Origin of the sequence: Marinifilum sp. JC120 (genome assembly GCA_004923195.1) — a bacterium.
Taxonomy (GTDB): domain Bacteria; phylum Desulfobacterota; class Desulfovibrionia; order Desulfovibrionales; family Desulfovibrionaceae; genus Maridesulfovibrio.
In genome coordinates, this window is record RDSB01000019.1 from 1 (window position 1) to 57,671 (window position 57,671).

The window sequence follows — 57,671 nt, forward strand, 5'->3', positions numbered from 1 at the left end:
AGCTTCGTTATATGAATAGCCTAGATCGGTGACGAGCTTGACGGCAGACTTCCTAAATTCTTCTGAATACTCTCGGTTACTCATGACTGTCTCTCCATGAGCTGACCTTAACCTCTCGAAGACTGTCCGTCATCTATAGGGCACTTCATTCTTCATTTTAGCATCCAATTAAAACTCTTCCTTGTCTTACAAATGGAAGTGAGGCATTTTTAATAAATCTGATAATTTTGGAATAAAAGGAAATGCTATCCAGTTATGCCAATCACTCCTGATATAATTCTTGTTCTTGCGGTACTTTTTCTGGTCGTACTCTTTTTTGTTTTTGAATGGGTGCGCGTGGACATGGTCGGTATTATGGTCATGGTTTGTTTGCCTTTACTTGGGCTGGTTACACCTGAGCAGGCCATCAGTGGCTTGAGCAGTAATGCAGTTGTTTCCATCATTGCAGTGATCATTATCGGGGCGGGGCTGGATAAAACCGGGGTAATGAATAAGCTTGCGCAACTGATCCTTAAATTCGCTGGCCATGATGAAAACAAGATCACTTCAATGGTTTCCGCTACTGTAGCGGGGATTTCTGGGTTTATGCAGAATATTGGAGCGGCTGCGCTTTTTATGCCTGCCGCTAGACGCATTTCCATTCAGACTGGTGTTCCGGCCTCACACATTTTGCTGCCCATGGGGTTCTGCGCCATTATTGGGGGAACACTTACCCTTGTCGGATCAAGTCCCCTTATTTTGCTGAATGACCTGCTGACTGTACGCGGTGTAAGCTATGAGCATTTTGGTATGTTCAGCATGACGCCCATCGGGGTAATGTTAATTGTTTGTGCTTTGCTCTATTTCAGTGTGTTCGGGAAATGGATTCTTCCACGAAGTAAGGCTAGCAAGGTTAGCGGGCCACTTTCTCCATTGCTCGATAAAACCTACCATGATGTAGGTGAAATTTATGAAATGACAATTCCGGACCACGGTTTTCGCGAGCAGTGTCTGTCCGAATTGCAGATCCGTTCAAATTATGCCTGCTCTGTCCTAGCTTCCTACAACGCCATTACCCATAAAAGAAATGTTGCCCCTCGCCCTGAAGATACACTTTGTCCGGGGGATACCATTGCAGTAATCGGTGAGGCCATGTTCATTGAAAGATTGTCAGCAGATTTCGGGTGGGTAATTTCTTCGGAAATCAAGGTGTTTGCTGATGACCTTGCTTCTACTAATGCCGGGATCATGGAAGGTATTATTTCTCCCAGATCGCAAATGGTAGGCATGACTGTTGGCGAGATTCAGTTGCGTAAAAAATATGGTGTTGTGCCGTTGGCAGTGTTCAGTGGGCATGAAATGATAATTAGCGATTTATCTAATTTGGTTGTCAGTGAAGGTAATGCCTTGTTGCTGCACGGCAAGTGGAGTGCTTTTCATCAGTTCAAGGATCAGAATGATCTTGTTTTCACTGAGCCTATTAAAGGTGAGTTGTTGCGCGAGGATAAGGCCCCTTTTGCTTTAGTTTGTCTGGCAGTGACTATGTTTATGATTCTGGTGCTGGATATTCAGCTTTCCATTTCACTTCTCTTCGGGGCTATGACCATGATTCTGGGCCGCGTGCTTACAATCGATGAAGCCTACCGTTCAGTTGATTGGATGACTGTTTTTCTTCTGGCTGGTTTGATTCCACTCGGGCTTGCTTTCGAGAATACAGGGGCCGCAAAACTGATTGCGGATATGCTCATGAATGCAGTGGGCGTGCCTTCGCCAACCGTGCTGCTTATCTGTATTGGTTTGCTGACTTCTTTTTTTACTCTTTTCACTTCCAATGTCGGTGCCACGGTTTTACTTGTTCCATTATCCATGAACCTTGCGCTTTCCTGCGGGGCTGATCCCCGTGTGGCTGCGATGACCGTGGCTTTGGCTGCATCAAATACGTTCATCCTGCCGACACATCAGGTGAATGCACTGATCATGCGTCCTGCGGGATTAAAGGCTGTGGATTACCTGCGGGCCGGGACCGGGATGACCATCATTTTTATGATTGTGCTGGTGGCGGGTATGCAGATGTTTTTTTAAGTAAGCGATGATTTGACTCTACATATTTAATAAATTATTCCTCGGGTATATGTTTCAAGATAAATACTTACTTCATAAAAGACAGGCAAACAATACTTCTGACCGATTGCGTACAATTGCTTTAGACGTGACCAATCGATGTAATATGTCTTGCTCTCATTGCTATGCTTCTGTTTTCAAGCAACAGCCAGACGTTGACCTTGAGTATTTGCGGAAGTTTACTCAAGAAGCCTATGATTTGGGTGTTTTTCATTATGTCCTGCAGGGCGGAGAGGCTATTCTTGAGTTTGATAGACTGAAAAGCATTATAGAAATGATCCATCCTAAGGAAACTTATATTAATGTAGTATCCAATGGTTGGGAAATGGATATTCATAAAATTCGAGAATTAAAAGCCTTAGACGTTGATAAGATATGTTACAGTCTTGATTCCGGTTTCGCGGCGGAGCATGATGCCAATAGGATGGTTGGAGCATTTAAAAGAGTCATTGATGCGGTAAAAATGACAACTGCTGAAGGGCTTCATTCTGCTGTCTCCACAGTGGTTTTGCATAAAACTATTGAGCAGGATAGTTTCAAGAAGGTTCTGGAGATCGGCAGGGAATTGCAGGTCAGGGTCGAAATTCAGGTCGCTATGCCAGTGGGGAAATGGGACGGGATCAGGGATATACGGATTACACCTGATGAGGCATCACAGCTGAAGGGTATTTTTGAATCTAATGGTAATTTGCCAAATGGACAACGGCATATAGGTCGGGACATCTATGATTGCAATGGCATAGACCATTGTCCTGCCGGGCAGAATTTTATGGCAGTGAGCGCCAGTGGCGAGATTTTTCCCTGCAATTTCTGTCAGTACACTTTGGGAAATATTAAAGACACATCTCTGGCAGAAGCCCGCGCGGCTTTACTGACAAGTAAATGGTTTCAAGGGACTCATCCTTGTTGTTTGTTGGGTGAAGATGATGAATTCTTTGATAAATATGTAACCCCAAATGTTGATCGCATAAGGCCTCTGGATGCCTATAAACTTTTTGATCTCAAGGTGGAAAATGACAAATAATTTTGACGGATTTGCCAAGTCTTTGAGTGACAGCGATGTAGAAGAGAAGATTGCCGAACATTGTGTCGAACATGGTTTTTCTGCCTTAGATGCAGCCAAGCATTGGATGGTATTGGGGCGTAGGCAATGGATTAAAAGATTTCTGGCCCACTCTGAATTATTTCATATGACCCTTGAGGTTCCCGGCGATATCGCAGAACTCGGCGTATTTAGGGGGATGGGGCTTTTTACTTGGGCAAACCTGCTTGAATCATATTGTATTGGAGACCGTACCAAGACTGTTTGGGGGTTCGATAATTGGGAGGGATTTACCTCTTTCGCGCCTGAAGATGGGAAATCAATTGAAGAGTCAAATAAGATGATCGGTGGATTTTCGCCCAAGGACCATTATCAGGAACTTTTGGATGCAATTAAGCTTTTTGATAATGATCGTTTCATTCCGCAAAAACCTCGAATTAAGCTTGTTGAAGGGCAGATCGAAGAAACCTGCAAGAGGTTTGTTGAGGAGAATCCCGGGGTGCGCTTTTCCTTGATTCATTTTGATTGTGATCTTTATGCCCCTACTAAGGCAGCACTAGAGGCGTTCTGGCCCTTGTTAAGCAGGGGCGGGGTTATCCTGTTTGATGAGTATGGGATTCAGCAATGGCCTGGTGAGACCAAGGCAGTGGATGAGTTTTTTGCGGACAAGCCTGAAGTGAGGATTAAGACATTACCTTGGACCAATGTGCCTGCCGGATATTTGATTAAAGAGTAAATTGTTTTTTTAAGCATAAAATCTAGCTGAAAAATTTTACTCTATCCCCATATCAAAACAAATATAAGTATACTCACCCATATTCTGATGAGTAATGTTTTCAACTATTCTGCCCAAAAGTATCAAACCTAGCTTGTTTAGTTCTTTTTCCCCTATGTGTTCGATGTTTTCTGATATTTCGCATACATCATCAAGTTCACTTTCAATTCTTGAACCGAAAGATATTTCTACGCAGATTCTTTTATTTAAACGATAGGCTTTATATCGAATGGTTCCTTTTATATTTTCCTGTTCAAATTCTGAAAGAGCATGAATAAAAATTTCCTCACAGGCGAGATCCAGATAATTTGATTGTTTTAAGCTCATACCTGCACGGGTAGCGAATGATGAAGTTTTGCGACGTATGGTTGTAATTTCCTCTGTGTTTGGTTTTACATGAAAGAGTACAAAGTGCTTGATGCTCAGTCTGGTGAGTATCGTTAAGCCAACAGCTACCAATCCTCCGACAGCAAAACCGTTACCGGTCAAAGGTCTGATAAATTCTGGAAATGCATCAGGGAAAAAATTAACGTTTCCTGCAACAAGGCCTATGCTGAGAGATAATCCGGCAATGACTCCGTTACGATAATCAAGCTCGGCAGCAATCATGCGCATTCCTGTTGAAAAAAGATGCGCCACAAGTACCACCCCGGCAGCTCCCATAACTTCTCCCGGTATAGAAGCAAATATGTGTGCAGTTTTTGGGGAAAAGATAAGAGTCATCAACATAATAGACGCTATGATGGCGACCCGGCGTTTTGCCACATCAGTGATTTCCATGAGCGGGATGTTTGGTGAATGAGACGAAGAGGGCATCCCGCCTGCAATGGAGGTCAGGGCCATGCTTATGCTGTTGGAATAGAGACCGCCTTGAATAGCATCAAAGTTTGTTTTTCTGTGTTCAGGATTAGCCACCCTTTGCAGTGCCATTGCATCACCTACATATTTGATGCTTGTTACCTGCATAGAAACAATGAAAGTGAAATAAGTAGCCCAATGGCCTAGGTTAGATATATCGAAGTTTAATTCTGGCCAATGCAAAGGGGGAAGCCCCAGCCATGCTGCATGTTGAACTCTGGTGAAGTCAATTCCATCTATAGCGAATTTGGCAATGATCCCGGCGCAGATTCCTAAAAAAAGTCCCCATGGCCTCAATCTATCACGTCCGAACCATTCTGCAAAAATCATGACCAAAATAGTCACAGCTCCAACAAGTATATCTAGTCCTCCTGATCCGTCACTAATGGATCCTGCACTTACCCATGTTTTCATGGAATCTTTTAAGAGTCCGGTCATGGCGAGCATGATGATAACGCCACCTACTGTGGGGGTCAGAATATGGCGCATGAACCTGATGCCGTAGCTGAACATAATTTGAAAAGGTGTAGCCATTAGCACCAGCGTTGAAAATAGAGAAAATCCACCCATGCTCATAGCGGCGTGGGCGCATGACATAAATGCACCGGAGGTACCCATGAACATGGGCATTCCCAGTCCGATTCGGTTGAATTTCCAAAGCTGAAGAAGCGTGGAAAGACCTGCGCCGATTGTTGTTATAAAAATGATGTAATGGGTTTCACCTCTGCTTAGCCCATGAATTTTGGTAAGCATTGCTGGGGCTAATACGATCCCGACGAAAAGGATAATTACATGCTGTAAACTTAATACAGTTGTGACAAGACCGGAGTAAATATTTTTGTTTTTTAAGCTGTCATTTAAAGACATAAGCGACGCTCTTTTTTAAGAGTGGTGAACATGTTCGTTTCTGCGGGGTGCTATTTTTGAAATAAATCTAAAAAAATCAATATGTCAAGAATTAGCGGAGGTCACAAAAAGCCACAGAACCTTCATGAGGCACTGTGGCTTATATATTGATCTTTTCCTGACTTAAAAATTAATATCCAGATACTTTCCTTATTTATATATCGCAATGTCCTTAAGCAATAATCGCAGCCGTCTATGAAGCAGCAAACGCAATAATTGAAGTATTCCCGACCTTGTTGCCGAGCAAATTTTGTTCTTGTTTCTTTCTAATACATAGCCTGTGGCAGATATAAAATTATCTGCGGGAAGATGGCAAAGAGAATAATTCCTACCAGAATTGCCAGTAAAAAGGGCATGGTTCCTTTGAATATATCCTCAAGGGTGATATCCGGGGCGAATTTTTGGGCCATGCCGTAGACCACGTAGACATTGATCCCTACGGGCGGTGTGATGACTCCGATCTGGGTGACCAACACGATGATGACTCCGAACCAGATGGGATCGAAGCCCAGTGTGGTGATGACCGGATAGAAGACCGGGATAGTCAGCATTATCAGGGCCAGCGCGTCCATGATGCAGCCGCCGATAAAGTAAACAAACAGTATCATTGATACAATGATCAGCGGATGCAGGTCGAAGGATGCGGTCCATGCAGCCACATTGAAAGGGATGCGGGTCACGGCCAGAAATTTACCGAAGATCAAAGCCCCGGCCACGAGGAAGAGCACCATCACCGAAGTTCGCAGGGTCTCATACAATGAGTTAACAAAGGCCTGCCAGCTGAGCTGACGTTTGATGATGCCCAGTATGAGAATGCCCAGCACACCCACCGCAGCGGATTCGTTGGGAGTGAAAAATCCAAAGAACATTCCTCCGATTACAAGGGCGAATACGGCAATGGTATCGATAAGTCCCATGAGAGATTTCAGTTTGGCACTCAAGGGGAATTTTTCACCTTTGGGTCCGAGGCTGGGATCACGGTGACAGACCAACGCAATGGCGATGATGAACAGGATGGTCAGCACTACCGAGGGCAGGATTCCAGCCATGAACAATTCACCGATGGATTGCTCGGTAAGGATTCCGTAAACAATCAGCACGATACTGGGCGGCATGATCATGCCAAGTCCCCCGCCGGAAGCAACGGAACCAGCTGCAAGGGAATTGGCGTAGCCGTACCGTTTCATTTCCGGGATGCCGACTGTTGCCATTGTTGCAGCGGTAGCAGGGCTGGAGCCGCAGACCGAGCCGAAGGCGGTGCAGGCGGCAACGGTTGCCATGGCCAGTCCGCCCTGAATATGTCCTAGAAAATGGTAAGCCGTGCTGTAGAGCCTGCGGCTGATCCCGCTGTTAAAGGCCAACTGGCCCATAAGGATAAACAGCGGAATGGTGGACAGGCTGTAGGATGAAAAAGTGTCGTAAAAGTTGCGTGAAAGCAGGTTCATGCCGCCTTTTACGGAGATGAGCATGGAGAAGCCGCCAAAGCCCACAAGGGTCATGACGTAAGCCACGGGCATGCGGGTCATGAGCAGGGCAAGCATCACAAAGATGCCTATAATTCCTAGAGTTGTCGGTTCCATTTATTCTTCCCCTGTGAAAAGCAAGATGAGTTCTTTCAGCAAGGTAAGGGTAAAGCAACCGAAACCGAAAGCGAGTGCGAAAATGACCATATCAGTAGGCAGCTCAAGAGTCATGGAGACTTCTTCTGCCTCGCGCATGGAGCAGCCGTAAAGGTAAAGTCTCCAAGTGACCATACTGAAAAGAGCAACGCTCATGGAAGTGGTGATGATCCTGACAATGCGCCGGGTGCGGGCGTTCATTTTGCTATACAGGAATTCCACGCCGATGTTTGCTTTCTGGGACTGGGCATAACCAAGGGCCAGCCCGGTGGTCAGTACAGCCAGAACCGCAACAATATCTTCGACCCCGAAAATAGGGGTATCCAGCACGCCGCGTGAAATAATGTCCGCCCCGGTCATAAGTGCCATACCGATCAAGCAGATGGCGGCGATGTTTTTTAAAAGTGCCTCAAATTTATCAATGAGGTTTAAAGCTTGATTACCCACTACAATCTCCAAATTTACTAAATTCCCCCCGCCATGCAGAACAGGGCGGAGGGAATAAAACCTATATTGATGTGATTATTGTACTTTATTTAAAGTTTCTACGGTGAAGTCGAGAATTGCTTTGCCGTCGAGTTTCTTCTTACCAGCTTTCTTGATGTACGCATCCATCATGGGAGCGGCTTTTTCTTTCCAGCGTTTGCCTTCAGCTTCGCTCAGCTCGATGAACTGCCCGCCTTTCTTGGTCAGGAACTCGCGGCCTTCCTTGTCGCTTTCATCCCATGCCTGACCATGTTTGGTTGCGAATTCTTTGTTGATATCCATGATTATTTTCTGGTCCTGTTCAGAAATAGCATCCCACTTGTCCTTGTTCATTACAGCAAAGAAGGTGGTGGTGTAACCGACCGGGTAATCGAGGGTACAGTAATCAACAACTTCGCCCATTTTCCAACCCTTGTTGGTTTCCATGGGGTAGACGCCGCCGTCTACAACACCCTTGCGGATGGCTTGATAAGTATCAGGCATGGACATGGCTACCGGGGCCGCGCCGAGTGCCTTGAGCAACTGGGCTGAGTTACCGGTTCCGCGCAGTTTTATGCCTTTGAGGTCTTCAAGGGTCTTGACTGGTTTCTTGGCAGTGAAAAGCAGTCCGGGACCGTGGGCATGAAAGAAAAGTACTTTTACATCGCGCAGTTCCTTGGGCTGGAACTTATCGTAAACCGTATTAGCAACCTTGGTGGCTGCAACGCCGGATTTGTAGCCAAGGGGCAAATCAACTGCGGCCATGGTCGGGAAGCGGCCGCGGGAGTAAGCCAGCGCGGACATGCCGATATCGGAAAGGCCTTCCACAACACCGTCGTAGCACTGCTTGGCTTTGGTCAGCGTGCCGCCGGGAAAGTAGGCAATGGTTACACGTCCGTCAGTGCGTTTAGTTACTTCATCGCTCCATTGCTGGGCCAGCTTGGACTGGATGTGGGTGGGTGGGAAAAAGTTTGAGTAGGTCAGGTTGACGGATCTAGCACCAGCAGTAAGGGGCAGGGCGCACATGCACATGGCTGCGGCCACTACTGTAATCAAAAGTTTTTTCATGTTCCCTCCGGTTTATTTATGCAAAATGGCTGATTATTCAGCTTTTTTAAGTCCATTAGTTAAGGCCAGAGTTACGGCGGCTTCGCGAACATCATCAAATCCGATCAGTCCGGCACCGTTGCTGCTTTGAATCATGAATCCGCTTTCAATGGAACTGCGGACCATATATCCTTCAAAGAGTACGGTGTTGAAGGCTCCGATTTTTTCAGGCGCATAATCTGTTTCCACAAAATCGCGGACCAGATCGGCAAAGACTTCCTCGGAAAGCCTGTACTGGCTCAGGCTCAAATCTTCACGCAGTTCAGGCACTCGCGAGGCATAGATGGTGAATTCCAGAAAGACCTTGGCCCAGTTCTGGTCGCGAACAATATTTTCCAAAAAATCCCAGATGATATTCATGACTTCTTCAAGGGATTCGGCCTTGTCCAGTCGATCGTCGCGGGAGTTGCGATACTCGGTCAGCTTTTCTTCCACAATCTCCAGAAAGAGTTTGTCTTTGCTCACCCAGTGGCGGTAGAAGCTGCCTTTGGCGTATCCGGCATGCTTGGTGATTTCCGCCACCGTGGTTTCCATAAAACCTTTCTTTCCGAAAAGTTCGTTGGCTGCTTCCATGAGCTCTTTCTTGGTCTGGAGCGATTTTTCCTGTTGTTTTCTAGCCATTTGGTCTTCTAATTAGCTGTTTTTGCGACCTGTGGTCATAAAGTGACCGCTGGTCATTTTTTATGAGCTATAGCTATGTGCACGGTTGCTGTCAACTTCTATCTATGACAACTTGCCTCTAACGAATTGAAATTATCACAAGGAACAATCTGAAGTGCGAAAGCTGTTTATCTCATATTTAGTTCTGATCTGCTGCTTGTATGGAGTGGCTGTGCAGGCCCACCCGCTGGGAGAAGTTGTGCAGGAAACCACAGTCATGAATGAAGGCGCAAGACTGCTTATAGTTTATGATACTTCCATCGGCCCATCCATTACCGCCACGCTTATTCCTGATGCCGATCATGACGGTGAGGTCTCAGCTGCTGAGGAACGTAAGCTTGCCCGTGATATTCATGCACTGCTATTGCCGAATTTAGAAATATATTTGGATGAGAAGGCTGTGGTTCCTGAACTTTATTATGATTCAGTTTCCCCGGCACCGGGCGGGTATAACAACGGACTGCGTTCAAATCTGGTCTACGCCATCCCTCTGCCAAAAGAGGATTTCGGCAAGCATTACCTGAAATTTTCCGATAATAATTTTCAGACCGGGGAACTCAAGTGGCTGAAGTGGAAGGTGCAGGCTGATCCGCAGTTTAGCGTGGTCAAGACTTCGCCTGATTCGCGGGAATTGAATTATCAGTTTTTTGCCAAGAAGATTGAAGGGCAGGGAGTTTCATTTCCCACTCCGACGCCAACTGTAGATGATAACGGAATCCGGCCCAGTCCGCAGGAGGATTCCAGCCAAGCTGCGCTCAAGGATTATCTTGCGCAGGAAAATCTTGGACCGGGGGCTATCCTTTTCGCTCTTGGGCTGGCTTTCTTTCTGGGTATGGGCCATGCGCTCAGTCCCGGACATGGCAAGGCCATGGTTGCGGCCTATCTCATCGGGCGCAGTGGACGTGTGCGTGATGCCTTCACTCTCGGGACCATCGTAACCATCACCCATGTTGCCAGCGTGATTGTGCTTGGTATCGTAGCCTTGCTGCTTTCGCGCTATTTTCTGCCCGGCGATCTTTATCCGTGGTTGGGGGCATTTTCCGGTACGTTGGTCTTTGTGGTCGGCTACATGATGCTGGCGCGCAGGGCCTTAAACAAGCATGGGCATTCCCATCATCACGACCACGGCCATTCTCATGATCACCATCACAGCCATTCGCATGATCATGACTATGAAAGCGAGTCCGCTCCTGTTTCATGGTGGTCCATGCTTAGTCTCGGTATTGCCGGTGGAATGGTTCCTTGTCCTACCGCTCTGGTGGTGCTTTTGGCTTCTGTCGCTTTCGGGCGAATTGTATTTGGACTGCTGCTAATTCTCGCATTCAGTCTCGGGCTTGCCGCAGTGCTGATCATTATCGGTATTTTAACCGTGCGGGCCTCGAAACTTACCGAAAGGTTTTCCGGTTCTCGCAAGTGGATTGAGAATCTGCCTGTGCTGAGTGCCGGGCTGGTTATGCTGGCAGGCATAGCTATTGCGCTTAATGCGCTACATGCGGGTGGGATATTGAAGTTTAGTTTTTAGGGATGCCTCCGGCGGCCAAAGGGAAAACTTTTGCAAAAGTTTTCCCTTTGGATTCCCTTTCAAAACCTTTTATTATGCTCCGCATATAGCATATTTAGACGGTGCTATTTTTTATATTTCCAAAAGTCTGTAATTCCATCCAGCTCTGCATCAGGTGTTGAACCGTAGGGGATAAGCTTGAAATTGAGTGCTTTAACCTGCTTTAAGTAATCGGCATATTGGGACGGCTCTATATATTCTACGTCGAGGATCGTTTTGCCCGCATCTGCAAGTTCTTTAGCCAGTTGCAAGCGGTAGTTTTTGTCACCTTCACTATGGATGTTGAACAGCAGGCTTTCGAGGCCTACCATGTTTATTGTTTTGAAGTAGACTTTTTTGTATTCTGGAGAGCAGTCGTTAAACACTCCCATGCCGTTCTGGGGGCAGATTATGAAATTTTCCCCGGCCTTTTTGCGGGTGTAATTCGCGATTCTTTTGATCAGCTTGACCATTTCATCCGCTGTGTCCTGCACTTCCATGCCCTGCTCGTGCCAGAACCAGTATGCATCTACTATGTCCAGATATACTCCGTCGAATCCGGCTTCGATAATGCGATCCAGATAGGGGCGCAAAGCCATTTCCCACCAATCTTCGCGCCAGTACTTTACCTTGTAATTTTTGGCCCAGTTGGGGTTTTCCGGTCCGAGAAAGCGAGGTGGATTTTCAGCCCATTCTTTTTTCCAGTAAAAACGGTACTCCTCAGCTTCACCTATGGAAAAGTAACAGAGTACGGTTTTGTTGAATCTATGAAGGAGGGAGATTTCTTTGGCTGTAAATTTTTTTTTATCTGAACCGTCTTTTGAATAATCAATTACCAGTAGATTGTACGGGGATTCAGCCAGTTCCGGCACTGACGGGCCTTGCAGCTGGTAGGCCCAGCTATTTATTTCACTGTGTTTCTGGGGCATTCTTGTTTCCTGCTTAGTTTGTTTTTTTGCGGTGGTTGAGGGGGAATTAGTTGTGGTTGATGCGCAGGCGGCAATAAAAGATAGCAAGGTCAGAATGATTGTAGCTTGTATTTTCATAATTAGAATTTTCCCGGTTGATATTTTGTGTTTTGGCATAATAGCATGGGGTGAGATAAAATTAAAGTGTGCTGTATTTGATTGCAGTGCAAAAAAATAATGTAATTTTTGAAGGTTACAAATAAATAATACTTTGCATAGCCATGGATTAGGATTATAGTGTTCTAACTAAATGAGTATTTTAATGTATAGTTATAATTCCGGTCTTTAGACAGGGATGGTTTTAGTTTTTAATCCGTATATTTAAATAGGATTAAAAACTAAATTTTCCGATAAATTAAGGAGGGTGCTGTGAAAAAGAGCTTTTTCACTACTTTGATTTTTATTTTATTTCTTGCCGGATGTTCCGGTACTTACATGAAAGACTACGTACAACCCAACGGCGTTGCCAGTGAGACCCGTCATGCGGCTGTTCTCCCTTTGGTTAACTTAACCAATACCCCTAATGCAGGGCGTATGGTCGGTGATTTGCTGACTACAGAACTTTATGCTTCTACCAAGTTTGATCTCATGGAATCTACCGATATGTTTAAGCGTATCAAGGGTGATGAGGATGATCTTGAATTTGTTATGGAAGATGTCGTGGCTCAGAAGCTTGGAACTAAACTTGGTGTTGATACCGTTATTTATGGTTCGGTGACCGAATATCAGTACAAGCGCGGGGTTAACCAGAGTCCGACCGTGGGTATCAATTTGCGTATGATTGATGTTTCTTCCGGTAACGTGCTTTGGGCTTCATCTTCTTCAAAGAGCGGAGGGTGCTTTTTCGGATGTACGGAATCTCTGAACAGCGTAGCGCAGGAAACCCTTGCGGAAATGGTGGCAGCAATGTCAGCCGTTTCTGCACAATAGTCGCACTGCTTGTGATCTCTTTTACCCTCTTCGGCAGGACTTTTGCTTTTGGCGGGAGTAATGCTGTCGACTCATGGGCCTGCTATTACGGAAGCGCGGACCGGGCGGATAAGCTGTCCGGTTTTGAGTTGTTGGTATCTACTCCCGGTGGGCAGGACCCGGTTACTCTGCGCGCAAAAGGGGTGAAGGTCCTGAATTATATCAGTCTCGGCGAGGTTGCCGGGAACGGTCCTTACTATGCGGAGGCTAAACGTCTGGGGCTGCTTGTGCGTCATAATGAAAATTGGGATTCATGGGTGGTGGATGTGCGCCGCCCTGAGTGGAGCGAATTGCTTTTTACCCGCATAATCCCCGATGCATTGGCGGTGGGATATGACGGGCTTTTTTTTGATACGCTGGATTCTCCCATTGATATGCAGCGCAGGGACCCGGATACGTATAAAGGGACTGAGCGGGCTTGCGTGGATTTGGTTCGGGCTATCAGGGAAAAGTATCCCAAATTGCTGCTTTGTCAAAACCGGGGATTTGAGATTCTCCGGCGTTCTGCTCCATATCTTAATTATCTGCTGATTGAGGGACTTAGCAGTTCCATGGATCTGGCTACTTCCACCCGCACGGATGTTTCTGAAGCGGATCGTAATTTTCTTATTTCCAAGGCGGAAGAGGCATTGAAAGTCAACCCGAAGCTGGTGGTCCTGACTCTTGATTATGTTCCTGCCGAGGATAAGCAGGAGATTGAAAAGGCTTACGACTTTTCACGTAAACTGGGCTTTGTTCCTTATGTCAGCACTCCCGCTTTAAATGAGGTGTTTATTCATGCGTCTGGCAAATAGACTTGTCTTCGCGTTTCTGATTGTCTTTTTTAGTTTGTCTTGCGCTTACGCAGAACCGGTCAAGCGTAAGGTGCTGGTTCTCTACAATGGTGCCGAGAAACGTACAGCCGTGGACAACAGCTTTATCGAAGGTTTTGCCGCTCCCCTGAACTATCTCGGTTTTTTGTACGAGGTGCGTGATGTTGCGGTCCGTCCATTGCCTTCCGATAAAAAAATGGATGAATACCGGGCAGTCTTTACTTCATTTTCAGAAGACTTGATGAACAAGCCCAATGATTTTCTTGCTTGGCTGATCAGGCAGCAGGAACAGGGCAAGCAGGTCATTATTGCCGGAACGCTGGGGGCATTCAGTGATTTTGATAAGAGTCCCGCTGAATTGCTGTTGATAAAGAAAGTTTTTTCCAATCTCGGATTTTCCTATCAGGGCAATGCTACCAACGATGATTATCGCCTGAAATATGAATATGTTGACCCGGAGTATATGAATTTTGAGCGTAAGCTGCCGTTGTTTCCTGAAAAGTATATGCAGATTGTTCCTACCGGGGAAGACGTCAGTTCATGGGTAAGTGTAGGACTGAAGGGAAAGCCCGGTACTGAGGCAGCAGCTGTGGGCGTGGGGCCGCGTGGTGGTTTTGCTCTCGACGGCTACATGCGCTGGCAGGACCCTGTTAATTACCAGAAACAATGGTACTTGAATCCTTTTGACTTTTTACGTGCTTGTTTGGATCTGAAGGGAATGCCCGCACTGACCCCGACGACCTTGAATGGTAAGCGGGTTGCTTTCGCGCATATCGATGGGGACGGTTTTGCTGGCTATACTGAGATTGATAAGCAGAAGGTCTGCGGGGAAATCATCATGGAGCGCATTTTTGAACGCTATGATTTCCCTAATTCCGCTTCAGTTATTGCAGGGGAGATTAACCCTGCGGTCAAAGGCAGTCTGGATAATGTAGGTATGGCCCGGACTCTTTTTGAAATGGACAATGTGGAGACCTCTTCCCATTCTTATACTCATCCTTTTGCTTGGAATGCCAAGACCCGTGACTCAAAGGAATACGCTGAAGATTTTGTCATCGGGCAGTATGAAATTAAAGGATATAAGTTTGATGCCCGTTACGAGATAGTTGGGTCCTGTGATTACATCTCTGAAAATCTTGCTCCTGTGGAAAAGCCCTGTCGCGTTTTGTTTTGGTCTGGCATGTGCGAACCAACAGAAGATCAGGTTGCAATTGCTGATAAGGCTGGAATCTTGAACATGAATGGCGGGGATACTGTTTTTGATGCCCGTCGTAATTCTTATTTCGGGGTGTCTCCACTTTACCGTGCGTTGGGTAAGCACAACCAAATTTATACTGGGCAGGCCAACGAAAACATCCTGACCAATCTTTGGGAAGGCCCTTACTTCGGATTCCGCAATATTGTGGATACCATGAAGAGGACCGGTTCCCCGCGTAGGATCATGCCCATTGATATCTACTACCATTTTTATAGCGGTGAAAAATTCGCATCCCTCAAGGCTCTTGAGGATGTTTACGAATGGGCTCTCAGTCAGGATGCGGCACGGGTTTTTGCTTCTGCCTACATCAAAATGGTCAATGGTTGTCTTGCTACTAGGGTGGAGAAGCTTGGCCCGGATCATTTTGTTTTCCGCAACTATGCGGATTGTCTTTCCGTACGGCTGGACGGAATGGAGCGAGTTCCTGATCTTGCAAAATGTAAAAATGTACTCGGGTATGACATCCAGCCTGAAGGCATTTTTGTGCATCTGCGGCCCGGAACTGCGCGTGCGGAGATTGTTTTGAGTGCAGATATGACGGTTAACGATAACTTTGCCTATCTTAAGAACGGGTCCGGCTGGGTGCGCAATTTTGAGCGTACAACAAAGGGTGTGCGTTTTGATTTTGAATGTTTCAGCAAAGGTAATTTTGCTCTGGGCGGGCTTATGCCGGGCCGGAAATACAAGGTTCTCCGTAAGGATGGACCGCCACTTGAACTTAGCAGCAACAGTGACGGAATATTACAGGTTAACGGTGTGACAACAGGTTTTATGGAGATTGATCTGATTTGAACATAAAGCTCTGGCGGGTACTCCTTTTCGTACTCATCATAATCGGGACAACCGTACTTATCTATCCTTTTCCGAGGGATATGGTTCCGTTGTACCTGAAGAGCGGTGAAATCTCCAAAGCTGCGGATCTGCTTAATGAACTTCTTGAAGAAGATCCTTACGATTTACGGCTTTTGACCATCGGAGCAGATGTCTACCTCAAGCGGGGGATGCCAGATAAGGCCATTGCCAGCCTTGAGGAAATACTTAAGCAGAAGCCTCAGCGCATACCCGAGCTTAGAAAATTGGTGCAGGTTTACGAGTGGAATGTGATGCCCCGTGAAGCTCTGCATACATGGGAGAAGCTTTCAAATCTTGAACCGGGAAAGATGAAACCATTGCAGCAGATGGTCATGTATTACCGCTACTTTAATATGGTTTCGCATGAAGTGGATGCCATAATTAAGCTCAATGAATTGCAGGGCAAGAGGCCGTTCAGCGGTGATTTTATGCTCGTTCTTAATGACGAGATAGATTTGTTGGGGGCTGAACATGCCCAAAACTTGGATGACCCATACCTCAATTTTCTGATCCAGCGGATTTTCATTGTAGGTGAGCAATTCAAGGCTGAATTTGAGTTTAGGGGTGAGGTCGATTTCCTGCAATACGTCGTTTATGTTTTGGAATATTTTGTGGCCGTAGACCGCATGGAAGATGGTTATGAATATGCCGCCCGTATGGACAAACAAACTGGGTTAGATGTTGAGAACAGGGTGCAATTGGTTAAGGTATTGGGTTGGGCTGGTGATTATGCTCGGGCCTTGGATGTGGCGGAAAGATTGCTCAAAATCAGTCCGGAAAACGTGCCGCTGCTGACTGAAACCGCATGGATGGCCCGTAGTGCCGACAGGCATGATGTGGCTAAGGATGTGCTGGAAAAGCTGGTTGTTCTTGAGCCGGACAATGAAGCGCATCACCGGGATCTCGGTAATGTTTACATGCTGACCGGAGAGCACGGTAAGGCCGTTTCCTTGTTCCGCAGTTTAGCCGAGAGGTTGGGCAATTGGCTTGTTTATGCCCATGACATGCTCCGTGCAGCTCTTTTCAGTGAGGACAAGGCCCTCATGGCTGAGGTGGTGGAAGACACCAATGATATAGATATTTCTGAGCCTGATTACCTGCGAACACGTGGATCATTATTATTGACCCTCGAGCGTCCGCGTGAAGCTTACCATGCTTTGCGAAAGGTGGTGGATAGTCCCGGAGCTATTCTGGAAGATTATCAAACTCTTATTGATGCCGCAGCATCCACGGCAGATAAAAAATTATTGGCCGATACTGTGGAGCTGGCTCTTAAGGTTTATCCCGGAGATATCAACTTGATGCGTACTGCCGGGTCTGCGTGGCGTGATGCCGGACAACCGTACAAAGCTTACCGCATTTACCGTGAATTGCTGGAAAAGGAACAGGACCAGCAGGACGTCATCGATATGTTGCTGGCCGCCGCTGATACCCAGAATTTGAAGCTGGCAAAGCAGGCCGCCAGTTATGCTGAAAAGATTGCGCCCAAAAATGTGCTGGTAATGGCTCAGGCCGGGGAAATTATGCTCTGGCTGAATTCTCCCAAAGACGGGTATCCGTACTACAAAAAGGCCGCGATCATGACCGGGGGCAGCCGTGAGTACGTGATGAATCTCATTCAGATTGCATCTTACACCGGGGATAAAACCATTTTCCGCGATGCAGCCGAAACCGCCATCAAGCTTCGCCCGGATGATGAGCAGGTGGCCTTGTTGGCTGCTGCTGTCTGGGCTGCCGCCGGGGATAATGAAAGAGCTGGATTGCTTATTGCCCGTTTTGCCGGTCAGGGAACTAAAAATCTTGAGACCCTGCATAAGTGGGCTGATTTCGCGGATAAGGCCGGGCTGAGTGAAGAATCCTACCGCATTTATGATGAGCTGTATTCACGTGGTTACAAGCGCATAGAAATCCGGGAACCGCTGGCAAGGTTAGCTGAATGGACCGGGCGTCCTGCTGTGGCTGCTAAAATTTATGGTGAAATTTCCGATGAATCTCCAGGTAATTTCAAGCTTGCCAAACAGGCGGCAAAGGCTTGGGCCGATGCCGGGGAGTATCTGAAGTCTGTGGCCTATTACGAACGGGCCATCGGGCTTGAACCAAAGAATTATGATCTGAAATTGGACCTTGCACGGGTATACGGCTTTGCCGGGAAACCAGCGGAACAGATCAGGGTTTTCAAGGAGCTACAGGCTGCCGGAAAATTGCCTGAAACCGAGCGGGTGGAGTTGGCAAGGGCCTATCTTGATGAGCGTGTACCGGAGCCTGCGCTTAGGATTCTGGAGCCTTATGCCCGGTTGAAGAAGCTGCCCCGTTTCGAGGGGTTCTTGCTTGCTTCGGCCTTGCAAATGGCCGGGCGCGGAAGCGAGGCTTCAGATGTTTATAAAAGGTTGAAAAAAGAGTACAACGAGGACGAAATTTTTCTGGCTCGTCTCGGTGCACAGGCTCTGTTTAATAATTTTCAAAACGAGGCCTATGACCTTTTCGAGGCGGCACTCAAGGTCAATCCGGAAAACTATACCGCGCTAAAAGGACTGGGTATCATCCTTGGGGAGCGGGAACAGTATAAACGTGCAGCTAGCAAGTTGCGGAAATATTTAAAACTAGTTCCCAATGACGCCGAAGGGCGTTATCAATTGGGTGAGATATATCGGCTCATGGGACGGGAAGGTTATGCTGTTCGTGAATTTAAGCGGGCGGCGCGCATCATCCGCCGGGAAGGCCGGAAAAATGTGGCAGGTAAGGATTTAAAGAAGATCAACAGGTAGTGATTTGAAGAAAACGTTTGTTTTGTTTTTTCTTTTGATGACGGTGTTGCTGTCGGTCATGCATGAAACTCCGCTTTGGGCGGAGGATAATACTGCTGCGCCTGTTGTAAAGAATAGTGAGATTATCTGGACGGTCAGGGTCAGCTCTTTCCGTAAGCCTGACATTGCATGGGATTTCATGTCCTATCTGAAGGGTGAAGGATACAACCCGGTCATGGTTTACCTTTACGATGGACGGGACAGGCTTTGGCGCGTGGTTCAGATAGGTGATTATCCCACCCGCAGTCAGGCCCGTGTTGCCGGACGTCTTTTCAAGAAGAGGACCGGGCTTGATTATATGGTCCGTTCCATGCCTGTTGCTATGCTCGAAGAACGTACTCTTGATTCCCGTAAGAGTTTAATCCCGCCACGGAATGCGGCTCAGGTTGTACCTGCTGCAGTGCCGGATTCAAGTACTTCTCCGTCAACTAAGGCGAAGCTGGTCGGCGCACCGGAGTCTCTTTTTTACGAACTGGATCAGCGCGATGTGCTGCGGGCCACGGGCCACAGGCAGCAGAATGTAATCCTTGCCCGGATTATGATCCGCCGGGGATATGTGGAAGACGGGATCAGGCTTTACGCCAGATTGCTCAAAACCTACCCGGATGATCTGGAACTGCGCGAGGAATATATTGGCGCACTTATCGATAATAATGAGGTCGAAAAGGCCGAATCCCTGCTGCGCAGATGGCTTTACCTTGATCCTCATTCCTCGCGTGCTTTGCGGCAGCAAGCGCGACTGCGTCTTTTAGCCGGGGATTATTCCGTACAGATCGATACTCTTGATTATCTGCTACGGCTGCGGCCCGGTGATACGGATTCCATTTCTGCCAAGGCCTACAGTACTCAGCAGGGCGGAGACTGGCTTGGAGCTATCGAGAGCTTTTCCGAGCTTATTGATGCCGAGCCGGATAATTACGAAGCGCGTCAGGCTCTTTCCAATCTACTTATGGAGCGCAGGCCACGGCTTGTACTCACTCCCAGTGTCTATCTGCAATCTGATGAATCGGTGACCACATCTCTGGGCAGTCGTTTTTCCATGCAGCTGACTGATCAGACCAGAGGGGAATTCTATTACGCCAACACCCGTATCTACCGTCCCGAGAAGGACGGGACGGAAGGGATCAATAAGGATGTTAATCAGGCTGCCTTGCTCCTTAAGCGCGATTTCACCCGTACCTTTACCGGAATTGTAGGTGTAGGTGCCTTCGAGGGTACTGCATCGGGAATATCCGGTGCTCTCGGTTTTGACTGGCGGCTTCATGAACCCGGCACTTTCTCAGCTATGATCGATTACAATAATCCTTGGCTTGATGAACCATCTGCTGCCAACTACGAAGGCCGCTACAGTCAACTTTCCCTGACCTATGACGGCTTTTATGATGATGTTTGGGGATTGTTTTTAAACGGTCAGCTTCGTGAGTATCAGCTTGAATCCGAGAAGAACTACGGGGCCAAGGGAATTTATAATATTATCCTGACCCGCAGAATTCTTGCTGACCCGGATCTGTTCGTTTCCTATTCATTTTATCGTTCCTTTTTCAAGTATGACGATGAGAACTACAAGCCTTTTGAGGTTGTAGAGAATGAAAGTATTCATACCTTGAGTGCAAGCTTCAGCAAGTCTATTTGTGATACCATTGTTTTTCAGGCCGCAGGCGGGATCAGGCTTGACGAGTTCAAGAACAGTCCCAGTTATTTCGGCGCACCTTCACTGGCTTTGAGGCTGGGGCGGTTCGAGCTTAGTCTTAACTATGAATATAGCAGTGACTCCGGCCTTGCCGGGGGCGGTGAAACCCAGTTCGTCAGCGGGGGAGTCGGTTTTGTTTTCTAACATAATTGAAAATGTTCAGGCCGGTGAATATGTTTAAAGTCAATACAGCTGTTAAAAAATACAAGCTTTCCAAATATTATGAAGTCCTGCTCGGACTGATAGCCATCACTGCGGCCAACCTTATTTTTTTTCGCCATGATCCGGGTTTCATTTCTGTTTCCCCTCATCCTTATTGGATTGTGGTGCTGCTGACTTCTACCCGTTACGGTTTTGCCGGGGGGCTTTTTTCCGGCATCATGGCCGGGTTGTTTTTTCTTGTTTTTAAAAGTTTATCCATCCCGGATATTGAACTTCTTGATTTCAAGACCCTTGCCATGTGGGGAAAGCCGATCCTTTTCTTTCTGGTGGGTGTTGTACTTGGAGAGATGCGTCAATTGCATATCAAGGAATACAATGGGGTCTGCGAAGAAAGAGATGCCTTCCATAGTGCTTTTGATAAGATCAAAGTTAAGTATGACATCCTCAGCGAGGCCAAGCAGGAACTGGACAGCAAGATCCTTTCACAGGAAAACACGCTGGGTACTCTCTATGAAGCTGCGCAGGGTTTGCGTACCTTGAGTATGGACAGCATTTATCCGGCGGTGCTGGAAATCCTGCGCGAGTTTATGGATGTAGAGGATTGTTCAATCTATTTGTTGGATGGAACTGAGTTCAAGCTTGATACAGCCTTGCGGCATGGCAAGGGATTTCTACCCGAAACAGTTCCTTTGGGTGAAAGTCTGATGAGTATTGCTGCTGCACAGAAAAGAGCCGTTTCAATCAGGGATATTGCCAGTACTGAGAGTATGCCCGGCGGTATTGTTATTTCCGCCCCCATCATGGCTGATAACCACCAGCATGTGGTCGGGGTGTTGAATGTAGAGAAAATGCCTTTTCTTAAGTTTACCAGCGATTCCGTGCGCGTGGCCGGTCTGGTTGCGGACTGGTGCGGCAGCAGCGTTGAGAATGCCACTGTGTTTGCGGAGACTAAGGACAAGCTTATCGCTGATGAAATTACCGATGCTTACACCTTTGACTACTTTCTGCGCAGACTGCGGGAAGAATTTGTCAGAGCGCGGCGTTATGAGTTGGACCTTTCATTGATAATGATCGAGTTTCCGGGCCTTTCCAATGCTTCTGATGAAGGGCGCGATGAAGTTCTCATGGCTTTCAGCATGATTCTTACAAATCAGATCCGGGAAATTGATATCCTGTTTATGAGTGATGAACCGGGTGCTTTTTTTCTGATTCTTCCAACCACTCCCGCAGCAGGAGCGCGGGTTGTAGTCAATAACCTGCTTAGTTCTTTTAAGGCTCTCAGTGTAATGGCTTTTGAAACAGACCAGAACCTTGTGGAACTCCGGGCGGGGGTAGCCGGGTATTCTCTAGGCATGGAAGATCCTGAAGAACTGGTCACGAATGTGAAAGAGGACATGGTCAGTGTACTTTTTGCGGAGTAGGGTTATCAGAATGGCGCGTTTGCGCCTGCTGGCATCTTTTGTAGCTTCCTATCTGTTCGAGGGAGGAGCCGTCTGGCTTTACCTGAACAGGGAAGCGGTTTTCTGGTATGTCTACGCCGCAATTGTAGCCCATATTTTATCTGGCCTTTCTTTTCTTCTTTTTACTGCTCCCAAGCCGCGTGCCTTGCCCGGAATGGGGTTTTATTATCCTCGTATCGCCGCTCTTTTTGCCGTCTTCATGCCTTTGATCGGATTGATTGGAATCACAATGACCTTGCTCGCGGCCCGTGTATTTATGCAAAGTCATGGGTTGGCTGAGGAATATAAGGAAAAGGCCTATGAAGGGTCCGGGCTGGATGTGGATTTGCCTACTGATATTACTGGATTTTTGTATGATGAAGTAGATGTCCATCCTATCGCAGATATTTTGTCAGGCGATGACATGGAGATGAAAAGGGGAGCGGTAAACCTGCTGCGCCGTATCGGTTCAGCTGAGGCTGTAAGTCTTTTGCGTAAGAGTCTTTCTGATGAAAGTGCCGAGGTCCGTTTCTATGCCCATACCGCGTTAACAAGACTTGAAGAGGATTACGCCGAGTCTGTGGACAAGGCCCGTTTTCGTGCTGAAAAGTATGATAGCGCACAAGCTCATGCCGAACTTGCCTCCACCTACCGGAACTACGCCCGCAGTGGTTTGCCGGAAGTTAACATGCAGATACGAACCATGGCCTTTGCCTGTGAACATTGGCGCAAGGCCGTTGAAAAAGATCAGGAGAACAAGGATTATCTAATGCGTCTTGCAGAATCGTATGTTGAGAGCAAAGGTTTCAGTGAAGCTTTGCATATTTATCGCGAGACAATGAATGATCCGGAACTTGAACTTGAATCGCGCTTGGGAATTTGTAGAACTTTTTTTGAGCTTGGTAATTTTGTTGCTCTTTTTCAGGAGGTGGAACAATTACGGGCGCGACCTGAATTGAAATCTACCGACCCCTTCAAAACAGTGATCTACAAATTTTGGGTGGAAAACGCATTGTTCGCCGGAGAAGAAAAAGAAGCCGATTTCAGCGAGGTGGGCCATGAGCTCGGATAAGCAATATGATGTCTGCCTGCTTCTTGAAGGAACCTATCCTTTTGTGGCCGGTGGTGTTTCGTCATGGATTCATAACCTGATTAAGGGTATGCCGGAGCTGACTTTTACGGCGGTCTGCATTCTCGCTTCTTCCAAGGAAAAAGCAGAGTACCGTTACGACGTGCCGGATAATTTCGTTGATCCCAAGATTGTCTATCTGCATGACCCGGTTGAAATTTCACAGAATCCGTTCAAGAAGATTTCCGGCGGGAATATGGAGAAACTTAGGAAATTCCATTACCGCATGGACCGCAGCGACATAAGTATGATGAAGGAAATGGTCGAGCTGTTCCGTGATGATAAATTTCCGCTTTCCGAGCTGTTTCACGGCAAGAAAGCTTGGGATATGCTGGTTGAGAGGTATAAGCCGGACAGTAACGATGAATCTTTCATCGATTATTTTTGGACCTACCGTTTCACCCATCTGCCCATTTTTAAGATGCTCCCTCTCGACCTGCCCAAGGCGCGGGTTTATCATACTATTTCCACAGGATATGCCGGACTTTTAGGGGTTGTGGCAAGGGTTATGACCGGACGCCCGCTGCTGCTCACCGAGCACGGTATTTACGTCAAGGAACGCAAGATCGAAATTTCACAGGCCGAGTGGGTTTACCGCAAGGAAGATGAAAGGATGCGCATTGAAAGCAAACTCGGTGCGTTCCAGACTTTCTGGATCAGGATGTTCGAGCAGTTGGCCCGGTTGTGTTATGATTATTCCTCTGCAATTTACACCCTGTATGAAGGAAATAAGCAGTTGGAGATTCAGGAGGGTGCCGACCCGGATAAGATCAGAATTATTCCCAACGGCATCAGTCTTGATAATTTTCTGGGACTTAAGCCCGAAGATCATGACTACATGGGGCAGACTGATTTCGCAGTGGGATTTGTGGGCCGCGTGGTACCCATCAAGGATGTAAAGACATTTCTGCGGGCCGTCAAAATAGTGGCTATCAAGATCGAAAAGCTTAAGGTCTACATTATGGGACCTACTGAGGAAGATAAGGAATATTACGAAGAGTGCGTGAATCTTGTTCGGCTGCTGCATCTTGAGGATGTGGTGGAATTCACTGGAAAAGTCCGGGTCACGGATTACCTGCCTAACCTTGATTTAATTGTACTGACCAGTATCAGTGAGGCTCAGCCACTGGTGATAATGGAGGCCAACTGCGCAGGTATTCCGGCGGTCGCTTCTGATGTAGGCTCCTGCCGGGAACTTCTTGAGGGGCGCACTGTGGCGGATCAGGCCCTTGGACCGTCCGGTATTGTGACCAAGGTTGCGGACCCGGTCAGCACCGGGGAAGCTATTCTTAAGATCCTGACCAGTCCCATCCTGCGTAGCAAGATGGCCAAGGCCGGGATTGAACGGGTAAAGACTTTTTATAAAGAGTCGGATCTTAATGAGACTTATTTGAAAATTTACAAAGATTACATGGCAATGGATGATTTGGAGTAGCGTATGGCTGGAATAGGATTTGAACTTAGAAAAATGCTCCGCGGGGATAGCTTCCTTTCCGATGTCTCGGCTTACCTGTACGCGGCAATGGTTTCTTCCGGCCCGTGGCTCATGAGTGTACTTTGCCTTGCGGTATTGGGGTTGTATTCCTATTCCGGTTTTTCCCCGCAGGATCAGGATATTTTTCGGACCACCATTGTTTATGTCTATGCCTTTACCCTCATCTATGTGGGCTATATCCAGCTGGTGGTGACCCGCTATCTTGCCGACCGTTTCTACATGGGTGACGAAAAGATAACCTTGACTGCTTTTTCCACCAGCGCAGTCATTGTACTGATTGCCGGGGCGATTATCGGTGTTGGGGGGATTTGGTTCTTCGAGCTAACCTTTACTTACAAGATTATCGCAGTGGTGCTTTTCCTCATTGTGGCCATGATTTGGCTGACTATGATTTTTCTTTCAGCGGTTAAGGACTTCCGCTCCATTGTGCAGGCTTTTGCCGTGGGTACTTCATGCAGTGTGGGCGGGGCTTTTCTGCTTTATCCGTTGATCGGTCTTGAAGGTTATTTGTTGGGTTATACATTTGGGCAGGCTGTTATCTTTTTTTGGCTACTGTCCCGCTTACTTGCTGAATTTCCGCCGGGCCGGGTTTGGGATTCTAAGATGTTCTCCTATTTCATCAAATATTGGGAGCTAGCCCTGATCGGGATGTTTTTTAACCTTGCCATCTGGGTGGATAAGATAATGTTCTGGTTTGCGCCGGATTCCAGAATGGTTGTTCCTTATCTGCGTACCCATGATATGTATGAAGGCCCGATTTTTTTTGCTTACCTGACTATTGTGCCGACTCTGGCTATTTTTCTAGTCAAGATTGAGACCAAGTTTTACGAACATTATCATGACTATTTTGCGAAAATAATTTCCAAGGAGGATCTCTCCAGTATCTTGCAGGAAAAACAAGGTATGATCAGGATGCTTAAAGAAAGTTTGCGTGAAATTCTTATCATACAGGGGTCCCTGACCATGCTTTGTATTTTTATGGCTTCTGAATTTATCGATATTGTGGGCCTATCGCCCTTGCAGCAACCTCTTTTGCAAATTGCCCTTGTGGGTTCTCTGATGCAGGTTATGCTTTCTGTGGCAGTTATTATCCTGTTTTATTTTGACCTGCGTAAGGAAGTGTTGGCAGTGACCCTTGTATTTTTGCTAAGCAATGTGAGTTTGACCTGGCTGAGCATGCAATTGGGCTTTACCTTTTACGGTTACGGGTATTGCTATTCCTGCTTTATCTCTTTGATGTTTGCGTATTATCTTGTTTCCAAAAGTGTTCGTGATCTGGAGTATATAACTTTTTCAAGTCAGCCGTTGTTCTGATGAGATAGTAGGAGGGGAGATGACGAAAACTTGCCTTGTTACCGGATGTGCCGGATTTATCGGTAGTCACCTTACGCAGACCCTGCTTAACGAAGGTCATTCTGTTGTGGGAGTTGATAATTTTGCCAGTGGTTATGCGCACAACATGGAAGGTTTTATCGATCATGGTGGATTCACTTTTTATGAGAGATCTATCACTGAAGAAGAACTTCTTTCAGAAATTAAACAAGCACACCCTGAACTTGACGTGATATTCCAACTGGCAGCAGTGGTCAGCGTGCCGTATTCCGTGGAGCACCCAGAACTGACCATGCAGGTCAATTTTGAAGCCAACCGGGATATGCTTGATGTTGCGAAGGATCTGGGTCTTTCCTGTTTTGTTTTTGCCGGGTCGGCTGCTGAATACGGCAATGAGGATCGGCTTCCGGTTAAGGAAGAATATGCAGATGAGGCTGAGCAGCTGAGTCCCTACGGGGTGGCGAAGTACAAATCGTCAGCTTACATTGCCGAGTTCGGCTATGGCTGCTCTCTGCGTTTTTTTAATATATTCGGTCCCCGGCAGGACCCTACCAGTCAGTATAGTGGGGTCATTTCCCGTTTTGTTGATTTCGGGTTGGCCGGGAAAAATATGGTCATATTCGGAGACGGGGAGCAGACAAGGGATTTTCTGTATGTTTCCGATGTCGTCACCTCCTACCTCATTGCAGCCGGGCTTGACGGGCATGGCAGGGGGCCGTTGACCGGGGTTTATAATGTGGGAACCGGAAAAGGTCGGACCGTGCGTGAGCTTGCCACAGTTATAGCGGGATTGACTTCTGCTCCCAAAGAAATCGATTTTAGGCCGGAGCGGGCCGGGGATATCAAACATTCCTGTGCTGATGTGAGTAAAATTAAAGCCGAAGACTTCAAGGCTGAGGTTTCTTTTGAGGACGGTTTGGCCCATACTGTTGAGTGGGCTGGCAATTCCCAGTCTTAATGATTTTTTTTAAAGGACTGATATGCAGGAAGTAGAACAAACGACTACGCTTAATCCACAGATTAAAGATGCGGCCATCAAATATGTAAGAAATCTTTTCAGTCAGGCCGATGATTCTGATTTTATTCGGATGTTGAAAAAGGAAGCGTTTAAGAACGTTTACAAGAAGATGGTTGTTGAGCCGGAAGAGTTCATGACTAAGCCTCGTCCGGCAGACATTGAACCTTGGAGTGGTAAGAAGCCTGAAGGGCCGAGGGAGTTCCTGAAATCAAAGGTGGTTCTACCTTCGTTGCCGCAGGTCCTGCTTGAGATTCAGAAAGTCATTAAAGACCCGGACAGTTCAGCCGATGATTTGGCGGAAGTTATCAATAAGGACCCCAAGTTGGTGGCAGCTATTTTGCGATTGGCAAACAGTGCCATGTTCAGCTTCCGCACAGAAGTGGATACCACTTCCAGAGCGGTGGCCCTGCTGGGGTTTAAGCAGGCCAGTTCTTTAGCTCTTGGAACTGTTTCGCTCAGCTTGTTTAAGCGCAGTGATGGCGTTCAGGTTTTGCGGGTTGAGAAATTCTGGAAGCACGCTATTGCCTGCGGTGTGGTTGCGCAGGAAATAGCAAAGCTGGCCGGGATTCAGGATACGGAACGTTTTTTTGTTGCCGGAATGCTTCATGATATCGGTCTTTATGTTATTTTTGAAAGTGACAAGAGCCTTGGTCTTGAGCTGTATGATTTAGCCCGCAAGAACGGAAATAGCCTTTATGATGCCGAGATGGAGTTGCTTGGCTTTGATCATGCTACACTTGGTGGGGTAATCATCAAGGATTGGAATTTTCCGAAATCTTTGGTGGTGGCCGCCGCTGCCCACCATAATCCGGAAAAGGCTAAAAAAGATCCTGATGCCGGGATAATCCACGTGGCTGATTTTATTTCCAGGGCATTGGGCTATCATCTTGGCTTGTCCACTGTGCTTGGAGTTCTGGATCAGGAAATTTATGAAAGCTTCGGCCTTAGCGGGGAGATGTTTGTTGATATGATTCCCGAAGTGCAGAAGTTGATTGAAGAAATTTTTGAAATTCTTAACCCCGCACAATAGCGGTCTTGTCTCCGAGCTATAGATGAGCAAAATAGAAGGACAGCATAAAATCAGGCCTGATATTAAGGAAGCGGCTGCGCGATATGTGCACAGTCTTTTTTTGCAGGCCGGGAACTCTGATTTGGTAAGTCTGCTTAAAAAGGAGGCTTTCAAGCGCGTTTATAAACAAATGCTTTCAGAACCTGATTCTTTTTTGCCCAAAACATTTTCATCGGATATTGAGCCGTGGAGTGGTGAAAAGCCTGAAGGGCCGGGAGCTTTTCTTAAAGGATCATTTATTCTGCCCTCATTGCCGCTGGTGCAGAAGCAGTTGCAGGAGGTCATTGACGATCCGGAAAGTACGATTGATGATCTTACTGAGATAATCGGACGGGAGCCCAAGCTGGCAGCGGCTGTAATGCGGCTGGCAAATAGCGGACTATACAGTCTGAAGGAGAAGATTGAGACTCCTTCAAAAGCTGTGGAATTGCTTGGATTCGAGAAGGCCGGAGCTCTTGCGCTGGGAACTGTTTCTCTTAGTCTGTTTAAGCGTTCCGAGAATCCGGTTCTGGATCTTGAAAAATTTTGGAAGCACTCGATTGCCTGCGGAGTTGTGGCTCAGGAAATAGCCGTTGCCGCAGGACTTGGCGACCCGGAACGTTTTTTCACCGGTGGGCTGATGCATGATCTTGGGCTGCATGTTATTTTTGAAAGCGGTCAGGGACTAGCTGTTAAACTTTATATGCTTGCCAACAAAGATGGATATAATCTTTACAAGGCTGAGTATAAGCTTCTTGGATTCAATCATGCCGAGCTTGGTGGATATATTCTAGAGAAATGGAAATTCCCTCGGCAACTTATTGCTGCGGCAGGGGGGCATCATAATCCGCGGACAATAAAAACTGATCCTGATGCCATGGTTATTCATGTGGCTGATTTCATCGCTCAAGCTTTGGGATACGGACTGGGAATTTCTCCGGTGATTGGATTTATCGATCGTACTGCGTGGGAAAAGATCGGCATTTCAGGAGAGCAGGTAATCGAAATGTTGCCGGAAATTAGACGTTTGATAGATGATGTTTTTCAGATTTTTGATGAATAGCAAAATCCCGGAGCATAAGTTCCGGGATTTTGTTTTTTACTACTCAAGTTCATAGCCTGATCTGGACCATGCTATGGCCCCGCCAGCCAGCGAACAGACTTGCGTAAAGCCACTATTTTGCAGGTAACTACCTACAATATTAGAGCGATATCCTGACCCGCACATGACAATGACCGGGCTGTCCTTGTCTACCTCAATTCCTTCGTCTAGCACTCTGGCGAAAGGTTTGTGTATCGAGTCCTTGATACGCCCTCCGGCAACTTCCGCAGGAGTACGCACGTCAAGGAGAGTGAACTCTTTGCCTTCAGTAACAGCGTCATGCAACTGCTTTGCTGATTTCTGGGCTAGATTCTCAACCGGATATCCGGCCATGAGCCATGCGGCAATGCCGCCGTGCAGGTAACCGAATATCCTATCGTAGCCGATACGGTGAAGTTCGGTACACATGCGGTCGTAATCTTCCTTGGAATTGACCACCAGTAGTAGGTCGGAATCCGGCTCTACAGCCATCCCTACCCAGTTGGCGAGTTGTTTTTCTAGGCCGATGTTGATGCTGCCCGGAATGTGGAATCCTCCGAATCCGGCTGCATCGCGCACATCAATTACCGTACAGCCCTGATCAATCATCTGCTTGAATTTTTCCGGGTTCATGGCCCGGTCAAGGGGGCAGCGTTCAAGCAGGGGCGCACCCTTGAAGTTGGTATTGATGATGTGGGTAAATGATTTCGGTCTGCTGGGGAAGGATTCCAGAACCTTGGTCTTGAAGTCCTCAAAGGTCTTGAATTGGAGCATGGAATTGTAGCGTCTTTCGTAGCCTAGTGTGGTGCTCGGCTTGGCACTCATGCCCTTACCGCAAAGTGACCCTTGCCCGTGGGCAGGGTATACTTCCAGATAGTCAGGGAGCTTGCCCAGTTTTATGTACAGGCTGTCATAGAGATTGGCCACCTGTTCATCAAGGATTTCATCGCCGGGAAGGTCCGGGCGGCCAATGTCGCCCACAAAGAGCAGATCGCCGGTGAGGATCATCCACGGTTCATTACCGCGCATGATGTCGGTAACCATGATGGATATGGCATTGGGTGTGTGTCCGGGAGTGTGCAGAAAATCAAGTTTGGCGGCTCCGACTGTTATGGTGTCGCCTTCCTTGATGGGTGTGTGCTCGTAACCCACATCAGCGTTTTCGTGAATGTACAATTCCGCGCCGACAATGGATTTAAGTTCCTGTTCCCCGCCCACATGGTCCGCGTGGACGTGGGTGTTGATTACCCGGGTGATCTTCATGCCTTCCTCGCGGGAAATGTCCAGATATTCCTGAACATCCCTGCGCGGGTCCACAATGACCATCTCTCCGGCGGCAGGACAGCCGATGACGTAAGAGTAACAACCGAGTCCTTCAGTCGTTAGCTGTTTGAAATACATTTATGCGTTCTCCTTATTGCTGGATTCAGTTCTAGAGCGTGAGGGGCAGAGTTCGCTTTCCGGCTTATAATTTAACCGGGGCCACCCAGAAATCGTGCTTATTACAGAAGCTGGTGGCAAAGAATTTTTTGCCCTTGCTGTCAGCCGGAAGCTTGAAACGGGATACTGCTTTTTCATCAGTATTAGAGAAAGTCTTTGCACTAATCACATTACCGTCAGCATCCACTAATGTGTGGCGAACAATGTAATGCTTTTCAGTCATGGGATGCAGGGTGCGGATAATAGCCTTGCCGTTTTTCACTTCCACCTGCGGAAGATGGGACCCAGCTTTTTTGTCCCATACGCCGGGATCTTTTTTGGTGTATACTATGTTGGAAGGATATCTGCGGCTTTTGTCGGCAGCGGCATTGGTGACAGGCATAAGGATTGCCGCAGTGGCTGCGGCGGACATAGCCATGAATTTTCTTCTGGAAGTCATATTTTCCCCTTAAGGCTTCTTCGGCCATTGTTCCTGTTTACGGACCCAAACATATTAATACAGTGAAGTTGTGATTTACAGTAGTTTATGCCCAAATTTCTATTAGTTGTCAATAATAATTCTTATTAAGGTCAAGAGGAAGAGCTAAGTCGTTAATATAATTAATTCGCTAGGCTGAATCATTTCTTTCTATCCGCTCAAGAAATTGCAGTTTGGTGATGGGCTTGGTCATGTAATTAGAGCATCCAGCATTGCGGGCTGATTCGGCAGTTCCTTTTATTGCATGGGCGGAAAGGGCAATAATCGGAACAGGTGGGAGTTCTATGATCCGTTCCCAGTCGCGGATTTCTTCGGTGGCCTTGTAGCCGTCCATTATCGGCATCTCAATGTCCATGAAAATTATGTCGGGTTGGAATTCTTTGTATAATTCAATTCCTTCTTCTCCGTTTGACGCACATTTCATGGTGTGCGGCGATTCGGAAATAAAATGTTTGAAAAGAAGGCGGTTGCTCCTGTTGTCTTCAATGAGCAAAACTTTGCGGGGCAGGGTTCGGTTTTCCGGTAACCCCTGTTCACTGGGGCCTGTTGCTGTGGAAGCCTGCACCTTTTGCAAGGTGATGGTGAAGGTGAATGTGCTGCCGGTTCCCGGGGAACTTGAAACGATTATATTACCGTTCATCAGCTCACACAGTTTTTTGCTTATTGAAAGGCCCAGCCCTGTTCCCTGATATTCACGGGTTATGGAGTTGTCCGCCTGAGTAAAGTGTTCAAATATAGCATTCTGTCTGTCTTCGGGTATTCCCGGACCGGTGTCTTGAATTTCAAATTGTAATTCGACTGCGCCGTCTGCAAGATCTGAGTATCCGGCTTGGACATATACTCCTCCTGTTTCGGTAAATTTGACTGCGTTGCCAATCAGGTTCAGCAGGATCTGCTTGACTCGTACCGGGTCCCCTTTAACGAGGTCCGGCAGCTTGCCGTCAATGCGGCAGGCCAGTTCAATACCTTTTTGAGATGCGGAATGTTCGAAAACATTACAGCACTGGCGCATGGTTTTTGAAGGATTGAAGTCAATACTTTCAAGGTCCAGCAGACCTGCTTCCACTTTGGACATATCAAGGATGTCGTTGATCAGGGAGAGCAAACCTTCCCCTGCGTTATCAAGCAGCTTGATATATTTTTTCTGGTCTTCGCGCGGGTTGGAGTCTTTGAGCAGATCGGTTGTGCCGAGTATAACATTCATAGGAGTCCTGATCTCATGACTCATGACAGCCAGAAAATGGCTCTTGGCGTGGTTTGCCGCCACTGCATCTTCTTTTGCCGCATTCAATTTGCGGGCCACGGCCCAGCCGATCAAACCGGATAGCAGTATGGCTAGAGCTGCGGTTATCAGACTGAGTCTGTAGTCTTCTTTAATCTCTCCTAGATAATCATCTTCCGGGATATACAGGCCGATTATCCAAGGCCAGTGGGTATTTTTAAACGGAGTGAATACCGCATTGTAGCGTGCTCCATTGTGCTCAAAGGTTGTAAATACCGGTTCCTGCGGAAGCTGATCCGGGGGGATACTCAGTGATTTATAAGCCTTGCGGCAGACTGCGTCCGGTAGTTCATTTATTTTACTTAAGCGGATTTTGTTATTCTGCGAGGTTTGCTTCAGGGCTTCAAGATCTGGAAAGGCCACAACATTACCGCTTGTGTCTACTATGAAGGCTTTTCCGTTTTGACCTATGGTCAACGTGCTTAAGAATGTTGAAAGCTCGGCAATGGTAATATCCACTCCGACAACACCTTGAAGATTTCCTTTGTTGTCGTAAACGGGGCTTGCGGTGGTTATGCCCGGTTTTTGGGTGGTGAAAAAAATGTAGGGTTCAGTCCAGATAACATCATTGGCCATGAGTGCTTCAATAAACCAAGGCCGTTTCCGGGGGTCGTATTTATCTAGGGGCATCAGATCACTTTGCAATATTTTGTGATCCACCGTGCTCCAGATCATTTTGGTTTTGCGTTCCCCGTTATCAAAGAGGATTGTTTTTGAAAGTAACCCGTTTCTAATTTTATCATCAGAGCGGGCCACCATAAAAAATTCACCCTTGGTGGTACCGTAATAGATTCCTGAAAGCTGTCGGTATAGGGAAAGTTGTTCGGTGAAATACCTGATCATATTTTCATAATTATTACTGTTGACAATGTTGCTGTCCGCAAGGAAACGGGTCAGCTCGGCAGCGTTTTCCGCCGGGCGCAGGTAGCTCTCTGATTTGTCCAGCGTATAGGATGAAATATTAAGCATGATATCATGGGCCAGTCCGGACAAGGCATTGCGGGAGGTGGTGGAATGGGGGATGATTATTATCGTAGTGAGGATTATTGTCAGCGAGGTGAAGCATAAAGCCAGCCACCATTTTCTTATATAATTCATTGTCTGAAATATCTCCAAGTACTTTACCGGGCGGTTTATTTCTGAATGTTATTATTACAGCACAAAGGGCCTTATTAGATTTGTATCTTGCCGGGAGGATAAAATCAATATGTCATGTAAAAAAGATGTGTTGCAGGGGGGATTTTTGCAAGGCTGAAGGAGATATTCTCACTGAGATCAAGCCTTTTGGGGTGTAATTTTAGGCTGTAATAAGATAGCCTGTCTGCATGGCTGAAATTTTAACCTCAAGCCTGTCCCGGAGAACTGATGCTTTCATTAAAGAGTTTAAAATTCTGGGCTGAATCTTTGCTGGCCCCGCGGGCTTTGTTGCAACGGAAATATGAAGCATTCAAAATTCTGTTGGAATACGATTCGCAGGCTCTCGATCTTGTGGCTGACCTTGAAGAATTGTTCTACGGCAGGAAACTCTCAGATCGAATGCAGGTCAATTGTCTGCAAAATCAGCTGGCGCAAGCTGTTTACGGCATGATCGGGGAATTGCAGGAAATGCATCCGCACAGATTTCACGAGTTGTTGTCTGAATTTCAACGTATTGATTTAGTTGCTCGCAATGCCGTAGTCCTGTCGGTTCCCGATTCAGAACCGCCGTACACTGTGCCTTTGGCTGTTGCCGGGGAGTGTCCGCAACTAGCCGGAGGAAAAGGTGCTAATCTCGGGCGGGTGCATGAGCTGGGGCATGTGGAAGCTCTTCCCGGGTTTGTTGTCACTGCCAATGCTTTTCATTCTTATCTTGAGCACAACAACCTGCGCGAGGCTGTCAACAAAATGCTGTGTCGCATGGAAGTGGGCAATGTGCGGTTGCTTTCTTCACTGACTCTTGAGCTTCAGGAGCTTGTTCTTGATGGAGAAGTTCCGCCCGGCGTGGCCGGAGAAATTCAGCGTGGGCTAGAAACCTATCTGGACGGGACAGGCTGGCTGGCCGTACGTTCCAGTGCCTTGGCTGAGGACAGCGAAATTTCATTTGCCGGACAGTATGCCAGCGAACTTTATGTGCATCCTGACGATGTGCTGGAAGCATACAAGCGTGTGCTGGCCGGTAAATATTGCCCCCGTGCTGTTTCCTATCGCATTTCCAACGGGTTGACTGATAACGACACTGCCATGGCTGTGCTTATTGTGCCCATGATAGATGCCCGCAGTTCCGGGGTTGTTTATTCCATGGACCCGGATTGCCTCAGCCGGGACAGTGTGGGGATTTACGGAGTGTCCGGTCTTGGAGGTTCTCTTGTGGATGGCAGTGTTGTCCCGGTTAAGGGCTCACTGCATCGCGGCAGGGAACCCCGTTTGGTCAGTGAGTGTGCTTTTGATCGTTCAGGGTTGCCTGATGAACATATGCTCATTCAATTGGCAAAATGCGCTTTGAAGCTGGAAGAGCAGTTCGGTTGTCCGCAGGATATGGAGTGGGCCGTGGATCAGGATGGGCAGTTTCATATTCTTCAGACTCGTCCTTTGCAGCAGGAAGCGGAGGGGCTGGGAGCCGAACCAGCACCAATCGCGGCAATGCCTGTTCTCGAAGGTCTTGAACGGGCTGCCCGGGGAGCGGGTTGCGGTGAGATTTATTTTGCTCACAGCGGTGAGGATATCGCCCGGATTCCTGAAGGTGCCATCGTAGTTACTCCGGCCTTGAAGCCTTCTTTGCTCACTTTTGCCGCAAAAATGAACGGTGTGCTCTCCGCTGCCGGAAGCCGGGCCAGTCATTTCGGTTCTGTGGCAAGGGAGAGGGGAATTCCTGTGTTGGTAGGGGATGTTATGGACTGTTTTGAACCGGGGCAGTTGGTTACTGTAGATGGTATGGCCGGGGCAGTTTATGACGGCTGCGTGGAGGATGTGCTGACCCGCAGTTGCGTGGATGCGCAGGTTTCGCCTCGTATTCTTGATTTGTATAAAGAAATGGTTGCACCGATGGTTCATCTGAAATTAGTTGATCCTCAAGGCGAAAATTTTAATCCGGCCGGGTGTGATTCTCTGCATGATCTTGTGCGTTACTGCCATGAGATGGCAGTGCAGGAGATGTTTTTATTAGTGGATAAGCGCGGGTTGGGCATGGGCAATTCAAAGCGGCTTGCAACCTCTCTACCGTTGGTGGTGTACCTTATTGATCTGGAGCAGGGGCTTAATTCTGGTGTTGGACAGAAGAAAGAAATTCTTCCTGATGACATACAAAGCATTCCTATGCAGGCCTTTTGGAAAGGGCTTGCAGATAAGCGGGTGGATTGGCCCGAGAAAATGACCCATGTGGACTGGGAGGAATTCGACCGAATGTCTGCCGGGATCTTCAGCAAGGATTCTAAATTGCTTGCCAGTTACGGTCTGCTGGCGGAAGATTATCTGCATCTGCTTGTTCGCTTCGGATATCATTTTTCCGAGGTTGATTCTCTGTGCGGCTCGGTTTCCGGTCAGAATTATATCAAGTTTCGTTTCAAGGGCGGCGGGGCTGGATTTGATAACCGGGTCCTGCGGCTGGAATTCATAGCTAAGGCTCTTGAGTATTATGGATTTGAAACTGAAATGCGCGGGGATACGCTCTCGGCATTTAGTTCCCGTCTCGATTCAAGAGCTACAGCGCAGCAGCTTATCGTTCTGGGATATTTGATGGCGGTTACCCGGATGATGGATATGCGGCTGGAGAATTCCGCACAGGTGGATGCGGAGCTTAAGAATTTTATATCCTCAGTGGAGGGGATTGATGGTTGAGCAGAATAACGGTCATGCCTATAAGCCCACGTGGGTTACCGATCAGCTTGCGGTAGGATGTGCACCCATGAGCCATGCCCAGCTTAATTCCCTAAAAGCGCAGGGGATTGATGGGATTATCAATCTTTGCGGTGAGTTCTGCGACCTGCATGAAATCGAGCAAAGTGCCGGATTTGAAGTTTATTACCTGCCCCTTGAGGACGAAGAAGCGCCGGGGCTGGTGGAACTGGAAAACGGGCTTGAATGGCTTGATGAAGCCATTTATCTGGGTAAGAAGGTGCTTATCCATTGCCGCCACGGCATCGGCCGGACCGGAACTGTGCTTAATGCTTACCTGTTGCGGCGTGGGCTGGGGCACAAGCTTGCCGGGCGCAAGATGAAGGCTCTGCGTTCCAAGCCCGCAAATTTTTCCCAGTGGTGGACCATCCGCAAATATGGGCGCAGGAGTGGCAGGCTTACCGCGCGTATCCCCAGCGTAGAATTCAAGCGGAAGGTCGATCTCTCCCCATTTTTTAATGATTACCTTGAACTGGCAGGCAAGGTTGAGCAGCGGGCCGTTAAATTTAAAGATTTACAGCAATGCGGACAGGACCATGATCGCTGCTGCCGGACTCCTTTGAGCATGACTCTGGCTGAGGCCCTTCATCTGAGCCATTGTGTGAATCTTGAGTTGACCCATGAAGATCGGCTGGCGGTGATTGAAAAAGCTGTGGTTACTGCACGGGCTGAAAAAAGGGCCATGCGGGAGTTGTCCAGCGACAATGAAGCCGGTTTTTGTCTTTCCGGTGTGGATTCTGCCTGTCCGTTGCTGGAAAATGGGAAATGCCGACTTTTTGATTATCGGCCCTTGCAATGCCGTGCTTTCGGATTGGGTAGTTCCGAGAACGGGCAGTTGTGGCGTGATGTGCTCAGTCCCGGACTGGATAAAATTTCGAGGGAAATCTGGTTCGCCTGCACCGGGGCCATGCAGGAGGATAGATTGCCCGCGTTTTCCTTGCCCGATGTGGTTTCCGGCAAATTTATTGAGCTTTTATTTAAGATGATGATGGTGCAGGGGGTGGATGAAGTTATTTAGGTTTTGTTTTGAAGGATTGTAGTGGGGCGGAATGTCGGAAACATTCCGCCCTTGGTCTATTTATTTTATAGTTGTTTAATGGTCATCGTCATCCCGGCGTTCAATATCCCGGTGGCTGAGGACCCTTCCGCTTTTCGGGTCGAGCATAACCATGATGGTCCTTTGCGGGGTGAAAAGGTGGATCTGGTAGTATAGCACGCCATCAATATTTTCAAATTCCGCCCTATAGGCTGTGCTACAGGTGGTTAGCTCTGCCTGTCGGATAGCTTGTGCCATGCCCAATTGATCATCCTTGATTGAATCATAATAATTACAGAGTTTTTCAATCAGACTTGGTATGAATTCAGGTTGACTGATATCAAGAATTTCTCCGGTTATGAGCGAACATTGGACCTGAACAATGTCTTTCTGACGGAGAACGTCAATTTCTACATAGTTTTCCCCACTATCGCTCTCTTCGATTTCCACTTCAATGGCAATTCCCTGAGCTGCTTTTTCAGCTTTGCTGATTAATGTTGCAAGGGTGCAGTTGCCAACTTTTGTAGATTTCATGATGTAGTCTGCGCTTTTGATGTAGTCATCGCTGAATAAATCATCAGCAATGGCGGAAATAGAGCCGAGGCTTATGATGCTTGCGGCGCAGAAAACTATGAGTACTTCTTTAAAAACTGTTTTATCCATGATGGTTCTCCTTTTTGTTTGGTGAGAACATTATGGAAAATGGGGATTGCCTGTTGCTTACCCGGAAATTACACGGGTGTAATTTTTAGTTTCTTGGAAAACGGATTTCAAAAAGACTGCCGCCTTCCGGGGCATCGTGAACAGTTACGCTGCCTCCATGGGCCTGCATTACTGCGCGGACTAAACTTAAGCCCAGTCCTACGCCTTTTGTGGAGCGGCTTTTGTCTTCCCGATACAGCTTTTCGAAAATGCGGTCTCGTTCTTCTTTCGGGATACCCGGCCCGTTGTCTTGAATGGAAATTACTGTGAATTTGTCTTCAAGTCCGGTTTTGAAAATAATCTTACCGCCTTCGGGAGTGTATTTAAGGGCGTTATCGGTCAGGTTTCCGATAACCTGTAATATTCGCTGGCGGTCTGCTGAAATCATATAATTATTTGCACGATTGGTTATGTGGATGTTTCGGTCTTCAGCAATTATTTCATAGAGATCAATAGTTTCATTAATTATTTCCGAGCAGGAAAGAGGTTCCGGGGAAAGATGCATCTGTCCTGTCTCAGCTTCGGTAATGTCCATGAGCATGTTGATTAGCTTATCAATTCGTTCAATATCTTCGGCGCAATCCATGAGCACTTCACGCTGCTCTTCTGCGGAAGCGTCAGAGAGTATGGCTTGCTCAATGCGGGCCTTCATGCGGGCCAGTGGGGTTTTTAAATCGTGGCTGACGTTGCCTAAAGTGTCGCGCATGGCAGTGATCAGGATTTCAATCCGTTCCATCATGAGGTTAAAAAGTTCGGTCAGCTCGCGTATTTCTCCGCTTTTCTCAAAGATCGGAACCCTACTTTTCATGTCGCCGGAAGAAACTTTTTTTGCCGTCGCGGCCAGCTCTCGAACCGGGCGCAGCACATGACGGGAAAACATTATCCCCCCGATGATACCTAGAATGATCACTCCGCCAAGGACGATCATAAATACACTTTGCAGTCCTTCAACCATGAATTCCTGTCGGTCGGTAGTGCGTCCGGTATGCAGGGTGTATCCTGTTTTAAGCGGGGTAACGAGAATATCCAGATCATTCATTGTGGGCAGATCCAGCGGGTGCCATCCGGGTTGATTTGGTATGGCCTTTAGTTGGAGTGGGGTCCACTCCAGTTCGTCAAGTTCCTGCGGTATGGTCAGCCAGACGGTTTTGCCGTTCGCGTCTGTAATATAAATAAAAATATTGCTGAATCTATTAGCCTGATGCTGGGCGCGGATTGTTTTAAGGAGGGAAGAGAAGTCTTTGTTTTCGTAAATGTTTTTATAAGATTGAACACGTTCATTTATGCGTTCGCGTTCCATCTGGGTCAGGTAAAAATCAAGCATGAGTGTGCTCAGTGCGAACAAACAGAGCGTGCTGGCAACAAAGAGTAGGAAATATGAGGTGATTATCCGTGAGGAAGAAAGGTGTTTTTTAATCCTTTTTGTCAGTGAGCACATAACCGACCCCGCGGATTGTGGAAATCAGATTATTGGCAAAAGGCTTATCCACTTTTGAGCGCAGACGGTGCATGAGCACTTCCACCACGTTGGTCTGCGGGTTGAAGCTGTAATCCCAGATGTGCTCGAGGATCATTGTTTTGGTGACGACCCGTCCGGCATTATTCATCATATATTCCAAGAGTCCATATTCCCTTGCGTGAAGGATAATATGCGTACCATCACGGCTGACTTCGCGGGTGAAGCGATTTAGTATTAGGTCACCGACTTGCAATTTGGAATCTGCCGGTGTTCGGGATGATCTGCGAATAAGGGCCTGTAAACGGGCTTGAAGCTCGGCAAAGGAGAAGGGCTTGGTCAGGTAATCGTCGCCCCCGGCCTGAAGTCCGGAGACTTTGTCGTCCACGCTTTGTCGGGCACTGAGGATTAGCACTGGAGTTTCCATTGCGCGGCCCCGCATTTCAGCAATTATGCTCAGTCCGTCGCGGCCCGGAAGCATGAGGTCTATTATTGCTGCGTCATATTCAGTGCTCAGGGCGAAGTTTAGGCCGTCGTTTCCATCAGCAGCATGATCCACTGTAAAACCGGATTCGCGCAATCCCTGGGCAATATAGTCGGCAATGGTTATATCGTCTTCAACAATCAGTATCCGCAACGCAAGCTCCTTTGCATGGCAGTGCGGTCTTACTTGGCCGCACTGCCTGTATCTTTACCAGTGATATACGAATAAGACCAGATAGCTGGCAACCAGATATACGCCTATAGCGAGAGCTGAGAACATTGACGGGTTGACTTTGCGGCCAAGGAATTCAAGTGAAAGAGCGTTTGCTTTGGATGGACAGACATTATCCAGACAATTGTAGCAGCTTAGGCAGTCATCACCGCAGATTTCTTTTTTAGATGAAGGATTGACCTGCATGGGGCAGACCCGGTCGCATTTTTTGCAATCGATGCAGGTTTCAGTATCTCTTTTGATTTTGCAGAGTTTGCAGACCTTGTTGATCAGGTTGTATCCGGCTTTTTGAAAGCACATGTATTTGCAAAAGAAGTTAGGAATAAATAAGGGAACCAGCAGGACCGCAAAATGTTTGGCCTTGATGAAATTCCACGAAAATGCGGTGGATTTGTACATCACGATGTGGTCCCCGAAATAGCTGACCCCTTTGATGAAGAACAGATAAAGGAAAAATCCCAACAGTGGGTAACGCAGCATGCGTAGCCATTTGTCGTATGGCTGGGGGATATTGAATTGCAGTTTTGGGAAGAGCTTATTGCCGATGCGGGTGGCAAAATAGGAAGCACTCCCGAACGGGCAGGCCCAGCTACAGAAGAATGGCCCGAAAATGATAACGGAACCAAGTACGATGTATTCGCTTTCAAGTTCAAATTCTATTCCTAGAATTTTCATCACAATGTAAAAATTGGCGGCAAAGAAAAAGCGTATGGCGTCCCTTGAAAAAGTGAATGGTGTGTCTTTTTTATAAAGTTTCATGTTTTCCCCTTGTTTTTGAAATTAATTTTCATGTCCGGGGAATATGGAGGAGTACTCTTGCGTCCTCATTACCTGAAAATTACACGGGTGTAATTTTCCACAACAAAGCCCCTCTTTACCTCTCATGGTAAAGAGGGGCTTTGGACTCTTTGTTTTAAATTACATGAACCGCTTATCAATAACCCGGCGGATCTTTCCGGTGGTTTCTACTCTCGGGATGCCGCCGGAAGGTACAACCAGAATTTTGAAGGCCCGGATGCGGTTTTTTTGTCTGTTTGCACCAACTGCCGGAATATCATCACTTAAACATTCGTAGACTTTGGAAGTTAGTTGGTAATCATCCACGGCATCGCTGTCTGCGGCTTCTACGCGGATGATGATGTCAGTTTCTTCCCCGTTGAGGTCCAGTCTGATTTGAAAGACCGGGGCCAGTTCCCTGAAATTGCCGAGGCAGGAGCCGATTTGTTCCAAAGACATAGAATCATGTTGGAATTCGAGGATTTCATCAGAACGTTGCAGCAGTTTGAAGCGCGGGCTGGTTCTACCACAAGGACATTCCCCTTCCATCCATTCAATGTTGTCACCCACCTTCATGCGGATGGCTGGTTGCAGGGTTCGGATCAGGGAGGTGGCGATGATTCCGCCGTCATCGTCCTGTTCCACAATGCAGTGCGGTAGCAGGATATGATGTTCGGTTCCGGTGCAGTGTTCGCACTGAAAACCGATAGGCCCTACTTCGGCTGCGCCGTATCCCGCAGAGTGAAAAGTTGCGTTCGGCCAGACCGAAGAAAGGTAACTTTCCTGTTCCGTGGTCAGGGGTGTGGAGGCAAAGGCTACTTTTTCAATATTGAGCTTGAGACCGCGCCTTGTGGCTTCCTGAGCAATCTGGACCAGTGTTGGCGAGATGCCGAAAAGGGTGTTCGGAGCCATGGTTTCCAGATAATCAAGAGTCCGCTCCACGGGTTGGTTGTCGGTAATGGGCAGGATGTTGCAGCCGATCATTTCAAGGGCGCGGTAGCTGGTCAGGAATCCGGTCCAGAATGCCCCGGCCCGGATGCAGTTGGCCACCACGTCCGAAGTGGTGATGCCACAGGCCATGAGGCCGTAAGCCGCGCCTTCGCAGACTTCCCGGAATTCATCCAGTCCGTAACGGGCAAAGGTCATTCTGCCGGAGGTGCCTCCGGTGGAAAATTTATAGAACCCCCCGGTGGTGCGGGTGTAGAGGGCCTTTTTGCAGGCTTGTCCCTCAGTGCAAAGGACCTGCTTGTCGATAATCGGAATTTGCTTGAGCTCGTCCAGACTTTTTAGCGGCAGCTCAATTCCTTGGTACAGTTTTTTGTAAAAAGGGGCCTGAACGGCAATACCCAGAATCTGATTCAGCTTTTCCAGTTGGTGTATTTCAGCAGTCTTTTTGTCTGAGAAATGGAGATCGGTCATGCTGGCCTCCCTTGTTTGTTCGATGCTTGGAGCAGGGTTTCAAACAAATCGTATCAGATTTGGGGAGGAGATGTATATATTTACGGGTATTTTTTTGAGTTTGGTTAATTACGATTCAAACTGCGGGTCAGGTATTTGTCCAGTTGGTTGGTGAAATTTTGTTTGTCTTTGGGACTGAAAGCCGCAGGGCCGCCGGAAACAGTTCCTGCGCTACGCAGTTCTTCCATGAGATTGCGCATGCTCAGGATGGATTTGATATTGTCTTCGGTGTATAATTCTCCGCGCGGGTTAAGGCCTGTTGCACCTTTTTCTACGATTTTATCTGCCAGCGGGATATCTGCGGTAATCACCAGATCACCGGGATTGCACAGCTTGACGATTTCATTGTCCGCCACATCGAACCCGGCACCGACCTTGATCATATTAATGAAAGGGGATGTGGGAATAGTCATATATTGATTGGCTACAAGGGTAAGTTTTACTTCCCGGCGCATGACAGTCTTGAACAGAATTTCTTTTACGGCCTTGGGGCAGGCATCGGCATCGACCCAGATTTGCATAATCTCTATCCCTGATAATCAGATGGTTGGTTTAGGTTTCTGCCTTTACTAAGAGGACGGGGGATAAAAATCAACGACTGTTTTTAGTGCTCCAGCTCTTTTAGAATATAATCGGTCAGTGATCCGAATTCAGGCATGGCTCTGCTGCGGGGGCGCTTCATTTCAACATCGAGAATTTTATGGATACGGCCCGGACGGCTGGACATTATTACTATGCGGTCGGCAAGGTAAATAGCCTCATCAACCGAATGGGTGACCAGTACGATTGTTTTGCGGGTCATCTCCCAAACTTTGAGTAGCTCTTTTTGGAGCAGGATACGTGTGTGGGCATCGAGTGCTCCGAACGGTTCATCCATGAGCAGGACATCCGGTTCGTTGGCAAGGGCACGGGCAATTGCCACCCGCTGGCGCATACCTCCGGAAAGCTCATGGGGATAGGCATCTTTGAAATCAAGCATGTTGACCATGCGTATGTAGTGAAGCGCGTCTTTATAACGTTTGTCCTTATCAACCCCGGCAAATTCCGGCCCGGAAGCGACGTTATCCAGCACGTTCAGCCACGGGAACAGGGAATATTCCTGGAATACAAGGCCGATTTCCCCACAAGGTTTGCTGACCGGGCTTCCATTGTAGTGGACTGTGCCCGCGGAACTCTTCTCAAGTCCCGCAGCAATGCGCAGGATGGTGGATTTACCGCACCCAGAAGGCCCGACAATGCAGGTGAAGGAATTTCGTGGAATTTGCAGACTTACGCTGTCCACGGCAAGGATGGTATTTCCGTGTCCTGTAGTGAATTCCTTGCTCAGCCTGTTTATTTCTATGACTTGTTCCAGTTTTTGATTCATCTAGTCCGCCTGTCTGCGCCATGAAAAATGTTTGTGTTCAATGTGGCGGAATACCGCATCCATAGCAGCCCCGACAATTCCGATTGAGATCATTCCGGCAATTACTATATCAGTTGACGCCAGTGTAAAGGCGTGGGTGATCATATAGCCGATGCCGGAAAGTGATCCCGGAAGCATCTCTGCGGAAACAAGACACATCCATGCAATGCCCAGCCCGATGCGCATCCCGGTGATAATGGAAGGCATGGCTGCGGGGAGCAGGACTTTACGAAAAATCTGGTTTTCGCTGGCCCCGAGCACCCGTGCGGAATCGATGAGGGTTTTGTTCACATTGCGCACACCGTGGATGGTGGAAGTCAAGATAGGGTAGAACGCGCCGATGAAGATGATGAACAGCATGGCAAATTTTATGTTGTCCAGATAGATGTATATCTGTCCGGTTTCCACACCGCTTATGGTGGCAAGACTGGAAATTCCGAACCAGGCCATGACCAGGGGCACCCACGCCAGCGGGGGGATGGGGCGGAACAGATTCAGAAATCCATTGAAAAATTTGAAGATTACGCCGTAGTAGCCCATGACCACACCCAGCGGAATGGCGACTGCTGCCGCAAGGGCATAGCCCATGATCACCCTTACAAGGCTGACCAGAACGTTACCTGCAAGTGAACCCATGCTGATCAGGTCTTCAGTGGGGTTGAATACGATATGGCCGACCTGCTCTATGCCGGGCAGGATGACCTGATTACCGATTTGCTCCGCAAGAGCAATCCAGACCATAGCCAGCAGAGCCGGGGCCATTACAGGAAGAGTAAGTGACAAAGCACGTGTTTTCATAAGAATTTTGTGCGCTACGCGTTTTATGTATAGATTTTGCCTCCGGCGGCTTAAACCCTTTTCCAAAAGGGTTTAAGAATCCCAAAACGTTTTAATTGTTTGTCTTTGGGATATAGCGGAGAAAAGAGTTTGCCTAAAAAATAAGTACTTAATTTTATAAGGTTTTGGACAGTTCGTGTTTCGGAGGTCTTCTTAGCGCGTTACACGCGAAGCATACTAAAAAGTTTTGAGGGGATGGGGTCTGGGGAAGGGGAACTTTTCTCAAAAGTTCCCCTTCCCCAGCCGCCGGAGGCATCTTATTTCTTTAGGCTTTTTTCAACAAATGAGAAGTCGAACAAAATGGGAGTTGCAGCGGTGATATCCGTGTTTTTCATTTTGCCTTTGAATTTATTCATGCTGTTGAGCATGCTCAGGAATTCAGCTTCACCTTTGAGCCAGTTTTCAGTGGGATCGGTAGTGTAGATGATGCTGGATTTTTCCACTGCTTTAGCCGGGACTCCGATCCATTTGGCGGAGATTGCGGCAGTATCCTTTTTGTTGGCATTGCTCCACTTGGATGCTGCGGTCATGAGATCGGTCATGGCCTGAACGACTGCGGGCTGATCGGTAATGATCTGCTCGCTGGCACCCATTACGCAACAGGGGAAGTCGGTCCAGTGTCCGGCAGGCGGCAGATCGCGTGAATCAAGGCCGATGTGCCCAACATGTTTATGTTCGGCGACAACGGGGTGCGGCGCAGGACCAACCCAACAGTCAACCTGTTTGCTGAGCAGTGCCGGGATGAGATTGGAAGTGGACTTGAGATCAACCATGAGAATGTCCGCTTCTGCGTCGTTGGGATTGCCGGTTATTTTGAAACCGGCCTTGTGCAGTGCGCCTTCAAAGGCAATGCGCGGTGCGCTGGTGGGGGAGTGATAGCCAATTTTGAATGGTGTTTTTGAAGCCTTGATTGCGGCTGCCACATCTGCATAACCATTGACTTTGCTGCCTTCGGGGAAAACCATGCTCATGCCGTCAACATGCAGGGGGCAGAGGATTTTCATCTTGGTGCCCTTGTCGATACCGCTCATGAATGCGGTACTGGAAGCAAGGCCTAGGTCCAGACGGTTCATGGCGAACAGAGTGGTTGTTTCGGAACCGTTTTTAGACACAATAAGGTTGATTACAGCCAGCGGTTTACCTTCGGAGGAAAAGAGTTTGTACTTTTGCTTGGGGACCATTTCTTCCAGATAAGCACCGGAATTATGGAAATCCTTGCCTTTAATTGCCGCGACCATGATCGGGGTGTGATGGGTGGTAAAAATATATCCCATGTACAGGCTGGGAAGTTTGCTCTTCGCAGCCTGTGCAGCTCCGGCGTTGAAGCTGCATGCCAGCAGCAGTGCCGCGAGGATTACAAATCCTTTGTTAAAAAATCTTTTAAAGTTCATCCTTATCTCCTTGAATTGTTTTATTCAGCAAGCTCTACGAACGCCTCAATACGGGTCCGCAGTTGCTCAATGTCTGATTCAGAATAGTCTGTCTCGATGTGCAGGAAAGGCAGACCCATTTCATCTTCAACAAAATTTCGCAGGGTGGTGGACTCTGCATTGTAGGTATGGCAGCCCAGCCAGGTCAGATCCATGACCGCGTCCACCTCGAATGTTTCAACCAGTTCCTTGATGGATTCCAGTCTGCCGGGGTTGGGGCTCATGCATGAACAGGGGACCTGTAGATAGCGGCGGGCAATGGCTTCATAGGGATCTCCGGTTTCCTGCACGGGCAGGGTAAGGCCCTTCAGGCCAGAACAGTTTTCCATGCAGACCACATGGGCACCGAGTTCCTCGGTGACGGTGATAGCTTTTTCAGACCCTTTACCGACCGGGCATCCGGTCAGGAGTATGCGTAAGCCTTTCTTTGCTTCTAATTCCGGGCGGGCCAGATATTCATGCATTTCAGAGCGCAGGGTCTGTAGTTGCTTCAGGTATGTTTCAGGAGAAATTGAAAAACTTTTGCTTTCCTGCACCGCAAGCATTTCCCGGGCTGTGAGCGGGGAGCGTCTGTCCGCGCTGAGGATCATCAGTTCGTAAAGTTCTTTGCGGATTTTGTTTTGCAGAATAATTTCATTGTGCAGAGCTTCTTCTGTGACTTTTATGCCGGAATATTCCACGAGAAATTTTTCCAATTCACGCAAGCCGCTCATCCAATATTTAAGGGGTGCTTCACCTTTTTGGGTATGAGGGAGCTGCATGAGGTGGAGCGGTTTGATCGTCTCCATCAGCTCGTACATTTTCTTTTTTCCATCACAGGTAGTTTCAGCGATAATTATGTCGGAGAAGCTGAAAAAGGGGCAGGAGTCTGTTAGCGCATAGCCGTAACTAGATTTGATCAGCGGGCAGAGGCTGGCCGGAAGTTCCCGTTCGGCATCCTTGATAGGGGCCTGCTTTTTTCCGCACAGGCTGACCGGGGCAATGCCCGCAGCCCGGATAAGTTCATTGGGAGCATAGATGCAGTAAACTCCGGCAACTTTGCCGCCTTTGTTTTTCCATTCATCCAGTTCTGCCAGACTGTATTCTGAAAAAGAAATGAACGGTTTCAGGTTCATGGCTATGTCCTCTTTTTTTATTGATAAATTCTTTTTTACGGTTAGGCGGGCCCTAGAAAATCGGTATTAAATGATCATAGAATAATTGTTGAGTCCAATTGGTAATACAAATGATCTCAAGTGTTTGTGATCGGTTTTTGTGATGTAGCGGAGGGTTGGGTTGTTTAAAGCAGGTCTAATGTATTGTTTTGCGAATTTGCAGCAGAGGGGGCAGGTTTGATTGTGCGTATCGGTTTATTTTAACATATAGAAACATTCTACTCGGGCAGGCATGAAATCCCTTATGATCGATAGGCTTAGAGCATGAGTGAGTGTTTAATTAATTACTTATGTGTATCTATTTCAGTCTTCTTATTTTTGATCTACTTTTGTTAATGTGTTTAAATTAAACATGAAAATAATTTTGTTCCAAACCGTACGCAATCCCGTAAATTTTGCTGTTCCCTCCTGCTTTCTTTAATTGTGCCTCATACGGCATAATTAAAGTTTTTTAAGCATATGGAGAGAACATGAATCTTGAAGCCGCCATCAGTCAGGAAAATACCCCGGTCCGGGATGATTCCATCGGCCCTTATACATATGACGAATTTATCGAAGCTGCGCGCAGGTTTCACGGTAGCCCCGCACCGGGACTTATTCTCGGCGGATATATGATGGAGGAGGCCCGCAGGCATCTTCCTGAAGGTGCAATTTTCGATGCCATTTCCGAGACCTCATGGTGTCTGCCGGATGCCGTGCAGATGCTTACTGTATGCAGCACTGGTAACGGTTGGCTTAGAGTTAAAAATCTCGGGGTCTATGCCCTGTCTCTTTATGATAAGTACACTGGCGAGGGTGTGCGTATCCGGGTTGACCCCGAGAAGCTTAAGGACTGGCCCGAAACCGAATCATGGTTTTTCAAACGCAGGCCCAAGCACGAGCAGGATTCCGTAAAGCTTCATGCTGAGATCAGGGAAGCGGGGGCTGCTTTCTGCTCAGTCGAGGCTGTGCAGATTAAGCAGGAAGCAATGATCAAGCGCAGCAAGGGCGGCATCACCACTTGCCCCATTTGCGGAGACGCCTATCCCGGTTCATTCGGTGCCATCTGTAGAGGGTGTCAGGGTGAAAGCCCCTATGCCAGCCGTGATGCCGGACTCAAAGCTTCCACTGCGCCGCTTCCCAAAGGACTCAAAGTTGTCCCGGTTGATGAAGCTGAAGGCAAGACCGCAGTTCATGACATGACCCGCATTGTTCCCGGCGAAAGCAAGGGACCGGAATTCCGCAAGAATCACGATTTTACCGCCCACGATATCTGTAGACTCCAGATGATCGGCAAGAACCATATTTACGTTGATGAAGGCGATATTCCCGAAGGGGAGTGGGTACACGAAAACGAGGCCGCCCGGACTTTCGGACGGATCATGGCCGGGGACGGTATCTGTACCGACGGCGAGCCGAAAGAGGGAAAGGTCACCCTGCTCGCCGAACATGACGGGCTGCTGGTCAGCGATCTTGAAATGATGAATCGCTTCAATCTTGTGCCCGATGTGATGGTTGCAGCCCGTAAGAACGGTACTCTGATCAAAGAGGGCACCCGCATTGCCGGGACACGGGCCATCCCGCTCTATCTTTCCCGCGAGAATTTCTCCCGCGCTGTTTCCGCACTGGACGGAGATCCGTTATTCAAAGTGCTTCCCCTGCAACGCAAGAAGGTTGGTATCCTCATCACCGGGGATGAAGTTTTTAACGGTCTCATTGACGATAAATTTGAGTCTGTCATCACTGCAAAGGTGCAGGCATTAGGCTGCGAAGTAGTCCGCTCTGTCATTAAGCCGGACGACCGTGAAGAGATTCGCGACGCAGCCCTTTCCCTCATGAAAGAAGGTTGTGACCTGCTTATCACAACCGCCGGGATGTCTGTTGACCCTGATGATGTGACCCGCCACGGCCTGGTGGATGCCGGAGTATCCGACCTCCTGTATGGTGCTCCGGTACTCCCCGGTACCATGCTGCTGCTGGCTAAAGCCGGGGAGGCTAGAGTAATCGGCGTTCCGGCCTGCGCGCTCTTTTTCAAAACCACAAGTCTGGACCTTGTCTTACCCAAAGTAATCGCTGGGCAGGATGTGACCCGCAATGATCTCGCATCGCTTGCTGACGGCGGCTACTGCATGGAGTGCAAGGTTTGCACGTTCCCCAAATGTCCTTTTGGAAAATAGGAGGCGAGTATGCATAAGAATCTCGACCCGCCCGAAATGGGGTCAACTGCGGCATTGGCTGAAATGGATTCCCATAATCCCACAATCCGGCTGCATCTCTGGCTGGAAGGAGGCGAGGGCGTTTTCTTCGGCTACGGCAGGCTGCTCCTGCTGGACCGCATTGAAACCTGCGGATCGCTCAAAAAAGCATCCGAGGAACTGGGCATGTCCTACCGCGCCGCATGGGGCAAGATTAAACAGACCGAGCAGGTCTTAGGATTCCAGCTCATGGAGCGGGTAGGCAGCAGGCGCAGCGGCTACCGCTTAACCGAAGCTGGACGGGTCGTGCGTGACAAGTATTTCGAATGGTTCAACAAGGTTGAGCAGGATGCCCGCGCTAGAGCGGAGGAGATTTTTCCTTGGAAGTCTCGGAGTTTCGGGGAGAGTTAAGAGTCAGGAAAATCAATAAGGGCCGTACATGGATCAACATGTACGGCCTGTTTTTATGCGCGGGTTACAAGGTGGAATATTAAGCCTTCCAGCCCGGTCCCTTCACCACAATTTCGTTCAATACTCGCCCCATTTCCGGCGTTTCCATCATTCCGGTTACTACTTCGATATAGCATCCGCTGTCCGCTGTTGCGGCTTTTTGCAAGGCCTCTTCCAGTTCGCGATTGGTCGTCACTTTTGCGCTGAACCAGCCGTCCATACCCAGAGCTTCGGGCACTTTACTGTAATTCCATTGGGCCAGATCATTATAATATATGTAGGGATCTTCGCAGAGCAGCCGCTCGATGAGGTAGCCGTCATTATTCACGCAAATAATTATGGGCTTGAGTTTGAAGCGCGCAAACTGGCAGATTTCCTGTACTGTCATCTGGTGTGCGCCTTCCCCGGTGAGCAGCAGGGTGCGCCGCTTGGGGGCAGCCATGGCAGCACCGAAAGCAGCCGGAGTCGCCCAGCCGATGGAACCCCACAGTGTCTGGTTAAAGAAAACCGCATCTTCTGGAAGCCGGGAATTGACCAGCCCCATTGATGCTGTCCCGGTTTCACCCATGATGATGTCATTCGGTGCGAAAAAGCGTTCAATGCGCGGGTAGAGTGAGTCTGCGGTGATTTCATCCTCGGGATTACCCACTGGTTCGCCGAGTCCTTGCGGGGTCATGGGGATTGGCAGGGAAAGATTTTCAATGCGCCCGCAAAGTTCGCGCAACACGTCTTCCATAAGCAGATTATGATAGACCGCATGCCCGATGCAGACGCGGTCAGGATGAATTTTAATTTCGTGTCCGGGATCAAGGTTTACGGTAAAAGCCCCGGTATTGATGTCGGAACGGATGGTGCCGAAGCTGACCACCAGATCCGCGGATTCAACGGTCTGCTGCACTTTTTCATCGAGAATGCGCCCGTTATAGACCCCGATGAAATTAGGATGCGTCTCGGAAAGCGTCCCCTTGGCCATGAACATTGAAGTAAACGGCATGCCTGATTTATCAATGAATTCTAGCATCGGTTCATGCAGTTCATAGCGTCCGATCAGCGCGCCGACCATGGCGATAGCATTATTCGAATTTTTCAGCTTTTCGATGATGAGCGGAATGACCGTATCAAGGGTACTCTGATCGCTGACAGGCATGGGCAAGGTATGTGGTTTGGTGCAGCCCAGTTCTTTTAGTGCTTCATCCGCAGGCACAGCAATGTACACGGGCTGTTTTTTGGTCAGCGCGGCATTGATGCAGCGTTCCACCTCTGCCACGGTATTTTCGGCTGTAAGGATAGTGCTGGCGCAGACGACAGGTTGGGTCATTTTATAAAAAAGGTCGAATTCACCGTTGCCAAGTGAATGGTGGATAAGGTTGCCGTTGCGCTGCACCGAGCATTTAGGAATACCCACGATATGGAAGACAGGCAGGTTCTCCGCATAGCATCCGGCAATACCGTTAATGGCGCTAAGTTCGCCAACGCCGTAAGTAGTGCAGACGGCGGATTTGCCTTTGATGCGGGCGTAGCCGTCAGCGGCATATGCTGCGTTGAGTTCGTTGCAGCAGCCGATCCAGTTGAAGTCTGAATCTGTGCAGAAGGCATCATTCACCGGGAAGGCATAATCGCCCGGAACCCCGAAGATATCTGTTATTCCGATTTCTTTTAGCCGTTCAAGCAAGTGTTGGATAACTGTCTGGTTCATGGATAATCCCCCTATTATTTATGGTAAGCAGAGTAGCATGGTTTTACTTGCTCGTCTGCTCTTGTGGGGGATTTGTGTTTATGGGGATTTGGAATTCCTCGCCGCAATACAATTTTCAGTCTCCGCATCAATAATCTCCTGCAAACTAAGCATAAACTCATCAATCCCGGTGTACTATATCCCGTAGCCAAGGTTAAATACATGGTCGACTTCAGGTTGGTTTAGCCCTTGAGTATGCTGCAAAAGGGTTTCCAGCTTATCAAGTGCGTTATCTAACGTGCTTTGGGTGTGTTGCAGTAAAATTAGTGTTTTGGCGGTTAGATCTTGACTCCAAAAAACAAGTATATACTTTGTCTTAATTCATTCTAAAAAAGGAGAGTATTATGAATACAGTGGTAGATTTGACTTTCAAAGAAGGGATGCAAATCTCAGCAAAGATACGCGAGCATGAAGTGTTGACTGATGTTCCGGCTGATCATGGCGGTGCGGATGAAGCTCAGACTCCCTTTGAACTCTTCTTCTCTTCTATGGCTTGTTGTGCTGGTGTGTATGCTAAGCGTTTTTTTGAAAGCAAAAATCTGTCTACCGATGGATTCGGAATCCGTTTAGTTTGTGAATCCGATCCAGACCAGAATGGAATGCGGGTTTCTAAAGTGAATTATGAAGTTACTCTTCCGCAAGATTTTCCCGAGAAGTATGAAAAGCCTCTAATGCGCACTATTGACCAGTGCACTGTTAAAAAACAGGTCTTGAATCCACCTGAATTTGAGGTGTCATTCTTGAGATAACTTTCTCAAAGGCGCAGCACAATTAGTTGCGCTGTTTTTTAATGCACTAAGTGTGAGGATCATCCTGCCATTGCGTTGGATGATCCTTTTCCTTTTTGGGGCTTTCAGGCAAGTATGCAGTCTCCTTTGCAGTAAATTTACTGAGCCAGTAACGCCGGAATAAGTTCTTTAGCATGTTCCATAGTTATATAATCCTTACCCCTTAGCGCAGACTCATCCACGCACTCATGGCACCATGTGGTGTGGAAGGGGATATGCACTGCATTGGAACCGATATTAACCACCGGGAGTACGTCGGATTTTACGGAATTACCGACCATCACAAATTCATCCTTGCAGATGTCGTGGAAGTCTAGGCACTTCTTGTAGGTCCGCTCGTCTTTTTCGCTGACTATCTCAATGCAGGAAAAATAGTCGGCCAGCCCGGAACGCTGGATTTTCCGTTCCTGCTCCATGAGATCGCCCTTGGTGATGAGCATTAGCTTGAAATCAGCGGCGAGCTTGTCGAGCACGTCTTCGACACCGTCCAGCAGTTCCACGGGATGGCTTTGCATTTCTTTGCCTATCTCGATAATTCTGTTGATCTCCTTAGCGCAGTCGTGGCCGCCTGTGATCTGTATAGCGGTTTCGATCATGGCGATTACAAAAGGCTTTGAGCCGTAGCCCATAATCGGGATAGTGCGTGACTGGGTTTCTTCCAGCATCTTGCAGATTATGTCCGGCTCATTGTATGTGGGAAACATATTGCAAAATTCGGCTGTGACTTCCTGAAATATGGGTTCGTTGATCCAGAGGGTATCGTCAGCGTCAAAGGCCACTACATTTATATTATTCATGAACATTGGTTTTCTCCGTTTGTGTTTGTATGGGGATACGGTAAGGTGAAAAATTTAAAAAGGACATTTGTCCTGAACGGATAATTATGAAGGAAATTGAGAACGGATTAGCCCGTGAGCTTCTTGAAAGTTACGGGGAAAGGAAAAGCAGTAATCCGGAAAAACTTAGCGAGATTGAGGTGCACCCGGGTGAATTCATCATTCTGGAAGGGCAGGTGCCGGAGGCGGTTTTTATCATTCTAAGCGGAAGCATGAAGGTGCATCTGAACATGGCTAAGGGCAGTGAGTACCTTGTAGCCTTGGAAGGGCCTGGGAAATTGCTCGGCGAGGTCGAGGCCCTGACCGGAACCCCGGCGGCTTGTTCGGTTACTGCTTTGGGAGAATGCCGGGTCGCTGCTGTGCTGCCCGCTGATTATGAAACATGGCTGGCGGAAAATCACCGTTTTGCCTTGTTGGTGAACCGCATTCTTTCTTTCCGCTTGCAATCATTCACCAGAAGGGCGGCGGTGAATTTGAGTTATCCTCTTGAATACTCGGTACTGAAAATGATCAAGATGCAGTTTGAGGAGCACGGCTCGTTGGTTTTGCAGATTTCAAAAGAGGAAATCGCCAATTATTTGGGTACAAGTCTGCGTAGCATCAATCGTATTATCAAGGGCTTGCAAGATAAGAATATTTTGTTAGCTGCAAAAGAGATTGAGATCCTTTCCATGGACGATGTTGAGCGGCTCATGGAGTTACATGAGAATAAATAGTACTCATATGTGCTAAATCTAACATATTCAATTTATTGACTTTATTTCACTAGTAATATTCTATGGGATCATCAAAGTAATTGTCAGGCGTTTACGCGGTTTTGTGAGCCTGATTTAAACTGAGGAGGTTCCATGAATATTTCACGGCGAGGGTTCATGAAACTTGCAGGCGTAGGTGTCGCAAGTATCGGTATGAGCCAGCTGGGACTCGATCTTTCCCCGACGCAGGCTTATGCTGCCGGGCTGAAGATTGAGGGCGCGAAAGAAGTGATTTCTATCTGTCCGTTCTGTTCGGTCAGTTGTCATTTCATCGCCCATGTTAAGGACGGAAAGATTGTCAGCTGTGAAGGTGATCCGGATTACCCGGTCAGTGAAGGTGCTCTCTGTGCTAAGGGTGCGGCTATGCTCTCCATGCATAACAGCCACCACCGCATTGAAAAGCCCCTGTATCGCGCTCCTTACAGCGATAAATGGGAAGAAAAGAGCTGGGAATGGACACTTGATCGCATTGCCCAGCGCGTAAAAGAAACACGTGATGAAGACTTCAAACGGTTCAATGATAAGGGCCAGGAAGTTAACCGTGTAGAATCAATTTTCCATCTTGGTACATCGCAGATGGATAACGAGGAGTGTGCAGTCGTCCATCAGGGTGTACGCGGTCTCGGCCTGGTGCATTTTGATCACCAGGCACGTATCTGACACAGCGCAACAGTTGCGGCTCTGGCAGAGTCGTTCGGGCGCGGTGCGATGACAAACCACTGGTGCGATATTGAAAATGCGGACTCTATCTTAATCATAGGTAGTAACGCCGCTGAGCACCATCCTATCTCCTTTAAATGGGTATTGCGGGCCAAGGACAAAGGCGCCTCGGTTATGCATGTTGACCCCAAATTCTCCCGTACTTCTGCGAGATGTGATTTTCACGTCCCCCTGAGATCGGGAACCGATATCCCCTTCATGGGCGGTATGATCAACTATGTTCTTGAGAACAACATGTTCTTTAAGGAATACGTTGCAAATTATACCAACGCAGCTTTTATCGTCGGTAAAGATTACAAGTTCTCCAAAGGACTTTTCTCCGGTTACGACAAGAAAGCCCGCAAATATGACAAATCCAAATGGGCTTTTGAGCTGGATAAAGACGGCGTACCCAAACGCGATGAATCACTGAAGCATCCCCGCTGCGTATTCCAGCTGCTTAAGAAGCATTACTCCCGCTATTCCCTGTCCAACGTTTCCAAGACCACAGGTGTCTCCAAAGATAACCTGATGCGGGTCTACAAGGAATACTCTTCCACAGGTAAGAAAGATAAATCCGGTACCATCATGTACGCATTGGGCTGGACCCAGCATACCGTTGGTGTTCAGAACATCCGTTCCAGTGCCATCTTGCAGCTCCTGCTCGGTAACATCGGTGTAGCAGGTGGCGGCATCAACGCCCTGCGCGGTGAGCCTAACGTACAGGGTTCCACTGACCATTGTATCCTCTGGCATATTCTGCCCGGATACCTGCCTATGCCCAAAGCCAGCATGGGGTCTTATGAGGATTACGTGAAGAAGACCACCCCGGTCTCCCACGATTCTGAAAGTGCCAACTGGTGGCAGCATAAGCCTAAATATATGGCTTCCCTGCTTAAGGCATGGCGCGGCGAGAACGCCTCAACTGATAACGGCTTCGGCTATCAGATGCTGCCCAAGGCTGATGACGGTGTGGATTACTCCTACATCTACATCTTCGACCGCATGTATAAAGGCGAGATCAAAGGTGGTTTCACATTCGGAACCAACCCGGCCATGAGTGTGCCTAACTCCAACAAGACCCGTAAGGCTCTTGATAATCTCGATTGGCTGGTTGTTGGTGAGATTCACCACACCGAGACTTCCGAGAACTGGCACCGTCCCGGTATTGATCCTGCTCAGAATAAAACAGAAGTATTCCTGCTTCCCTCCGCCCAGCGTGCGGAAAAAGCAGGCTCCATCTCCAATAGTGGCCGCTGGCTGCTTTGGCATTATGAAGCCTGCCGCCCCATGGGTGAAGCCAAGAGTATGGGTGAAATGTATGTGGATATTATCAACCACGTACGCCGTCTCTACAATAAAGAGAACGGAGCATATCCTGAGCCTCTGCTTTCCCTTGACTGGCCCGCATATTACGATGCCGAAGACATGGCCCAGCGCATTAACGGCCGTTTTACCAAGGACGTTGAATTCAAGGGCAAGAAGTACAAAAAGGGCCAGCAGGTACCTTCTTTTGTAGCTCTGGCTGATGATGGTTCTACCTCTTCATTTAACTGGCTCTACGCTGGCAGTTACACTGAGGAAGGCGGCAACAAGGCCAAGCGTCGCAGTCTGGAACAGACTCCCATGCAGGCCAAGATTAATCTCTATCCTAACTATGCATGGTGCTGGCCTGTTAACCGCCGTATCCTCTACAACCGTGCTTCTGTTGATGCCAATGGTAAGCCTTGGGCACCGCAGAAGGCCGTTATTGAATGGAACGGTTCCAAGTGGGAAGGCGATATTCCTGATGGCGGATGGCCGCCGAACGCAACTGGTAAGGGACGTTATCCCTTTATCATGCGTAAGGAAGGTCACGGACAGCTTTACGGTCCCGGCTTGCAGGATGGTCCTTTCCCCGATCATTATGAACCGGTGGAAACTCCTATCAAGAGCCATCCTTTCTCCCGTCAGCTCAGCAGTCCGGTCTACAAGCGCGTGTACAGTGATATGGACAAGCTTGCCAAGCCTGCTGATGAGCGGTTCCCCATCGTCCTCACCACCTACAGCTTGACTGAGCACTGGTGCGGCGGCGGTGATACCCGTAACACTCCGGTCTTGCTTGAAGCAGAACCGCAGCAGTACGTGGAAATGAGCCCTGAACTGGCCAAGGAAAAGGGAATTGCAAACGGCGATCCCGTTATCGTTGAAAGTATCCGCGGAAAAGTTGAAGCTATCGCTATGGTTACTGTGCGTATGACTCCGTTTGAAATCAAAGGCGAGACCGTCCATGAAGTCGGTATGCCTTTCTGTTTCGGCTGGACCTCCAAAGGGGCAGGGGATGCCACTAACCGCCTTACCCCGGCTGTCGGTGATCCTAACACCACCATTCCCGAGTACAAGGCCTGTCTGGTGAACGTTCGCAAAGCGAAAAAGCTCACCGAGATTGAAGAGTAACCCGCAACTAGGCCGGATTGAAAAATCCGTCTGCAAAGGAGTAAAAAATGCCTAAAGCATTCTTTGTTGATACTTCCAGATGTACGGCTTGTCGCGGTTGCCAGGTTGCCTGTAAGGAATGGCACGATCTGCCCGCGGTAGAAACAAAACAGCGCGGTTCGCATCAGAATCCACCTGATCTGAACCCCTTTAACTATAAATTGGTCCGTTTCAGCGAGCATCGCATCAACGGTAAGGTCGAGTGGTATTTCTTCCCCGACCAGTGCCGCCATTGCGACGTGCCTCCCTGTAAGGATATCGGTGATATGTACGTGACTGGCGCGGTCATCAAGGATGAAGATACCGGCGCAGTTCTTTTCACCGACCAGAGCAAACGGCTCAGTGCTGACGAGTGTCAGGAAATAACTGAAGCGTGTCCCTACAACATCCCGCGCCGCAACACAGGTTCCGGTATGTTGACCAAGTGTGACATGTGTATTGACCGTCAGCAGGCCGGAATTGTGCCTGTCTGCGTCAAGACCTGTCCTACCGGCACTATGAACTTCGGTGATCGTGAAGAGATGGTCGCTCTTGCTGAAAAAGCCCTCGAAAGGGTCAAGAAAGACTATCCCAACGCGGAAATAATCGAC

Annotated in this window: 46 protein-coding genes and 1 pseudogene (1 of these 47 running past the window's edge); 25 read left to right on the forward strand and 22 right to left on the reverse strand. The window is 48.1% G+C overall.

From position 1 onward, the window contains the following. Window positions 1-255 precede the first annotated feature (255 nt). From D0S45_16355 to D0S45_16365, 3 genes are read left to right on the forward strand one after another with little or no spacing between them, the layout of a single operon-like run. Complete coding sequence (locus D0S45_16355) at window positions 256-2,061, forward strand: SLC13 family permease (protein ID TIH12897.1); 1,806 nt, start codon at window positions 256-258, stop codon at window positions 2,059-2,061. Window positions 2,062-2,110: 49 nt separating this feature from the next. Beyond that, complete coding sequence (locus tag D0S45_16360) at window positions 2,111-3,124, forward strand: radical SAM protein (GenBank protein TIH12898.1); 1,014 nt, start codon at window positions 2,111-2,113, stop codon at window positions 3,122-3,124. Beyond that, the gene (locus D0S45_16365; protein ID TIH12899.1) at window positions 3,114-3,878 is read left to right on the forward strand and encodes a macrocin-O-methyltransferase; all 765 of its coding nucleotides are present in this window, start codon (window positions 3,114-3,116) and stop codon (window positions 3,876-3,878) included. Before D0S45_16360 ends, D0S45_16365 begins: the two co-directional genes overlap by 11 nt. A gap of 36 nt (window positions 3,879-3,914) precedes the next feature. Here the strand turns inward: D0S45_16365 and D0S45_16370 are convergent, their stop codons facing one another. From D0S45_16370 to D0S45_16390, 5 genes are all read right to left on the reverse strand, one after another. Continuing rightward, the gene (locus tag D0S45_16370; GenBank protein ID TIH12900.1) at window positions 3,915-5,642 is read right to left on the reverse strand and encodes a hypothetical protein; all 1,728 of its coding nucleotides are present in this window, start codon (window positions 5,640-5,642) and stop codon (window positions 3,915-3,917) included. Window positions 5,643-5,947: 305 nt separating this feature from the next. After that, entirely contained in the window at window positions 5,948-7,261 is a 1,314-nt protein-coding gene (locus tag D0S45_16375) for a TRAP transporter large permease (protein ID TIH12901.1), read from the reverse strand. Then, window positions 7,262-7,747: a TRAP transporter small permease gene (locus D0S45_16380; GenBank protein ID TIH12902.1), complete on the reverse strand. Its 486-nt coding sequence runs from the start codon at window positions 7,745-7,747 to the stop codon at window positions 7,262-7,264. Window positions 7,748-7,822: 75 nt separating this feature from the next. Continuing rightward, on the reverse strand, window positions 7,823-8,833 hold the full coding sequence (locus D0S45_16385; GenBank protein TIH12903.1) for a C4-dicarboxylate ABC transporter substrate-binding protein: 1,011 nt from the start codon (window positions 8,831-8,833) through the stop codon (window positions 7,823-7,825). A 33-nt stretch (window positions 8,834-8,866) separates the two neighbouring features. Then, window positions 8,867-9,493: a TetR/AcrR family transcriptional regulator gene (locus D0S45_16390; GenBank protein TIH12904.1), complete on the reverse strand. Its 627-nt coding sequence runs from the start codon at window positions 9,491-9,493 to the stop codon at window positions 8,867-8,869. A gap of 154 nt (window positions 9,494-9,647) precedes the next feature. Between D0S45_16390 and D0S45_16395 the strand changes: the two genes are divergently transcribed. Continuing rightward, on the forward strand, window positions 9,648-11,054 hold the full coding sequence (locus D0S45_16395) for a high-affinity nickel-transporter (GenBank protein TIH12905.1): 1,407 nt from the start codon (window positions 9,648-9,650) through the stop codon (window positions 11,052-11,054). Between the two features lie 104 nt (window positions 11,055-11,158). On the opposite strand, the gene D0S45_16400 is transcribed toward D0S45_16395, so the two are convergent. Continuing rightward, on the reverse strand, window positions 11,159-12,118 hold the full coding sequence (locus D0S45_16400; GenBank protein ID TIH12906.1) for a hypothetical protein: 960 nt from the start codon (window positions 12,116-12,118) through the stop codon (window positions 11,159-11,161). A gap of 291 nt (window positions 12,119-12,409) precedes the next feature. On the opposite strand from D0S45_16400, the gene D0S45_16405 reads away from it, so the two are divergent. The 12 genes from D0S45_16405 to D0S45_16460 are packed head-to-tail and all read left to right on the forward strand — an operon-like array spanning window position 12,410 to window position 29,111. Further along, complete coding sequence (locus tag D0S45_16405; GenBank protein ID TIH12907.1) at window positions 12,410-12,970, forward strand: penicillin-binding protein activator LpoB; 561 nt, start codon at window positions 12,410-12,412, stop codon at window positions 12,968-12,970. Window positions 12,971-12,981: 11 nt separating this feature from the next. After that, complete coding sequence (locus D0S45_16410) at window positions 12,982-13,803, forward strand: hypothetical protein (GenBank protein ID TIH12908.1); 822 nt, start codon at window positions 12,982-12,984, stop codon at window positions 13,801-13,803. Next, window positions 13,787-15,871, forward strand: a complete 2,085-nt coding sequence (locus D0S45_16415) for a polysaccharide deacetylase (protein ID TIH12909.1) — start codon at window positions 13,787-13,789, stop codon at window positions 15,869-15,871. Before D0S45_16410 ends, D0S45_16415 begins: the two co-directional genes overlap by 17 nt. Next, window positions 15,868-18,696: a hypothetical protein gene (locus tag D0S45_16420; protein TIH12910.1), complete on the forward strand. Its 2,829-nt coding sequence runs from the start codon at window positions 15,868-15,870 to the stop codon at window positions 18,694-18,696. The genes D0S45_16415 and D0S45_16420 overlap by 4 nt, the downstream gene beginning before the upstream one ends. A 37-nt stretch (window positions 18,697-18,733) precedes the next feature. Then, complete coding sequence (locus tag D0S45_16425) at window positions 18,734-20,569, forward strand: sporulation protein (GenBank protein ID TIH12980.1); 1,836 nt, start codon at window positions 18,734-18,736, stop codon at window positions 20,567-20,569. 29 nt (window positions 20,570-20,598) lie between these two features. Next, the gene (locus D0S45_16430; GenBank protein TIH12981.1) at window positions 20,599-22,008 is read left to right on the forward strand and encodes a GAF domain-containing protein; all 1,410 of its coding nucleotides are present in this window, start codon (window positions 20,599-20,601) and stop codon (window positions 22,006-22,008) included. Further along, window positions 21,989-23,098 carry a HEAT repeat domain-containing protein gene (locus D0S45_16435; GenBank protein ID TIH12911.1) on the forward strand — a complete coding sequence of 370 codons (1,110 nt, stop codon included), beginning with the start codon at window positions 21,989-21,991 and terminating at the stop codon, window positions 23,096-23,098. The genes D0S45_16430 and D0S45_16435 overlap by 20 nt, the downstream gene beginning before the upstream one ends. After that, window positions 23,085-24,590, forward strand: coding sequence for a DUF3492 domain-containing protein (locus tag D0S45_16440; GenBank protein ID TIH12912.1), 1,506 nt, complete (start codon window positions 23,085-23,087; stop codon window positions 24,588-24,590). The genes D0S45_16435 and D0S45_16440 overlap by 14 nt, the downstream gene beginning before the upstream one ends. Before the next feature lie 3 nt (window positions 24,591-24,593). Continuing rightward, on the forward strand, window positions 24,594-25,964 hold the full coding sequence (locus D0S45_16445; GenBank protein TIH12913.1) for a hypothetical protein: 1,371 nt from the start codon (window positions 24,594-24,596) through the stop codon (window positions 25,962-25,964). A gap of 19 nt (window positions 25,965-25,983) precedes the next feature. Continuing rightward, a complete protein-coding gene (locus tag D0S45_16450; GenBank protein TIH12914.1) occupies window positions 25,984-26,940 on the forward strand; it encodes an NAD-dependent epimerase/dehydratase family protein in 957 nt (318 codons plus the stop codon). Between the two features lie 22 nt (window positions 26,941-26,962). Beyond that, window positions 26,963-28,030: an HDOD domain-containing protein gene (locus tag D0S45_16455; protein TIH12915.1), complete on the forward strand. Its 1,068-nt coding sequence runs from the start codon at window positions 26,963-26,965 to the stop codon at window positions 28,028-28,030. A 22-nt stretch (window positions 28,031-28,052) separates the two neighbouring features. Continuing rightward, on the forward strand, window positions 28,053-29,111 hold the full coding sequence (locus tag D0S45_16460) for an HDOD domain-containing protein (GenBank protein TIH12916.1): 1,059 nt from the start codon (window positions 28,053-28,055) through the stop codon (window positions 29,109-29,111). Window positions 29,112-29,150: 39 nt separating this feature from the next. Here D0S45_16460 and D0S45_16465 read toward each other — a convergent pair whose 3' ends face one another. From D0S45_16465 to D0S45_16475, 3 genes are all read right to left on the reverse strand, one after another. After that, window positions 29,151-30,530 (reverse strand): MBL fold metallo-hydrolase, encoded by a 1,380-nt coding sequence (locus D0S45_16465; protein TIH12917.1) that lies wholly within the window; start codon window positions 30,528-30,530, stop codon window positions 29,151-29,153. Between the two features lie 64 nt (window positions 30,531-30,594). Next, window positions 30,595-31,008: a twin-arginine translocation signal domain-containing protein gene (locus tag D0S45_16470; GenBank protein TIH12918.1), complete on the reverse strand. Its 414-nt coding sequence runs from the start codon at window positions 31,006-31,008 to the stop codon at window positions 30,595-30,597. Between the two features lie 169 nt (window positions 31,009-31,177). Next, window positions 31,178-33,427, reverse strand: a complete 2,250-nt coding sequence (locus tag D0S45_16475) for a response regulator (protein TIH12919.1) — start codon at window positions 33,425-33,427, stop codon at window positions 31,178-31,180. A 267-nt stretch (window positions 33,428-33,694) separates the two neighbouring features. Here D0S45_16475 and D0S45_16480 point away from each other — a divergent pair, with 267 nt between their 5' ends. Together D0S45_16480 and D0S45_16485 are read left to right on the forward strand one after the other, a co-directional pair. Then, window positions 33,695-36,142 carry a pyruvate, water dikinase gene (locus tag D0S45_16480; protein TIH12920.1) on the forward strand — a complete coding sequence of 816 codons (2,448 nt, stop codon included), beginning with the start codon at window positions 33,695-33,697 and terminating at the stop codon, window positions 36,140-36,142. After that, entirely contained in the window at window positions 36,135-37,217 is a 1,083-nt protein-coding gene (locus D0S45_16485) for a phosphatase (protein TIH12921.1), read from the forward strand. Before D0S45_16480 ends, D0S45_16485 begins: the two co-directional genes overlap by 8 nt. Before the next feature lie 75 nt (window positions 37,218-37,292). Here D0S45_16485 and D0S45_16490 read toward each other — a convergent pair whose 3' ends face one another. From D0S45_16490 to D0S45_16535, 10 genes are all read right to left on the reverse strand, one after another. Further along, complete coding sequence (locus D0S45_16490; protein TIH12922.1) at window positions 37,293-37,898, reverse strand: hypothetical protein; 606 nt, start codon at window positions 37,896-37,898, stop codon at window positions 37,293-37,295. A gap of 85 nt (window positions 37,899-37,983) precedes the next feature. After that, complete coding sequence (locus D0S45_16495) at window positions 37,984-39,375, reverse strand: HAMP domain-containing protein (GenBank protein ID TIH12923.1); 1,392 nt, start codon at window positions 39,373-39,375, stop codon at window positions 37,984-37,986. Beyond that, on the reverse strand, window positions 39,350-40,030 hold the full coding sequence (locus D0S45_16500) for a DNA-binding response regulator (GenBank protein TIH12924.1): 681 nt from the start codon (window positions 40,028-40,030) through the stop codon (window positions 39,350-39,352). Before D0S45_16500 ends, D0S45_16495 begins: the two co-directional genes overlap by 26 nt. A 54-nt stretch (window positions 40,031-40,084) precedes the next feature. Then, window positions 40,085-40,867 (reverse strand): 4Fe-4S binding protein, encoded by a 783-nt coding sequence (locus tag D0S45_16505; protein TIH12925.1) that lies wholly within the window; start codon window positions 40,865-40,867, stop codon window positions 40,085-40,087. Between the two features lie 159 nt (window positions 40,868-41,026). After that, window positions 41,027-42,304 (reverse strand): phenylacetate--CoA ligase family protein, encoded by a 1,278-nt coding sequence (locus D0S45_16510; protein ID TIH12926.1) that lies wholly within the window; start codon window positions 42,302-42,304, stop codon window positions 41,027-41,029. A 104-nt stretch (window positions 42,305-42,408) separates the two neighbouring features. Beyond that, a complete protein-coding gene (locus D0S45_16515) occupies window positions 42,409-42,864 on the reverse strand; it encodes a YaiI/YqxD family protein (protein TIH12927.1) in 456 nt (151 codons plus the stop codon). An 83-nt stretch (window positions 42,865-42,947) separates the two neighbouring features. Beyond that, a complete protein-coding gene (locus tag D0S45_16520) occupies window positions 42,948-43,709 on the reverse strand; it encodes an ABC transporter ATP-binding protein (protein TIH12928.1) in 762 nt (253 codons plus the stop codon). Beyond that, entirely contained in the window at window positions 43,710-44,546 is an 837-nt protein-coding gene (locus D0S45_16525) for an ABC transporter permease (GenBank protein ID TIH12929.1), read from the reverse strand. A gap of 296 nt (window positions 44,547-44,842) precedes the next feature. Continuing rightward, a complete protein-coding gene (locus tag D0S45_16530; GenBank protein ID TIH12930.1) occupies window positions 44,843-45,976 on the reverse strand; it encodes an ABC transporter substrate-binding protein in 1,134 nt (377 codons plus the stop codon). A 20-nt stretch (window positions 45,977-45,996) separates the two neighbouring features. Then, window positions 45,997-47,130 carry a 2-hydroxyacyl-CoA dehydratase gene (locus tag D0S45_16535; GenBank protein TIH12931.1) on the reverse strand — a complete coding sequence of 378 codons (1,134 nt, stop codon included), beginning with the start codon at window positions 47,128-47,130 and terminating at the stop codon, window positions 45,997-45,999. A 509-nt stretch (window positions 47,131-47,639) separates the two neighbouring features. Between D0S45_16535 and D0S45_16540 the strand changes: the two genes are divergently transcribed. Both D0S45_16540 and D0S45_16545 read left to right on the forward strand, forming a co-directional pair. After that, window positions 47,640-49,325 carry a trehalose-binding protein gene (locus D0S45_16540; protein ID TIH12932.1) on the forward strand — a complete coding sequence of 562 codons (1,686 nt, stop codon included), beginning with the start codon at window positions 47,640-47,642 and terminating at the stop codon, window positions 49,323-49,325. A gap of 9 nt (window positions 49,326-49,334) precedes the next feature. Next, on the forward strand, window positions 49,335-49,754 hold the full coding sequence (locus tag D0S45_16545; protein TIH12933.1) for a LysR family transcriptional regulator: 420 nt from the start codon (window positions 49,335-49,337) through the stop codon (window positions 49,752-49,754). Between the two features lie 79 nt (window positions 49,755-49,833). On the opposite strand, the gene D0S45_16550 is transcribed toward D0S45_16545, so the two are convergent. Then, window positions 49,834-51,489, reverse strand: coding sequence for an alpha-keto acid decarboxylase family protein (locus D0S45_16550; protein TIH12934.1), 1,656 nt, complete (start codon window positions 51,487-51,489; stop codon window positions 49,834-49,836). A gap of 177 nt (window positions 51,490-51,666) precedes the next feature. Beyond that, a pseudogene (locus tag D0S45_16555) lies at window positions 51,667-51,756 on the reverse strand (phosphohydrolase). Between the two features lie 116 nt (window positions 51,757-51,872). Between D0S45_16555 and D0S45_16560 the strand changes: the two are divergent. After that, complete coding sequence (locus D0S45_16560; protein ID TIH12935.1) at window positions 51,873-52,277, forward strand: osmotically inducible protein OsmC; 405 nt, start codon at window positions 51,873-51,875, stop codon at window positions 52,275-52,277. 137 nt (window positions 52,278-52,414) lie between these two features. Here the strand turns inward: D0S45_16560 and D0S45_16565 are convergent, their stop codons facing one another. After that, complete coding sequence (locus tag D0S45_16565) at window positions 52,415-53,113, reverse strand: HAD family hydrolase (GenBank protein TIH12982.1); 699 nt, start codon at window positions 53,111-53,113, stop codon at window positions 52,415-52,417. 86 nt (window positions 53,114-53,199) lie between these two features. On the opposite strand from D0S45_16565, the gene D0S45_16570 reads away from it, so the two are divergent. The 4 genes from D0S45_16570 to D0S45_16585 form a co-directional block, all read left to right on the forward strand. Then, window positions 53,200-53,868, forward strand: a complete 669-nt coding sequence (locus tag D0S45_16570) for a Crp/Fnr family transcriptional regulator (protein TIH12936.1) — start codon at window positions 53,200-53,202, stop codon at window positions 53,866-53,868. Between the two features lie 132 nt (window positions 53,869-54,000). After that, window positions 54,001-54,567 (forward strand): twin-arginine translocation signal domain-containing protein, encoded by a 567-nt coding sequence (locus tag D0S45_16575; GenBank protein ID TIH12937.1) that lies wholly within the window; start codon window positions 54,001-54,003, stop codon window positions 54,565-54,567. A 48-nt stretch (window positions 54,568-54,615) separates the two neighbouring features. Beyond that, complete coding sequence (fdnG, locus tag D0S45_16580; protein TIH12938.1) at window positions 54,616-57,042, forward strand: formate dehydrogenase-N subunit alpha; 2,427 nt, start codon at window positions 54,616-54,618, stop codon at window positions 57,040-57,042. 47 nt (window positions 57,043-57,089) lie between these two features. Next, window positions 57,090-57,671: the 5' portion of a 4Fe-4S dicluster domain-containing protein gene (locus D0S45_16585; protein ID TIH12939.1), read on the forward strand. Its footprint extends 153 nt past the window's final position; 582 of the gene's 735 nt are visible here — the first part of the coding sequence; it begins with the start codon at window positions 57,090-57,092; the stop codon falls past the right edge of the window.

Excerpts from the sequence above, each read along its gene's own strand:
- D0S45_16355 (TIH12897.1), top strand. The coding sequence starts at position 256 with ATGCCAATCACTCCTGATATAATTCTTGTTCTTGCGGTACTTTTTCTG.
- D0S45_16360 (TIH12898.1), top strand. The coding sequence starts at position 2,111 with ATGTTTCAAGATAAATACTTACTTCATAAAAGACAGGCAAACAATACT.
- D0S45_16365 (TIH12899.1), top strand. The coding sequence starts at position 3,114 with ATGACAAATAATTTTGACGGATTTGCCAAGTCTTTGAGTGACAGCGAT.
- D0S45_16370 (TIH12900.1), bottom strand. The coding sequence starts at position 5,642 with ATGTCTTTAAATGACAGCTTAAAAAACAAAAATATTTACTCCGGTCTT.
- D0S45_16375 (TIH12901.1), bottom strand. The coding sequence starts at position 7,261 with ATGGAACCGACAACTCTAGGAATTATAGGCATCTTTGTGATGCTTGCC.
- D0S45_16385 (TIH12903.1), bottom strand. The coding sequence starts at position 8,833 with ATGAAAAAACTTTTGATTACAGTAGTGGCCGCAGCCATGTGCATGTGC.
- D0S45_16390 (TIH12904.1), bottom strand. The coding sequence starts at position 9,493 with ATGGCTAGAAAACAACAGGAAAAATCGCTCCAGACCAAGAAAGAGCTC.
- D0S45_16400 (TIH12906.1), bottom strand. The coding sequence starts at position 12,118 with ATGAAAATACAAGCTACAATCATTCTGACCTTGCTATCTTTTATTGCC.
- D0S45_16415 (TIH12909.1), top strand. The coding sequence starts at position 13,787 with ATGCGTCTGGCAAATAGACTTGTCTTCGCGTTTCTGATTGTCTTTTTT.
- D0S45_16425 (TIH12980.1), top strand. The coding sequence starts at position 18,734 with ATGACGGTGTTGCTGTCGGTCATGCATGAAACTCCGCTTTGGGCGGAG.
- D0S45_16430 (TIH12981.1), top strand. The coding sequence starts at position 20,599 with ATGTTTAAAGTCAATACAGCTGTTAAAAAATACAAGCTTTCCAAATAT.
- D0S45_16440 (TIH12912.1), top strand. The coding sequence starts at position 23,085 with ATGAGCTCGGATAAGCAATATGATGTCTGCCTGCTTCTTGAAGGAACC.
- D0S45_16445 (TIH12913.1), top strand. The coding sequence starts at position 24,594 with ATGGCTGGAATAGGATTTGAACTTAGAAAAATGCTCCGCGGGGATAGC.
- D0S45_16450 (TIH12914.1), top strand. The coding sequence starts at position 25,984 with ATGACGAAAACTTGCCTTGTTACCGGATGTGCCGGATTTATCGGTAGT.
- D0S45_16455 (TIH12915.1), top strand. The coding sequence starts at position 26,963 with ATGCAGGAAGTAGAACAAACGACTACGCTTAATCCACAGATTAAAGAT.
- D0S45_16460 (TIH12916.1), top strand. The coding sequence starts at position 28,053 with ATGAGCAAAATAGAAGGACAGCATAAAATCAGGCCTGATATTAAGGAA.
- D0S45_16465 (TIH12917.1), bottom strand. The coding sequence starts at position 30,530 with ATGTATTTCAAACAGCTAACGACTGAAGGACTCGGTTGTTACTCTTAC.
- D0S45_16470 (TIH12918.1), bottom strand. The coding sequence starts at position 31,008 with ATGACTTCCAGAAGAAAATTCATGGCTATGTCCGCCGCAGCCACTGCG.
- D0S45_16475 (TIH12919.1), bottom strand. The coding sequence starts at position 33,427 with ATGAATTATATAAGAAAATGGTGGCTGGCTTTATGCTTCACCTCGCTG.
- D0S45_16480 (TIH12920.1), top strand. The coding sequence starts at position 33,695 with ATGCTTTCATTAAAGAGTTTAAAATTCTGGGCTGAATCTTTGCTGGCC.
- D0S45_16485 (TIH12921.1), top strand. The coding sequence starts at position 36,135 with ATGGTTGAGCAGAATAACGGTCATGCCTATAAGCCCACGTGGGTTACC.
- D0S45_16490 (TIH12922.1), bottom strand. The coding sequence starts at position 37,898 with ATGGATAAAACAGTTTTTAAAGAAGTACTCATAGTTTTCTGCGCCGCA.
- D0S45_16495 (TIH12923.1), bottom strand. The coding sequence starts at position 39,375 with ATGTGCTCACTGACAAAAAGGATTAAAAAACACCTTTCTTCCTCACGG.
- D0S45_16505 (TIH12925.1), bottom strand. The coding sequence starts at position 40,867 with ATGAAACTTTATAAAAAAGACACACCATTCACTTTTTCAAGGGACGCC.
- D0S45_16510 (TIH12926.1), bottom strand. The coding sequence starts at position 42,304 with ATGACCGATCTCCATTTCTCAGACAAAAAGACTGCTGAAATACACCAA.
- D0S45_16515 (TIH12927.1), bottom strand. The coding sequence starts at position 42,864 with ATGCAAATCTGGGTCGATGCCGATGCCTGCCCCAAGGCCGTAAAAGAA.
- D0S45_16520 (TIH12928.1), bottom strand. The coding sequence starts at position 43,709 with ATGAATCAAAAACTGGAACAAGTCATAGAAATAAACAGGCTGAGCAAG.
- D0S45_16525 (TIH12929.1), bottom strand. The coding sequence starts at position 44,546 with ATGAAAACACGTGCTTTGTCACTTACTCTTCCTGTAATGGCCCCGGCT.
- D0S45_16530 (TIH12930.1), bottom strand. The coding sequence starts at position 45,976 with ATGAACTTTAAAAGATTTTTTAACAAAGGATTTGTAATCCTCGCGGCA.
- D0S45_16535 (TIH12931.1), bottom strand. The coding sequence starts at position 47,130 with ATGAACCTGAAACCGTTCATTTCTTTTTCAGAATACAGTCTGGCAGAA.
- D0S45_16540 (TIH12932.1), top strand. The coding sequence starts at position 47,640 with ATGAATCTTGAAGCCGCCATCAGTCAGGAAAATACCCCGGTCCGGGAT.
- D0S45_16545 (TIH12933.1), top strand. The coding sequence starts at position 49,335 with ATGCATAAGAATCTCGACCCGCCCGAAATGGGGTCAACTGCGGCATTG.
- D0S45_16550 (TIH12934.1), bottom strand. The coding sequence starts at position 51,489 with ATGAACCAGACAGTTATCCAACACTTGCTTGAACGGCTAAAAGAAATC.
- D0S45_16560 (TIH12935.1), top strand. The coding sequence starts at position 51,873 with ATGAATACAGTGGTAGATTTGACTTTCAAAGAAGGGATGCAAATCTCA.
- D0S45_16565 (TIH12982.1), bottom strand. The coding sequence starts at position 53,113 with ATGAATAATATAAATGTAGTGGCCTTTGACGCTGACGATACCCTCTGG.
- D0S45_16570 (TIH12936.1), top strand. The coding sequence starts at position 53,200 with ATGAAGGAAATTGAGAACGGATTAGCCCGTGAGCTTCTTGAAAGTTAC.
- D0S45_16575 (TIH12937.1), top strand. The coding sequence starts at position 54,001 with ATGAATATTTCACGGCGAGGGTTCATGAAACTTGCAGGCGTAGGTGTC.
- fdnG (TIH12938.1), top strand. The coding sequence starts at position 54,616 with ATGACAAACCACTGGTGCGATATTGAAAATGCGGACTCTATCTTAATC.